Below are 55892 nucleotides of genomic sequence, written 5' to 3' on the forward strand. Positions count from 1 at the left end.
ACAAGCCCGCTCGACTTGCATGTGTTAGGCACGCCGCCAGCGTTCGTCCTGAGCCAGGATCAAACCCTCCGTTAAAAGCTTAAACGCTTCCTAACAGAAGGCCGATCCTAACCCCCTGCTTCCTCTCCTCAACCACCACTATCCAGTTTTCAAAGATCGGTCGCTCACCACACGCAACGCCTATCTTAGCATCTGCCCGGGTTCCCTGTCAAGGACCTCTTGCACGATCCTTCTCGGTGCCGCCGGGCAATTTTATATATAGCACGGGCCCGGTATCCCTGTCAACGAAGGGGAGGCTCAGGTTAAACCTCCGTTAAAGAGCGCCAGCCGGTGAAAGAATGGCTTCTTAGCGCTTCTCCTCCACAGGAATAGAAATTACGCCGCCTCCTGTGAGCAGGGTATGGGGGACGTTGCCCACGACGATGCCCTCGACTAGAGGAACGTCAGCCGCTACCTGAATATCGCGCTGTTGCAGGGGCACCACCACCCGAACCTGAGCGTCCAGATGCAGCAAGAGCCGGTGGCGAGTCTGGTTAATCCCAGCCGTTTCCAATTGGTCCAACACCTGCACCTTCACCGTGCCCACCGGCAGGATGCGCACTTCTATCCGGGGTCCGTAACTGGCCAGGAGCTGGCTCCCTAACACTTGCCCTAAGGGGATATAGAAGGTCTCTTCTTGCAGCTGAGCCAAAGCTTCCTCCACCGTAACCGCCAGGTCGGCAGCCAAGGCCGAAACGCGCACGGCATCCGCCTGCACCAGAGCCACCCGGCCGCTGTTATCCTTGTGTACGGTGACGAAATCCTGATACTTGAGGTTCTCCGCCGCGATCTTTTCGCGGATGGCCCGGTTCACCCGCTCCACCGCCGTCTGGGTCGCCTTGGCCTCGGCTAGAGCGGCGATGGTGGGGAAAAGGTTGCGCTCCAGTGAAGAAAAGATAACCACCCCTGCCCCCACCAGGAGCAGGAAAAGGGCCATCCACGACCAGTAACGGGGCCTCCTCCCCGGAAACAAAAGCCGCCACCCTCAAGCCACGATCCTTTCATAAAAGTCTATTCAGACCAGGCGCACAAAGCGCCGCTTTCCAGCTCTTAGCACCATGCCCGGCCGGGGCACAACGGGAACCTGCGGGTCGGTTATTCTCTCTTCGTCCACCCGCACTCCGCCCTGGCTTATAAGGCGCCGGGCTTCACTTAAGCTCGATACCAATCCGCTCAAGAAGAGAAGCCGAAAGAGGGGGATGGGCTTCCCTTCCCTCAGCTCCGGAGGAAGAGGAAATTCGGGAATTCCGCTAGGTAGCTCACGACGCTGAAAGACCCGAACGAACTCTTCCTCCGCCTTGACCGCGGCCTCTTCCGAGTGGAAGCGCTTGACCACCGTACGGGCCAGGAGCATCTTGGCATCGCGCGGATTAAGTTTCCCCTCCCTCATCTCCCGCTCTATACGGTCGATCTCCTCCTCAGGAACATCGGTCACCAAGCGCAGGTAGCGGGTGATGAGCTTGTCCGGCAAGGACATGAGCTTGCCGTACATCTCCTCCGGCGGTTCGGTGATTCCCACGTAGTTCCCCAGACTCTTAGACATCTTCTGTACTCCGTCCAGCCCTTCCAGTATGGGAGTCATAACGGCTACCTGTGGTTCCTGCCCGTAAGCTTCCTGCAGAGTGCGTCCCATGAGCAAGTTGAAGCGCTGATCCGTTCCCCCCAGCTCCACATCGGCCCGCAGGACCACCGAGTCGTAACCCTGCATTAGGGGATAGAAGAACTCGTGGATGGAGATGGGAAGGCCCGCTCGGAAGCGTTTGTTGAAATCCTCTCGCTCCAGCATCCGAGCCACCGTGTAGTGCGCCGCCAACTTGATAACCTCGGCGAAGGTAAGGGGTGCCAGCCAGGCGCTGTTGAAAACGATCTCCGTCTTCTCCGGGTCCAGTACTTTGAAAATCTGCTCCTTGTAGGTGCGTGCATTGGCCAGCACTTCTTCTTCGCTCAGTTGCTTGCGCGTCTCCAACTTGCCGGTGGGGTCGCCAATGCGGGCCGTGAAATCGCCCAAGACGATTATGGCCCGGTGCCCTAGTTCCTGGAAGTGGCGCAGCTTCTGTAACACCACCGTATGCCCAAGGTGTATGTCGGGAGCGGTAGGATCAAGCCCCAGCTTGACGTTGAGCGGTACCCCGGTGGCTAAGGAGCGCTCGAGTTTGCGCACGAGCTCTTCCTCTGTGATGATTTCCGCCACTCCACGCTTGATCAGTTTCAACTGCTCGGCTACGCTCTTCAATCTCCTTCCCCCTTAGGTCGACTGCGCTTAATCCCGCTTATGGTATAATTTAAGCCAAATAAGCGCGCGGAGAAAAGGTTATAGAAGGATAGCATGTCGCGACGCCGCAAGAAAAGATTAAGCTTTTTCCGCCTGTTTCTCCTGCTCGTTTCTCTGCTCGGGCTTTTCCTGATGGCCGGTGGGGCAGGAGCGTTCCTTTATAGTCTTAGGGATCTACCCTCTTTCGACCCCCGAAAGCTCAGCGGCAGCTCCTCCACCCTCCTTTACGACAGCCAAGGAAAGCTCATAGCCGAAGTGGGAACGCAGTACCGGGTACCGGTCAAGCTGGGAGAGGTGCCCCTAGAGGTGCAAAACGCCTTTCTGGCCGTGGAAGACGCCCGCTTCTACGAGCACATAGGAATAGACTTCCGGGGCGTCCTGCGGGCGCTCTGGAACAATCTTACCAAGAAGGGGATCTACGAAGGGGGCAGCACGATTACCCAGCAGCTAGCCCGTAACTGCTTCCTCTCCCAGGAAAGAACCTGGAAACGCAAGATTCAGGAGGCCATCTTGGCGCTGGCCATCGAGCGCCACTACCGCAAACAGGAGATTCTGGAGTTTTACCTCAACCACGTCTACTTTGGAGCTGGAGCCTACGGCATCCAGGCGGCCGCCCGCACCTACTTTAACAAAGACGTTTCTCAACTCACCTTGGAGGAAGGCGCTCTTTTGGCCGGTCTGGTCCAAGCTCCCTCCGCTTACTCTCCTTTCGAGAACCCTAAAGCCGCTTTAGATCGCCGCAATGTGGTGCTCGACGCTATGGTGCGCTGGGGATTTCTTGACCCCGTCAAGGCCCAGGCCTTAAAAGAGAAGCCGCTTAAACTCAACCCAGGCTTTAACGGTAGTGGAGCTCCCGGCGCCTACTTCGTGGATTATGTGACGGAACAGTTGGTGGCCAGGTACGGTGCCGACCGGGTTTTCCGGGAAGGTCTGCGCGTCTATACCACCTTAGACTCGCGGATCCAGGAAATAGCCGAGAGGGTGCTCAACGACCCTCAGAACTTCCCCTCTTCGGTGCGCGATGAGCAGGGGGTGCTCCAGCCCCAAGCAGCGGTGGTGATAATCGAGCCGCAAACCGGCTCGATCCTGGCTCTGGTGGGGGGGAGGGGGCAGCCCTCGGTGAGACAGGGCTTTAACCGCGCAGTTCACGCCCGCCGCCAGCCGGGATCTGCTTTCAAGCCCCTCATAGCTTACGCCCCGGCCGTAGAATACCTAGGCTACGCCCCAGCCACCGTCCTCGACGATATACCGGTGCGCTTTGGCTCCTACGAACCGCGCAACTACGACGGTCGTTACCGGGGGCTTATTACCCTGCGCACAGCCCTCACCTACTCGGTGAATACCATAGCAGTGCAGTTGCTCGACAAGGTAGGAATGGAGAAAGCAGCGGAGTTTGTCTCCCGTTTGGGGATAAAGATAGACCCCCGCAGAGAGAGGTTGGGGATCGCCCTGGGAGGATTGGATGAGGGAGTCACCCCGCTACAAATGGCCCAAGCCTATGCCGCTCTGGCCAACCAGGGAAGACTTGCTCCGGCCACCGCCATCCTGCGGGTGGAGACGCGAGCGGGAGCGGTATTGGAAGAGCACCAGGTCCGTCCAGTACAGGTGATGAAGCCCACCACCGCCTACCTGGTCACCGATATGCTGCGCTCGGCAGTGGAAAAGGGAACGGGGCAGAACGCCCGCCTGGGGGGGTGGCCGGTAGCCGGCAAGACGGGGACGACCGATGAGTGCAAAGACGCCTGGTTTTGTGGCTACACACCCCAGCTCGTGGGGGTAGTTTGGATGGGGTACGATCGGCCTCGGGCCATGAAGGGAGAGTATGGCGGTGGCAAGCCGGCCACCATTTGGCGCAAGATCATGGCTGAAGCTTTACGCGATACGCCTCCGCGCGACTTCCCCCGCCCGCCCGGCATTGTGACCGCCACGGTGGACGGGAAGTCGGGACTTTTACCCGGCCCCTTAACCCCGCCGGAAGACCTGGTGACCGACATCTTCGCCGAGGGCACAGTGCCTTCCCAGGTGGATGACACCCGGGTGCTGGTAGAACTATGCGCCGCCACGGGACTTTTAGCCACCGAGCACTGCCCGGAAAAGGTGACCAAGGTCATGATAAAGCGCCCTTACCAGGTACCCTCCTGCGTGGAGGACTACCACCTTCGGGTGCCCACCGCTACCTGCAACCTGCACCAACAGCCGATTACACCTCCGCCGGAGAAAGCACCATCAGATCAAGAGAAAGAAGGGAGCGTGGATCATGCTGGTAGAAAGGATAGACGGCCCCCTCTTCGCCTCCCTTCTGCGCCAGGCTCTGGCCTGGCTGGAAAGGCACCGCGAAGAGATTGACCGCCTCAATGTGTTTCCCGTGCCGGACGGGGACACGGGTTCTAACATGTGCGCCACCCTGGCGGCGGCCGTGGCCGCCATAGGCCAGCCTCCTCCTTCGGCCATCGGCGAGGTGGCCGGCCGGGCGGCCGAGGGAGCGCTTCTGGGAGCGCGAGGCAATTCCGGGGTGATCCTCTCCCAGGTGATGAGAGGATTTGCTCAAGCCCTGGCAGGAAAGGAGACAGCCACAGTGGGGGACATAGCCCAAGCCCTGGACTTGGGTGCCCGCCTGGCTTACCAGGCAGTGGACCGGCCGGCCGAGGGAACGATTCTCACCGTAGTGCGGGAAGCGGCCAGGGAAGCCGAAGAAGTGGCCCAGAGGAGCCGCAACCTCCTGCGCCTGCTGGTGGGGAGTTTAAGAGTTGCCGCCGCCACCGTGGCCGAGACCCCAAAACTCTTGCCTCTGCTTCGGGAGGCCGGCGTAGTCGACGCTGGCGGTCGGGGCTTTGCCGCCATTTTAGAGGGAATGCGGCGGGGAGTAGAAGCTCCCTCCTCCCCCATCCCTTCGCCGGAGCGGAAATTTCCTAGCCTTGCCGGCAGCCACCTGTCTTCCACCTACTGCACCGAGTTCGTCCTGCGAGGGGAAAAGCTTGATGCCGAAGAACTGAAGCGAGCTTTAGCTCCCCTGGGCGAATCGCTTCTGGTGGTGGGCGATCAACGGCTGCTCAAGGTGCACATTCATACCGATCACCCGGGGCTGGTGCTAGAAGAGGCCCTCAGGCGAGGGAGCCTTCACGACATCAAAATAGACAACATGCGCCAGCAGGTGGGTGAGCGTGCCCGAACGGGAGTAGTGGCGGTGGTGCAGGGAGAGGGTTTCGCCACCCTCTTCCGCCAGTTGGGAGCAACGCTAGTCGAAGGAGGAGCCACCATGAACCCCAGCGCTGAGGATTTGGTCAAGGCGATTTTGGCCGTCGAGGCAGAAAGCATCCTCCTTCTTCCCAACCACCCCAACATCGTCCTAACCGCCGAATTGGCCAGAGAACTGGTCGATCGGGAAGTGAGGGTTATCCCCACTACCAGCCAGCCCCAGGGGCTGCGCGCCCTCCTGGCCTTCGACCAAAACAAAGACCTGGGGGACAATTACCGGAACATGGAGGAAGCCGCCAGCAGAGTGACCACCGCCTGTATTACCCGAGCAGTGCGCAGCACCCGCCTGGAAGGGAAGGAGATTCGGGAAGGGGACTTCTTGGCCCTGGAGCAGGACAGGCTCCTGGCGGTCGGGCCGGAGCTGGAAGGAGTGGTGCTGAAGACAGTAACGCTTCTAGCCGAGGGCCGGGAAATCCTTACCCTCTTCTGGGGAAAGGAGCTATGCCGCGAAGAAGCGGAGGTTCTGGCCTCTCGCCTGGCCGCCACCTTCCCCCAGTTGGAGATAGAAGTCCAGTATGGCGGCCAACCCTATTATCCTTTGCTCTTGCTTTTCGAATGAGGTGAGCTAGATGGGACAGGTAGCCGTGGTGACCGACAGTACGGCCGATCTGCCGGAGGAACTGATCCGAGAGTTAGAGATAACCGTGGTTCCTTTAAGGATAATCTTCGGTGAAGAAGTTTACCGCGACCGGGAGGAGATCGCTCTAGAGGATTTTTACCGGCGGCTATTGGCAGGAGAGATGGCCCGTACCTCCCAGCCCCCTCCCGCGGATTTCGCCTCCGTGTACCGAACCCTCTCCCTAGCCGGCAAGAGCATCGTCTCCATTCACATCTCCGGAGGGCTAAGCGGCACCGTGCGCTCCGCCCAAGCCGCCTGCCAACTGGTACCCGAAGCCAAGGTGACGGTCGTCGATTCGCGCCTGGTAGCCCGGGCACTGGGGATAGGGGTGGAGACGGCCGCCCGTCTGGCTCGGGAAGGAAGGCCGCACGAGGAAGTGGCCCGGCTGGCAGAAGAGTGCCTGACGCAGACCCGCGCCTTTTTCTCCGTTTCCTCCCTCGATTACTTGCAGCGGGGCGGGCGCATAGGTAAAGCCCAAGCCTTGGTAGGCACTCTGCTCAATATAAAGCCCCTCCTCACCTTCGAAGAGGGGATCATTTGCCCCCACGAGAAAGTCAGGGGGAGAAAGGCGCTCCTGCGGCGGATGGCCGAAGCCGCCTGCGCAGCCGCCGCCGGGAAGCCGGTTCTCTGCCAACTGCTTCACGCCGCCGACCCTGAACCCATCCCTGAGCTCCGCTCCCTGCTGAAAGGAAGCCTCCCGGCGGGAAGCCGAATAGTCGAGGGGCGGGTGGGGGCAGTGGTGGCCGCCCACGCCGGCCCCAGTGTTTTCGGCGTAGTGGTTACTCCTTTAAGCCTCGTGCGCCTCGATAGCTAGGGACACCAGCCGGTCAAGGGCACAATGAGCCGCCACCACCTCCTTGGCCAAGGAAATGGCCCTCTCGTCGCCCGGCCGAATGACACGGCTCACCTCGGCCAGGCGGTTGATCACCGTGTAGGTGTCGTGGTGGACCAGGATGACTGGCACCCCCTTTTCCGCCGCCCGCACGATTACCTTCATGTCGGGGTAGATGCCGCCGGTTAAGATGAGCGCCGCTATATCCGTTTCCAGAGCAGCCAGGGCGATCTCCGTCCGGTCTCCGCCGGTGATCACCACCTTGTTGGCCGAGCGCCGGAAGTAGGCCAGAGCGCTCTCCAGAGTCATGGCCCCCACCAGCACATCCTCTACCACGTTGCCCAGCTTATCCTCCCCGGTTAAGATCTCTCCCCCCAGAACCTCGTAGAACTCGGCCACCGTGGGAGCGCTCAGCTCCACCTGATGGGGGATAACCCCCAGGGTCTCCAGTCCCCTATCGGCTAAAATTTCCCGGTAAAGGCCGTCCGCCTTGGCCAGGAGGACGCGGGGAACGTCGTTGAAGATCACGCCGGCCACCTTTACCCCCATTTCCCGAGCGCAGCCAGCTAGGAAGAGCGCTTCGTCCAGACTGCGGTCGCTCACCGGGCGCAGGACGTAAACCAGGGTAGCCTTCCACTCCCTAGCCAGGGAAAAGGCGTCTAGTCCCAGAGCCGCCATGGCCCAGGGGCGTGCCGCCCCGTCAATGAGCAGGGCTTCCGCCCCGTCTGAAACCTTGGCGTAGGCCGCCTCCACCAGCCGACGGCAAGCCTGGTGGTCGCGGTAGGTAGAGAGATAATAATTTCCCAGCGTGAGAGGAGCCAGTTCCTCAGGAGAAAAAGGAAGGGCCAAAACCGCCTGCATCAGGGAGGCATCCCGGTCTCCCCCCGTTCCCGCCGCGCCTGGAGGGTTACCTACCGGCTTGAAGTAGCGCACTGCCACTCCCCGGTCGCGCAAATGCAAGGCTAAACCCAAGGCCACCGCCGTCTTGCCGCTTCCGGCCGCTCCCACAAAGTAAAGCTTACCCACTTCACTTCACCTCTCAACCGATGGTTATTTTGACGTCCACCGCCACCGCGCCCTCAGGGTAGGCGAAGACGGGATTGATGTCCAGCTCTACGATTTCGGGAAAGTCGGTGACCAAGCGGGCCACCCTCCCCACCACATCCACCACCGCTTTCAAGTCGCAGGGCTTCTCCCCGCGGAACCCCCGAAGGAGATCGTAAGCTTTGGTTTCCCGGATCATAGCCTCTACCTCCCGCAGTCCCAGCCCCCAGGAGAGGCGGAAGGCCACGTCCTTGAGAAGATTGACGTAGATTCCACCCAGTCCGAAGGCGAGGAGCGGGCCGAACTGTAAGTCGCGCGTCATGCCCACGATGAGCTCCACCCCTTTGGGGTACATCTTCTGCACCTCTACTCCGTAAAGGTTGGCCCGCGGAAAGTGCCGCGTCGCACTCTCCATAACGTCCCAGAAAGCTTGCCGGATTTCCTCGGGAGTTTTAAGGCCCATGCGCACGCCGCCGATATCAGTTTTGTGCAAGATGTCGGGTGAGGCTACCTTGAGCACCACCGGGTAACCGTACTCCGCCGCTATGGTTACGGCCTCCGCCGCCCGCTGGGCCAGCTTGATAGGCGCTACCGGAATACCGTAGGCGGAAGCCACCGCTGCCCCTTCGCTCGAAAGAAGCGCGCGCCGCCGCTCCTGTCGCGCTCGCTCCAGAATGCGCCTTACCTCCCCAGGGCGGACATCAGGGTAAGCAGGCACCTCTTCTTTGGGCGGGCGCGCCTGGATGGCGCCGTAGCGCACCAATCCTGCCAGAGCTCCCACCGCCAACTCCGGGAAGGTGAAGCAGGGAATGCCCGCCCGGTTCAACACCTCCACCCCACCGGCCATGGTCTCTCCCCCCATGAACACTCCCAACATGGGTTTATGGGGGAAACGGGCGTGGAGTTCTGCCATCACCTTGGCCACGCCCTCGGGGTCGGAAACCGCCGTGGGGCAGGTGAGAACCAGCACCCCGTCCACGTTCTCGTCCGCCAGCACCTTCTCTATGGCCACCTGGAAGCGATCGACCCGGGCGTCCCCCAGCACATCCACCGGGTTGAAGATGCTGGCTTCCCGAGGAAGTCGGCTCCTGAGTTCCTCCGCCGTTTCACGGCTGAAGCGAGCCATCTCCAGGCCCTGCCGCTCCACACTGTCCGCCGTCACTATGCCCGGACCGCCAGCGTTGGTGACCACCGCCACCCTCCTGCCCCGGGGGACGGGTTGGCGAGCGAAGACTACCGCCAGGTCGAAAAGCTCCCGCATGGTGGTGACCCGAATGACCCCTGCCTGCCGGAAGGCGGCGTCGTAAGCTATGTTGGAGCCCGCCAGAGCGCCGGTGTGGGAGGAAGCCGCCTTGGCTCCCGCCTCGCTCACACCCGACTTCAAGACCACCACCGGTTTCTCCCGGGTGACCCTCTCCGCCACCTCCAAAAAACGCTGTCCCTCCCGTATATCCTCCAGGTAACAGAGGATCACCTTGGTGTGGGGGTCTCTGGCCGCCGCCTCGATGAGGTCGGTCTCGTCGAGGTCAGCCTTGTTTCCCATGCTCACGAACTGAGAAAACCCGATCCCCTCCCGCACGCTCCAGTCCAAAATGGCCACCAGCATGGCGCCGCTCTGGGAAATGAAGGCTATCTCTCCTCGATGCGGAAAGCCGGCGGCGAAAGAAGCGTTAAGGGGTGTGTGGGTGTCCATCACTCCAACGCAGTTAGGGCCCAAGAGGCGCATGCCGTACTGCCGGCATATGGCTACCAGCTCCTTTTCCCTTTCCAAGCCCTCCTTACCCGTCTCTTTAAAGCCGGCGGAGATCACCACCAGGGCTTTAACTCCAGCCTCGCCGCAGTCGCGCGCCACCTCCAGAACCGAAGGAGCGGGTACCGCCACCACCGCCAAGTCGACCGCTCCCTTACCCAAGGCCGAAACCGCCGGGAAAGCCTTCAGCCCCTCTATTTCCCCGGCACGCGGATTGATGGGGTAAAGCTTACCCCGATAGCCTGAAGCTATAATGTTGCGTAGGATAATGTTTCCTATTTTGGATCGATCTTGAGAAGCGCCCACCACTGCCACGCTCTGCGGGCGAAAAAGGGCTTCCAGCATGCCTCCGCGTTCCCCCCTCTGTCTTATCCCCGAACCACCGAAGCTTTCTTTACCGTTCCCCTTTTTTCCTGCTTCAAACAGAAGAAAGGTCCGGAAGCTTTTCCTTCCGGACCCCTCTCCCTAGTTTTTTACAGTGGCGAAAACGTGGTTACCTATCCGCACCGTGACCGGCAGAGTGCGTATCCACCGGTCCGTAGCCGTGCGCGGGTTGTAGAAGAAGAGGGCCCCGCCGGTAGGATCTCGACCTCTAAGGGCTTCGCGGGCGGCCGCGTAGGCCTCTTCGTCAGGCTCCAGGTTAATGGAGCCGTCGGCTACCGGCGTAAACTCATAAAGCCCGTTGGTGCGCTGAAAGATTACTTCCGGTATGGTTTTGGGGAAAGCGGGGTGGCGTAGGCGGTTCAGCACCACCGCTCCCACCGCCACCTTCCCTAGGAACTCTTCCCCCCGCGCCTCGGCATGGATGATCCGCGCCAAAAGCTCCAAGTCGCGGGAGGAAATGACTTTAAGCCCCCTGCTTTCGGGGATGCGCAGCACCTCGCCGGGGAAAATGATCGGCGAGTCGAGATCGTTTTCCTCCATCAGCTCCTCCACCGTAACCCCGTAAGCCTGGCTTATGCGCCACAGGGTGTCTCCTGCCGCCACCGTGTAGATTTCCTTCGCGGCCGCTTTGCCCGCGCCGGCCAGAATAGCAGTCGTCAACACGAGCAAAAGCCCTAGCCACGTTCGCCGCATGTCAAACCCCCTTTCTCAAGGGAAGATTTTAACCAACGAACGTGGCTCTTTATTCAAGGCTTCTGTTAAACGGTGCTAGAACCTGCGGTCGGCTTCCTTCTCCTGGCGCAGGAGTATGCGGATGTCGTGCTCCACCAGCAAGCGATAAGGGCGGCAGAGAGCTATGAGTCTGGAAATGGTGCGCTCCCCCAAAGATTCTCCCAGATCTTCGAGCCGAACATTAGTGGTGACCACCACCGGCAGACGATGGTTAAGTCGATAATCGAGCAGGGAGTAAATCTTCTGCCGCGCCCACTCACTGTAGATGAAGGCCCCCAAGTCGTCCAAGATCAAGAGGGGAACGGTTTTGGCGGTAAGGAGAATTTCCTGCTCCGAAAAGGCGCCTTCCTCGTCATAGCTGGCTCTTATCTCATCCAGAAAATCGGGTACCACCAGAAAAAGGACTTCCCTCCCAGCGTCCAGCACCGCGTTGGCTATGCAGCAGGCCAGGAAAGTTTTTCCTGAGCCTACGGCCCCGGTGAAGATCAGCCCTTCCTCCGCCTTCCCGGAGAGAAAATCGCGAACAAAGGCTTTGGCCGCCTCCACCGCCCGCCGAGCCGATTCGTAGTAGGTTATCCCCTTCTCTTCGTCCCGGAGGTAAGGGGAGTAAAAGCGGAAGTCGAAGCGGTCGAAAGTATACTTCCGCATCTGAGGGGTGAGCTTAGAGAGGGCTAAGATGCGCGCCTTTATCTTGCGCCGCCGGCAGGTGGGGCAGAGATACGCTTTGTCCCCCCGGACTATGAGCCCTCGCCCTCCACACTGACTGCACTCCATCTTTCCGCCACCGACCTCTTAGGAAAGGTAAAGGGACTTGATAAGAGCTCTTTTCTTGTCCCGATTACCCTCGGTCTCCTTTTCCGCCTTCTTCTTGCGCCGCTGCCTCCCTGCCTCGAACTGCCGGTCGTACTCCTCCACCTCGGCCAGAGTTTTTAAGTTGTTCTTGCGCCACTCGGAGAGGATGCTCCCGATGTATTTAAAGTTGCGCTTTCCCATGAGCACGGCCCGACGCAGGGCTTCCCGCACCAACTCCGGCGGCATCTCCTGCCGCCACTTCAAGATCTGCTCCGCCTCCAGAGGGCTCAGTGGCCGCCCAAACTCCTGCTCGAAAAGGGAATAGAGCTGGCCGAACTCGGCGTCGAAAAGCCCCCCTCTTTCCTCCTTCCCCTCCTGCTTTATGGCCTCCAGTTCGCTGGAGCGGCTTAAGGCCCATATTTCTGCCAGCTTTTCAAAAAAGGGCTGGAAGTCAAACCCTACCATTTTCTGCCCCTCAACGTAATACTCGGCTAGGCCTAGTATTTTTTTCTCCTGCAGGCGCTCAAGCTCAGAAGCTATCTCTTCTACCCCGGCCGTGAGGTACTCGGCCAAGTCCTCTGGCCTTACATGAAGCTTTCCTTCTTCTAACCGGAGGCACAGGAGCTGGAGCACGATCATCATGCCCAGGTCGGAAAGGCCTATTCGCTTGTAGGCGCGGAGCAAAAGGCTGGGTACAAAAAGACCGTGCCCCGCCAGAAGGTCGGCGCCGAAAGCGCTCAGCAAATCTCCTTCCCGGTAAACCTTGATCGGACGACTCCGCTTGCCCGCCAAGTCCCTCACCTCCCGACCTACCTTAAAATTTCTCCTCGCCCCGGCCCAAACCTTTATGGAAATCAAGGCTTTATTTGCACTGGTAAACCACAAACAACCAAATATGCCATATCGGCCGCCTGAGCCAGCATCTGGTTGATACTGCCCAGAAGGTCGCGGTAAACCCTTCCCGAAGCGCTGGTAGGAACCAAGCCCATCCCCACTTCGCTGGTGACCACCACCGTCCGCCCCTCCCGCTGCCGCAAAGCCGCTACCAGCTCCCTCGCCTGCTCCTCTATCTCCTTCGCCTCCCGCCCAGCCACTAAAAGATTGGAAACCCATATTCCCAGGCAGTCCAGAAGCAAAGCCCGGTCGGAAGGCACTTGTTCCAGAACCCGGAGCAACTCCTCCGGCTCCTCCAGGGTACGCCAATGGCGGGGGCGCCGGGAGCGGTGGGCCTTAATACGCTCCTCCATCTCGGCGTCGGTAATCACGGCGGTGGCCAGGTACAGGACCTCCGGCTCCTCACGCAAAAGGCTTTCGGCGAAGCGGCTCTTCCCGCTGCGCGCCCCTCCCGTCACCAAGATGAAATGGTTAAGCCCCGCTTTAACCCGAGGGAAGAGAGAGTCTTCCTTGTGTCCCAGGGGGTGAAGCTCCCTCCGGTAGCCGCTTACCATCACTTCAGGACACCCCTCCAAAAAGCGCAATATCTGGTCTAGCACGAGTTCCAGCCGCCACTCCTCTCCACCCACCGTGGCTATGGCCAAAACAGCCCGTTGCCAGGAGTTCTGTCCGTCTACCTCCGCCACCGCCACGTTAAAGCGCTGGCGCAGCTTCTCCACCACCCGCCGCAGGCGTTGCCGCCTCTCCTTCAAGGAGGAAGCGGCGGGAAGGAAAAGCTCTACTACCAACACGCCGCTCTGCATGCCTTTCGCCTCCGCACGTTGACACTTAACCTTAAGCTTCGGTAAGCTCAATAAAAAATTCCGGGGGGACGAACCCTTGGTAGAAATCCTGGCGTGGATCCTGGCCGGACTTTTCTTTCTGGCCGGCATAGTGGGAATAATCCTGCCGGTGCTTCCGGGAGTGCCCCTCGTCTTCGTGGGAATTTTGCTTTACGGGCTACTCACCGGCTTCAAAGGCTTCACCTGGGCCTTCGTCTTGGGTCAAGTAGCTGCCGTGGCCCTTTCTTTCCTCATAGACTATTTGGCCACCGCTTGGGGAGTGAGCCGCCAGGGAGGATCCCGCCTGGCCTTATGGGGCGGCATGCTGGGTCTCCTTTTCGGGATCCTGCTCCTGGGGCCGTGGGGAGTGATCCTCGGCCCCTTCCTAGGCTCTTTCCTGGCTGAGCTTCTGGCCTCCCGCTTCGACCTTTACCGCGCCCTGAAAGTGGGCTGGGGTAGCCTCTTGGGGTTCCTGGGAGGCACATTTATCAAGCTCCTCCTAGCCTTCACCATGATAGGGTGGTTCCTATGGGTTACACTACACCCCTAGCCAGAGAAGAGCGGGCGATGAGAGCCGCCCCCAAAGCCCCTACTATCTGCGGCTCCGGTGGCACCACCACCTCCACTCCCAGCCTGCGGGAAAGAGCCTGCACCACGCTTCGGTTCTTGGCTACGCCTCCCGTCATGGTAACCGTGGGCTGGGGCTTGCCCAGACGGTGCACCATAGCCGCCACCCGCTCGGCGATGGCCTCGCAAAGACCCAAGGCGATCTCCTCCCGAGGCGCTCCCTGCCCGATGAGCGACACCACTTCCGACTCGGCAAAGACGGTGCACATGCTGCTTATGGTAGCCGCCCGTCGGGCTCTGGAAGCCAGCTCCGAAAACCCTTCCAGGTCGGTCTCCAAAGCTCGGGCCATGACTTCTAGAAAACGTCCCGTGCCTGCCGCACATTTGTCGTTCATCACGAAGTCCTCCACCACCCCGCCGGGGCCAACCTTTATCACCTTGGAGTCCTGCCCCCCGATGTCGATCACCAGCCGGGTGTCGGGCACGAGGTAAACCGCCCCCCGGGCATGACAGGTGATCTCCGTCACCTGCCGGTGGGCAAAGGGCACATTTATCCGGCCGTAGCCGGTGGCCACCACGTAGCCAATCTCTTCCCGGCTTATATTTCCGGCCCGCAGGGCCTCCTCCAGGGCCCGCTCGGCCGCCCGCCGGCTGTTCGCCCCCGTAGCCAGGATGCTGTAGCTAAGAATCTTCTCCCCGTCCAAAATAACCGCCTCAGACGAAAGAGAACCCACATCTATCCCTGCTACCAGCATACTACCCTAACCTCCTAACATTTCCAGAAAAGCCTCCAACCGCGTGAGCGCCTGCCCCTTCCCGACAGCGCCGCCGTCCACGCAGTCTCCCTCCAAGACCAAGAAGGGTATGCCCCAGCGGGAAAAGCATTCCCGTAAAATCTCCACCGCCCCCGAGCTCTGCCGGCAACCCCAGTGGGCAAAACAGACCACCCCATCGCAGGCTTGCCCTTCCAGCAACCGCCGCAGGGTGGCCGCCCGCCGGGTGGCGGGGCCGTGGGCGAAGTGGCTTAGAACCTTGCGTGCCAGGCTCTTGTAGGGCAGGGACGGATCGAGCTCTGGCCAGTAGACGTGGGTCATCTCCTCGCTGGCCAGCGTCGCCCCCCTCTGGGCCAGGCACGCCATGAGGGAGGGGTCGTGGTAGGGCTTGAGGTGAAGCCAGAGTAGACGCACCCTCCCTGGCGAAGAAGGGAGCCTTTCCAGTTCCTCCGCCAGAAGTTCCAGCATGCGAGCTGCCTCGCCGCTTCCCTGCCCCACAAAGGTGAGGTAGACCAGGTTGTTGAGGAAAAAGTCGGGCGGCAAGGGAAAGCTCTTCCCCTTGCGGCAAGACTCTATCCGCAGCAGGGCCTGACGAAAGCGCTCTGAAGCCTCAAGCGCTTCAGCCAGCGCCTCCTCCTCCGGTCTCCTCCCACCCAACTCGGCCAGCTGCCTGTATAGGCGCTCCAGCTGCCGGCCAACGTATGCCAACGCCTCCGGGCTTTCCTCCTGGGGTACGTCCAGAAGAAAGAAGGGGACGCGGAGTCGCCGCGCCAAATTGGCGAAGAGCTGGGGTGCACCGTCGCAGAGGTGGGTGGAAGCGCAAAAGGCATCTGGCTTAGGAAAAAGACCCAACTCCAGCGCCCCCGCCGCGCAGCGGTGAAAGGAGCAGGTGTCCCTTCCGTACCAGGCACCCTCGGCCTCCCGCAGGCAGGAAGGGGCCAACCCCAGGCTGGAAGCCAAAGCCGCCGCCACCTCCGGCGAGAAAACCACATAGCCCAAAGCCCGGACGATCTCGGTGGGGAAAAAGGCGCTGGTGAAAACCACCGGATTGCTCCCCGGACGGAAAGCCCGCTCCGTCTCCTCCAAAGCGAAAAGGGTGAGCTTTTGCTGGAAGCGTAGCGGGAAAGAGCTGCGCCTCGCCAAGGTTTTGAGCACCCGGTAGGTCAAGGGGTTGGTAAGGGCGTGGCGTTTAAGCCCTTCCGCCACTCGGGCTTTGAGATGCTCGTAAAAGTTCATAAGCTTTCCCGCCTCGCCGCCAGCATTTCCACGAAGGCCGCCAGCCGGACTCGAACCTGCTCCCCCGGCTCACCGTATTCCGTTTCCACCCAGAGGAGGGGTATTCCTTCTTTTTCCGCCCACCGCCGTACCGCTGCCAACTCGTAAAGGGCGTGATCGCAGAACTTCACCGTATGGTAGACGATGCCCTCTACCCGGAAATCTCTTATCAGCTCCTGTAGGTACTTAAACCTGCGCGCGCGATCCCCCACCATCCGGGGGCAGGGAGGACGCCGCAGGTAGAGACGAGCCAGAGTAAGGAAAGGGTCCTCCGCCTCCCCGACTTCCGGGAAGTATAGATCCCGGTAGGCGCCGCAGCAATCCTCCACGGCGAGACACCCCCCGCACTCCTCCACCAACTGTAGAAGGCGCGGTGGGGGAGGGCTGCCGGTTAAAGCCAAACGAGGAAAACCGGAGCGAGCGGGTGTCAAATCTTTCCCTTCCCCACGCAGATAAAGGTAGCGGGAAAAGCCGGAGACCGGCTCCCGGAAAAGCCGGATCTTCTCCCGGCGCTCCCTCACCCCCACCCGCAGCTCCTCTTTCAACCTCTCCTCGTCCATTCTACCCCCCCTGACAGCCGCCAGCTCTTCCGCCAGACGCCTAAGCACCGCCGCAAAGAACTCTTCGGCTTCTGAAGCACCCAGGCGCGGTAAAGGGAGGAAAAAGAGATTTTTCAAGCCCTCGAGCTGCAAGGCGGCATAGAGATGGATGAGGGCATGGCAGGAACCAGCCACCACCAGCACCTCCGGCCTTTCCTCCCCCGAAGCCTGGGCCAGGCAGGCCCGGGAGTAGCCGCAGAGATTGGCCGCCAGGTGAGGCAAAGCGCTCCCCCGGGGGTCGACACCCCATAAACGACGCTCCCCAAAGCCCAGGGCCCGGAAAAGCTCCCTGGGGGTGTAGCTACAAACCCAGCTCACCGTGGTCATCTTTCGGCCTCCGCTGCTTCCAGAGATCGGCGAGGCTCACGTTCTGCAAAGCGGTGCGGAAGCGCTCCCGGAAGTAGGGGTAGCGCTGGGCGATGAACTCGACTATCTCCTTCATGGCCGCTCGCTGCGTCTTGCCCGCGTAGGGGCAAAGGGGTGGCAGCACCGGCAGGCCCTCTCTGGCCACGAAATGAGCCAGCGCCGATTCGGGGACATAGCTGAAGGGGCGGATGAGGTGAATCCCCATCCGCTCCAGGAAAACGGCCGGGCGGAAGGTGCGCAGGTATCCCGCGTGCACCAGATTCAAAAAGAAGGTCTCGATCACGTCGTCCAAATGATGCCCCAGCGCTACCCGCCGGCACCCTAGAGAAACCGCCTTGCCGTAAAGCAGGCCCGACCGCAACTTGGCGCAAAGAGAGCAGGGGTTGTTTTCTCCCTTGGCCGCGATTATCCGGGCTATAGGATGCCTTACCAGATAAAAAGGAATATCAAAGCTACTGCAGAAGTCGGCCAGAGGGCCAACATCCACCTCCCTCCAGCCGGGGTCGACCATGACGGCTACCATGGAGAAGGAGAGATGGGAGTAATCGCGCAGGTGAGCCAGGATGCGCAGCAGCGCCACGCTGTCCTTGCCCCCTGACACCCCAACGGCTATTTTGTCTCCCGGCACGATCATCTCGTAGTCTTCGATGGCCCGCTTGACGTAGCGTAAAAACCTGGGCTCCTTCATGTCCCCATTATGCCTCGCCTCTTGAGCCGAAATCAACCGTTCCTCGTTCTACCAAAAAAGAGGAAAAGAGAAGCTTTAAGACGAAAGGATAAAGGGAAAACTACGGAGGAAAATTCCGAGGGGGAGGGTGAGGGTTACATGTATAAGCTCAAGAAAAGCGTAGGGAGGGAGGAGCTCGTAGGCTTCCTGGTAGACCTCACCGCCCAGGTACGGGCAGGGCAGCTTAAGCTGGGGAACACTACCGTTAGCCTTCCCGGCGGAGCTCTACTGGAGGTTAAGCTGGAAGAGGAAAACGGCAGTAAAAAGCTAGAGGTCGAGATAGAATGGTTTGTAGAAGAGGGAGTCCGTGAGGAGGGGAAGTGACTTATGGCTATTAAAGTGGGAATCAACGGCTTCGGGCGGATAGGGCGGGCCTTCTTCCGCGCCGTCTACCGGCACCCGGCCATAGAAGTGGTGGCCGTCAACGACCTCACCGATGCAGCGACCCTGGCGCACCTTTTGAAGTACGACTCGGTGCACGGGCGCTTCCCCGGCCGGGTGGAGGCGAAGGAGCACGCCTTCGAAGTGGACGGGCGGCCGGTGCGGGTCTTCGCCGAAAAAGACCCGGCGCACATTCCCTGGCGGGAAGTAGGAGCCGAGTTTATTGTGGAGGCCACCGGTCGCTTCACCAAAGCAGAGGACGCGCGCCGGCACCTGGAGGCTGGAGCTCGCAAGGTGATCATCACCGCCCCTGCCAAGGGGGAGGACGTTACCATCGTCATGGGCGTTAACGAAGACTGGTACGATCCGGAGAAGCACCACATCGTCTCCTGCGCCTCCTGCACCACTAACTGCCTGGCGCCCATGGTGAAGGTGCTGCACGAGAACCTGCGGATAGTGCGAGGAGCGCTCACTACCGTTCACTCCTACACCAACGACCAGAACCTCTTGGACCTTCCCCACCGGGATCTGCGTCGGGCGCGGGCGGCTGCCCTTTCTATCGTCCCCACCACCACTGGTGCCGCCAAGCTGGTGACTGTGGTCTTTCCCGAGCTCAAGGGAAAGATCACCGGCATAGCCGTGCGCGTGCCCACGCCTAACGTCTCCTTAACCGACCTGGTGGTAGAGGTGAGCCGCCCCACCACGGTAGAAGAGGTCAACGAGCTTTTCCGCCGGGCTAGCGTGGGGGCTATGCGGGGAATCATCGAGTATTGCGAGGAGCCCTTGGTCTCCCGCGACTTCAACGGCAACCCCCACTCCTGCATCTTCGATGCCCTCTCCACCATGGTGATCGACGAGGTGCTGGTAAAAGTACTGGGCTGGTACGACAACGAGTGGGGCTACTCCTGCCGGGTGGCCGACCTGCTCCTCTTCATGGCGACCAAGGAAAACCTGGTCACCGCTCCTAGGATTCCAATGCACGTCTAGCTTCGAAAGTTAAGCCTAAGAGTAGTTACTTCCGTAACAATGCCCTAAAACGGGCAAAAAGGGCTATTTTCGCGGGTTGACAGCTTTTAAGAGAACCCTATAAACTTCGTGGTAGAAGCATTGGCTTCGCTTTCTTTTTGCGGGTGAACGTTCTTGTAATCACAAGCAGTTTTAAAGGAGGGAGATACGCCGGGCAAGCAAAGGGAAAGAGAGGGAAAAACCGCCCTTTTGCCTTAAAGGGAATCGTTCTTCTTCCGTCCTCAAAGCCGAAGGAACCGTCAGAACCAGGCGCTGCACTTTTGGAACTCCGGAAGGCAATCCTAAGTAAGCATTCTCAAAATCTTAGGAGGTGGCAAAATGGCAGGACTGTACTTTAACAGGCCCATGCCTCATGGAGGAAAGCTCGTTGAGCGGGTTATTACCGACAGAACCATCGCCAAGAAGTATCTTGCTGCCTGCACGAAGTACTGCGCCTTTTACGACATCAAGCCGACCCTCCACTATAAGAGGGGAGTCCCGGTCAGGAACGTCTATCGCGAGATAATGTCCGTCTGCTATGGATTCTTCAGCCCAGTTGAGGGTTCCATGACTAGTGCGGAGCTGGAAAGCGTTCTTTCCAAGAGGAGACTTCTTTCCGGATGGGTCTTCCCCTACCCCATTCTCTTCGACATTTCGAGGGAAGACTATAAAAAGCTTGGAGTAAGCGAAGGAGATAGGCTCATCCTCAGGCTTAAAGGGAAGCCCTTTGCCATGCTCGACATCGAAGAGATTTACGAGATCGATCCGGAAGAGCTGGCAAACAGGACCTTCGGCTCCCCCGAAACCAACCCCGAGGTGGTCCGCGAGAAATTTGATGATAAGCACCCCGGTTGGGTCATCTATAGGTCTCACCAGCCCATCATTCTCGCAGGGAAATACACCATCATCAACGAGCCCATTTTCAAGCCGCCCTTCGATAGGTTCTGGCTCCCGCCGAGAAAATGCAGGGAAGTCATGGAGAAGAGGGGCTGGCGGACGGCCATTGCCCACCAGACCAGAAACGTTCCCCACGTAGGGCACGAGCACCTTATGAAGAACGCGGCCTACACCGGTGACGTCGAGCCCTGCCATGGGATTCTGGTGAACGCCATAATCGGCGTTAAGAGAAGGGGCGATTATCCCGACGAGGCCATCCTGGAAGCTCACGAGGCGGTAAATAAGTACGGGTACATTAAACCCGAGAGGCATATGGTAACCTTTACTCTGTGGGACATGAGATATGGTAACCCCTTGGAGAGCTTGCTCCACGGCATAATTCGCCAGAACATGGGCTGCACTCACCACATGTTTGGAAGAGACCACGCCGCAGTAGGTGAGTACTACGACTCTTACGCTACCCAGATCCTCTGGTTGAAGGGGATCCCCAGCTACGGCTTCGATAAGCCCGTGAACGAGGTCGAGGGAGGATTGCTGATCAGGCCCCAGAACATGAGAGAGTTCTGGTACTGCCCTGTCTGCAAGGAGATGGCTTACAGCGAGAACTGCAACCACACCAAAGAAAAGGAGAAGCTCTCGGGTTCCCTGATCAGAGGGCTCGTGGCAGAAGGAGTCCAGCCGCCTGTCGTCATCATGAGGCCCGAGGTCTTCAAGGTAGTCGTGAAGTGGTGGAAGAAGTTCAACTATCCCTTCGTCAACGAAAGGTACGTCCAGCGGAAAGAGGAAGAGCTCGAAGTGGACCTTCCCGATCTGGACTAACCAAATTCCTGAAAAAGGGAGGTTAAAAACATGGAATACACTGTTGAGGTTTTCCTCGACGATTACAGACTAGAGAAGATCAAGGGGTCCGCGGTCGAGAGCAAGATCGAAACCGCTTTCGGAGGAGAGCTCAAGCTTCTCAAAGTAAAAGTTGGAGAAGAGGTCAAGAACGACCTTCTAAAGGCCTTCGAAACCGCCCGTATCGACTCTCGCGCCTGCATAACCGACACGCCCGTAGCCTTCAAGAGGGCCCTCTTCGAGGAAATTGCAAAGCAGAAAAGCCTTGGCGAAGAGGTAGTAAAAGCGGTGCTGGCGAGGATCGATGAAATTAAGGAACTGGCTGCCAAAGAGTCCGATTTCCTGCCCGCTCCCGAGATAGAAACAGAGTAGTGCTCTTAAAGCCCAGAATAAGTCCAAGCGCCGGGGATCTTTCCCCGGCGCTTAATTTCTTCACAAGGGCCATTTGCGCTGCCACTCCTCCGGGCTTTCCGGCCAGCCACCCGGCGGTTTGGTATCGAGACGGATTCGCCCCTTAGAAGAGACCACGAGGAAACGGTAGTCTTTGCCGCTGCGCAGGACCACCGTACCCGCGTCGAAGGTGGTGCTTCGCCCTGCAAAGCGCACGTAGCGGTAATCGCCCTGTCGGCGGAAGGAGGTGGCGTGGATAACCACCGATTGCGGGAGTTCCTTCTCCCGCCAGGGCTCGCTTTCTCCCTCCCGCCATATCCCGTAAAAGTGCGCTTTTCCCTTCCGGTAAAAGCGCACCTCCCAGGTTTCCCCAGTGCTTAAAGCCTGCTCCTGGGCCAGTCTCACCTCCTGCAGGAGCTCCACGGAACTGGTCTGGAGCACCTGGTGAGACAAGCACCGCCGCCAAGAGAGAAACAGGCCGCTCACCAGGATGGCGGATATAGCTAGAACCACCACCAGCTCCAGCAGGCTGAAACCGCCTTCGCGCCTCTTTAAAACCCTAGCAGCGAAGCATACCACTGCCAGATCCCTCTCCCCCAGAAAAGGGCGACTAAGAATCCCAAGGAGAGAAAGGGGCCGAAGGGAATATGGTCTTTGCGCCCCTTGCGACGCGTGAGAAGGAGAATTATGCCCCAGACGCCGGCTATGAGGCAGCCAAGGAAAGTCCCTAAAAACGCCAGCGGCCAGCCCAGGAAAAGGCCGGAAACCGCTGCCAGCTTGATGTCTCCTCCTCCCATCCCGCCTCGGCTCACTAGCGCCAGGAAAAAAAGAAAGCCCCCGGAGCTCAAAGCGCCGACCAGGGCCGAGGAAAGGCTCACATCCCGAGCCCAGATCCCCAGAGGCACACCTATCAAAAAGGCGGTCAGCACCAGCCGGTTGGGGATAATGTAGTACTCCACGTCGATGAAAGAGGCGGCCAGCAGGCACGAAAGCAGAAAGTAGTACTTGAGCCCTTCGGGGCCTAAGCCGAAGCGGGCCGCCACCGCCAGGGCCAGGCAGCCGCTCAAGAGCTCCACCAGGGGGTAGCGCCAGGAGATAGGAACGGAGCAGTAGCGGCAGCGCCCCCGCAGGAGCAAAAAGCTCAAGACCGGTACCAGATCGTACCAGCGTAAAGTTTCCCCGCAGGAAGGGCAGCGCGACCTTCCCAGCGCCACACCTTCCCCCCGAGGCAGGCGGTAGATCACCACGTTGAGGAAGCTTCCCACCACCAGGCCCAGGGCGAAAGCCCCCACAAGAAAAAGCTCTTTTACCACCCTACGACCCCTCTTTCAGCCGGCGCAGGAATTCCGAGCACCCCGTCGCCCCCTAAGGCTGGAAGACGTTGGGCCGCCCCAGATTCCACTTCCCCACTTCTTCTAAGATTAACCTGGACTTGGGCGTCTTGTCCATATAAAGAACGGCCGCGAACTCCCCCCGCACGGTGCCCGGCACCTGTCCCTGCATCAGCTTGAAAGTGCGGATCTCCACCAGATTCCGCACCGCCCCCGTTTCCAGGCCCTCTATGAAACTCAGCACATCGGGGTAGCTACCCTCCACCCCGATCTGCAAAGGAAGAGCCAGGAGATACTCTTTCTCCAGCACTTGACCCGGCTCGAAACTCACCACCTTGACCTTCTTGGCCGCCGCCTGCAGCCCCAGAAGAATAACATCCGCTCCCTGCCGGGCATCCAAAGTAAGGTAACCCATCAGCGGGTCGCGCTTAAGCTCCTCCAGCCGTTTCTCGTCCATGGGGCGCATGACCTGTAGCTGCCGGTACCGGTTCAGCTCCTTCTGCACCTGGTCGAGATTCTCCCGCGCCTGGACGTAAGCGCGCCACTGAGGCAGGAAGAAAAGGAAGACCAGAACCAAAACCCCCGCACCACCCGCCAAGGCCCAGAACAGGAGCCGCCTCTTATTACCTCCTGTCACCTGCTCACCCCCTTGGCAAGCTCCGCCTCTATCAGGAAGGTGTTGCGCCCTTTGTCGTCCGTCCCCACCTTAACCAGGTGAACTTTGCCGAAGTAGCCCGATTCCCAGAGTTTGCGCTCAAAGACCCCGATGGCGGCAAAAGAGTTGGCCACCCCCTGGATGCTAACCATCGAGCCCTGGGGCGGGATACCCGCTTTGGAGGCAGGTGGCTTCCCGGCCGTTTCTCCCTTCCCTCCGGCGGGCAACACCTCCAGCTGGGTGAGGGTAACCTCCTGGGGACAAACGTTCCCGATGCCTTGGAGGATGATATGCCAGTTCTTGCGCCCCTGCACTATGGTGCTAAACTCCTTGAGGGTATTTTCCAACCGCACCCGCTCGTTGTGGACGGCTTCGGCCGCCTGCAGCTGCACCTTCAGCCGGCTGAGCTCCTGATTCGAGCGGGAAAGCTCGGCCCTGGTGAGAAGAAAGTTGGCCAGGAACCCACCATAGCCCAGCACGATGATCCCTCCCCCCAGAACCGCACCGGCCAGCTTCAGCAGCCGCCGCTTGTCGATCATCCCCTCAACTTGAAGGTGCGGGGGCAAAAGGTTGACCTTGTAGTTCACACCACCACCTCCCTGAGGGCCAGGCCCAGGGCCACGGCGTAGGCCGGGTCATAAGGAGCGGAGAACCTTAAAGAAGGCGTGTCCACCGTCACCGGTAAGCCGAGCATTCCCTCTAAAAAAACCGGAAGGGGTCGAAATTTGGCGCCCCCTCCGCTCAAGATGACCCTTTTGACCGCCACTCCTTCTTGCGTGCTGCAGAACTCCAACGATCGCTTGATTTCTCTCCCTACCTCCAGAAGTCCGCCCCGAAAGGCTTCCGCCGCCGAGGGGTCTTCGATGGTAGCCGCTGCCTCCAGCTTCATGCGCTCGGCTTCTTCGAAAGGCACCCCGTAGTGCTCCGAAGCCGAGCGGGTGAAGAGGTCTCCCCCGGCGGAGAGGGTGCGCAGGAAAACGATCTGCCCATTCCGGGCCACCACTATTTGGGTAACGCGGGCCCCGATGTCCACCAGGGCGACTCCTCCCTCGCGCAGCTGGGGCCGGAAGAGGCGGTGCAGGGCGAAGGCGGGGTGATCGAGCACCCCCAGCACCAGGCCCGCCCGCCGGAAGAGCTCGTGGAACCGGTAGACTAGAGGAGCCGGGACGGCCAGGATGAGGCACTTTCTCCCCTCACCCCCTGCCTTGTCTTCCAGCCACACGGAGCGTATGATGAGCTCCTCCACCGGGGTGGGGAGGAAGCGCTCCACCTCCAGGCGCACCGCCTGCTCCCGCTCCCGGTCGCTCATGGGGGGCAGCCTGAGGATGCGGCTCACCACCTTGTCCCCCGGCAGGCAGGAGATGACCTCTTTTACCCCGGGGGCGAGCTCGCGCAGCACCTCCACCAGCTTTTCTTCATCGAACACATCCCCCCACACACCCGGCGGGCTGGGCAGGCGGCTGAGACGGATCACCTCCGGCCGGCCGCCGGCGAGCTCCACCTCGGCCAGCTTGGTTTCCGCCGTCCCCACATCTATGCCCACGAAGCGGGTCTTGCGGGGGAGGATTTTGCTAAGCCAGCCCAAACACGGCACCTCCTTTGCGCTACTCAACTTCCCAGGAATCGAGGCGGTAGCCCCCCATGGGCGTGGCGGGCGGGATGGAGGCGCGGGCATAATTCACGTTGATGATCCCTTCGATGGTCACTGGCCCCCCGGCCGCCACCCAGTCGAGGTCGGTGGTGTCAATCCCCGTGCACTTAAAGGTGAAGCTGCCGGTGGCCAGGGCGGAAAGGCGCCCCCCCAAAGCCACGTCCGAGGTGTATTTGATGTCCCCGTTGACGGCGAAGAGGCCGAAGTCGTTTTTCACGGCGTGGGTATCCACTTTTACCCCGAACAGATTAAATATGCCGCAGTCGAGAGTGATGCTGTCGGCCACGATGGTCGCCGGCTGGGAGGACTTCACTTGGAGAACGGCCAGAGGCTGTCCAAGAAACTCGACAAAGGTAACCGTGGCCTTTCCTTTGTACTTGCTCTGGTAAGAGTTGATCACGTCTTGTTTCCAGGCATCGTACGCAGCCTTGAAAGCCTGATTAAAGTCCAGCGGGCCGTTCACCACCGCCAGGAAGCTATTGTGGTTGGGATCGGTCAAATCCAGCTCCGCTCCGTTGACCCAGACGGTGACCACGGCGCCGCCGGTCAAGGGATCAGGAGCCTCTATCACAGAGTAATCCCATTTGATGCCCTTCTGCGGGTCCTTGAACCAGTCGAGGGCGCTGTTGAAGTAGTACCCCCGGCTCCGGGCCTCCTGCTCCACCTGGCTGTACCAGACCGTCCCCTTCCCCACTTTAGGAAAAGAGGGTAGCGGAAAACCGGGTATGCTCTGGCAGTTTTCGTGAATACGCTGGGGATCGATAAGGCCGAGCCAGGAACTCCAGTAGGGCAATTTCACCTTTCCCCCGGCGTAGATGTCGCCCTTCCAGGTACAAAGGCTCCCGAGCCGAGTCAAGCCGGTGAGATCCACATCCTTGCCGGCCTTGATCTCGCCCGAACCTGCAGTTAGGCCGGCGCTCAGCACCACGTTCCCCCCGGCGTAGATCCCGCCGGTGAAGTCCTGTATGCCCCCGCTTACAGAAATGTCTCCCTGCCGGGCCAGAAAGGAGCCCCTGGTCACGGTGATCACCCCCTTCATTGCCACCGACCGGTCCGACTTGACCCCCGGGCCGCCGTAGGAGAGGAAAGGGTCGGGCAGAAGCTCCACCTTGGCCTTTACGGTGCGGCGGGCCTGGGCCTGGCCGGGCCTGGGATTCTCCGGGTACACGCCGGTGGAGGTGATGTAGGCGAAGATGCCCTCCGCGCTTTTGGGATCGTTGGGATCTCTTTTCTCTTTTTTGATTTCGACCTCAACCTTCTCGATCTTCCCGCCGCCGAAGGGGGTGTTCTGGTAATAGGGGCCGGAAGCGGGCAGGGCCAGGGGGTAAGGCTTGTTGCTCTGGCGGAACTGGGTCAGCACCTTCTCCACCCCGGCCTCGGCGATGTAGTAGGCCTTCTCCCGGGCTTCCTCCAGGGTGACCAGGCGGTTCTGCTGCAGGGCGGCCGCCACCGCCGCCGTCCCGGCGATGAAGAGCACCGTGGACAGAATCAGCACCAGGGCCAGGGCTTGTCCCCGCTCGTCGCGCCAGCCTCTCATCCTTGCTCACCTACCTTCACGCACGCCTGGGTGGAGAGGGTGAGCTCCCCCGAGTGCAGGTACTCACCCGTTAAGACCACGCTCACCGCTTTACCCTCGACCCTGAAGACCGCTTCCTTGACCACCGGCGCGGTGATGGGCTGGCCGTCCTCCTTGAGCTCGCGGGAGCCGGGATCGAAAACGTAGGTGCGAGCGGTGCCGTCAGGCATGGTCACCTTGATGCTCTTAAAGCCCTTGGCCGGGGCCTTGGGGTCGACGGGGTCCACCGCCACCACCTCCTTGGCCCCCCGCACCCTTAGAGTGATGCGGTCGAGGGCCGAGCGCAGGTTGGCCTCCACCTCCTGCCGCTGGAGCTCCTGCCAGTAGCTGCGGTAGCCGGCCGAAACAAGGTAAAAAAGGGCCACAGAAAGCATGGAGAAGACGGTCAGCGCCACCAGCACCTCCAGCAGGGTGAAGCCCTTCTCTTCTCTGAGCCACCTCATGTTCCCTTCCACCTCTCGCAGGTGAGCTGCACTTCCCGCTCCCCCCAGGGAGTGCGGTACTTGACCACCACCTTCACTTCCTCCAGGCCCGCCGGGGAGGAAGGCGTGGCGGTCACCGCCACCTTCTCAACGTCCCCGAGCTCGCTCCCCAGCCGGAAGACCAGGTAGCGGGAGGAGGTGTCGGGAGTGGAGCTCCAGGATGGGGCCACATAGGCGGTGCGGGAGGAGCCCACGTAGCTCTGAATCTTCCTCACCTGCCCCTGCCCCGCTCCCTCGACGACGGCGAGGCAAAAGCCTTTGTAGGCGTCGTCCCGGTCATCGGCCTTGTTTTCCAGCACGATGTAGTCCGAGCCCGCGCCCCGCACCTGGCCCTCCCACTCCACCGGGCTGGCCTTTACCGCCTCCATCACCGCCCGCGCCAGGCACAGGGCCTCCTGCTTGCCGGAGCCGGCGGCGGAGGCCATGCGCCCGGAGAGGAAGAGGCTGAAAAGCCCCAAAGACAGGACGGCGAAGAGGCAGAGGGCCACCACTACTTCCAGAAGCGACATGCCGCGCTCGTCCACGGCCATCAGTCCTTCTCGCCGGTTTATTGGTCGGGGAGGGAGAGGGAGCTCCCCCTCCCTCCCCGAGGGAAAGTTACTTCTTCACCACTGTAATTTCGCTCTTCCCATTATTGCCGGTAGCCTTTACGACAACCTTCGTACCACCGGTTGTTGCAAGGGTGTAATTATCATCGCCACTTGTTGTATACTTGTAATCACCGCCCCAGGGATCTTTGACCGAGATGTCCACCCCTGCCGTGTCAAGATCATTTCCGCTCGGATACTTTCCGTACTGCGCGTAGTAAGCGTCAAGCGCTCCAGCTGCAGTAGTTAAAAAGCTCTCAGCCTTTGTGATCCTAGCCTTCTCGACATATCCCAAGTAGAGCCAGATACCTCCAGCGATGAGCACGGCGATGACGATCAGGACCACCATCATTTCCACCATGGTGAAGCCCCGCTCGTCCCGCCCCTTACCGCGAAGGGAGCGGCAAAGCTTGTAAAAAGACACTTTTATCAACCTCCTTCAGACAAATTTGCTTGGAGTTCGCGCTTCTCCCTGCGAACCGGATAGCGCAACCATCCGGAGAGACTCCTTACCACCCCCCTTCACATCCCCGGCGCCTGGGCCGACAAAGCCCCCGGCAGGCTGAAGAGCGGCAGGTAGATGGAGAGGGCGATCAATCCCACCAGCACCCCCACCCCGATGATGAGGAAGGGCTCTACCAGGGTGGAGAAGCGGTTCACCGTGCCTTCCACCTCCCGCTCGAAGAAGTCCCCCAGCTTGGCCAAAAGCCCGTCGAGATTCCCCGACTCCTCCCCCACCGCCACCATGCTCACCGCCAGGGGCGGGAAGAAGGTGCCCCGGGCCATCAGGACGGAGAGCCGCTCGCCCCGCCTCACTCCCTCCTCCATGGCCGCCACCTCCTTCACCGCCGGGGAAAGCCCCAGGACCCGCCCGGCGACGGCCAGGCCCTGCAGGAGGGGAACGCCGGTGGCCAGCAAGGTGGAGAGAGTGGAGGCGAAGCGGGCCACCGCGCTCTTCCGCAGAAGCCCTCCCACCACCGGCAGGCGCAAGAGGAACCGGTCCCACCGCTCCTTGCCCTTTGGGGTGCGCAGGTAATAGCGCAGGCCGACCACCCCGCCGACCAGGGCCAGCAGGAAGAGGTACCAGTAGTGGATGAGGCCGTAGCTCAACCCCATCACGATGCGGGTGGGAAGGGGCAGAGGAACGTTCATCTGCCGGAAGATGTCGGCGAAGATGGGGACGATGAGCACCAGGAGGGCCACGGCCACCACCACCGCTATCCCCGCCACCAGCAGGGGGTAGGAGGTGGCGGTCTTCAACTTGTCGGTGAGGTCCGCCTGCCGCTCAAAATATCCAGCCAGGCGCCCCAGCGCCTTATCCAGAGTGCCGGAAGCCTCGCCCACGGCCACCATACTCAAGAAGATCTCCGGCAAAATATCCCGGTGGTGGTCGAAAGCTTCCGCCAGGCCCCGCCCCTTCTGCACCTCCGCCACCACTTGCTCCAGGCACTCTCTCAGCCGCCGGTTCTCCGTCTGCCGCACCAGCACCCGCAAAGCAGGGAGGAGGGGCACCCCCGCGTCCAGCAGGGTGGCGAACTGGCGCGCCAGCACGGCCATGTCCCGGCTCTTCACCTTCAGCCGCAAGAGCGCCCCCAGATCGAGCTTGTACTCCCTCAGGGGCCTGAGCTCCACGGGGAAGAGCTGGCGCTCGCGCAGCACGGCCGCAGCGGCGCTTGTGCTCTCCGCCTCCACCTGCCCCTTGACCAGCCGGCCGGAAAGGTCGCGCGCCCGGTAGTAAAACTTCTGCGGCATCCTTTCACACCCCCACCAGTCTCTGAAGTAGCTCCGGGTCGCGGGCCCGGTTTAAAAGCTCCTCGCGGGAAATCAGCCCCTGGCGGTAGAGAGAAGCCAGGGCTGCGTCCATGGTCTGCATTCCCCAGCGTCCCCCGGTCTGCAGGTGGGAAGTTATCTGGTAGGTCTTCCCCTCCCGGATGAGGTTGCGGATGGCGGGAGTGGCCACCATGATCTCCAGGGCCAGCACCCTCCCCTTCCCGTCGGCGCGGGGCAGCAAAAGCTGCGAGATCACCCCCTCGATCACGTTGGCCAGCTGCACCCTTATCTGCTGCTGCTGGCCGGGAGGGAAGACGTCCACGATCCGGTCCACCGTCTCCGCCGCCGAGACGGTGTGCAAGGTGGCCAGCACCAGGTGTCCCGTCTCCGCCGCCGTTATGGCCGTGGCGATGGTCTCCAGGTCCCGCATCTCCCCCACCATGATCACGTCCGGGTCCTCCCTCAAAGCCGCCCGGAGGGCCCGGGCGAAAGACTTGGTGTCCTGGCCCACCTCCCGCTGGTTGACGATGCTCTTCTCGTGCCGGTGCAGGTACTCGATGGGGTCCTCCAGGGTGATGATGTGCAACCGCTTCTCCCGGTTGATGAGGTTGATCATGGCGGCCAAAGTGGTGGACTTGCCCGAACCGGTGGGGCCGGTCACCAGCACCAGGCCCGCCGGGCGCCGCGCCAAATAGGCCACCACCTCGGGCAGCCCCAGCTCCTGGAAGGTGGGGATGCGGGAGCTGAGGATACGGAGAGCCAAAGCCACGCTCCCCCGCTGTTTGAAGATGTTGGCCCGCACCCGCGCCACCCCGGGAAAGCCGAAGGAGAAGTCTATCTCCCCCTCCTGCTCGAAGCGGGCGAACTGCTGGGGGGTCATGACCTCCTGGGCCAGCCGGAGGGTGTCCTCCGGCGTGAGGGGGCGGGTGAACTCCTCCTTCACCCCCAGCCCCTCGCGCAGGCAAGGGTCGTCAAGGGGGTAAAGTACGCCGTTTATGCGGAAAACGGGCGGCTTACCTGCGGTGAAATGGACGTCGGAAGCCTCGAACCTCACGGCCAGCTCGACCAACTCGGCCAGGCGCATTTAATCTCCCTCCTGATAAAGCACCCGCATGACCTCGGCCACAGAAGTGATGCCCTGCAGAACCTTGCTCACCGCGTCCTCCTTGAGCGAGATCATTCCCTCCTGCAGAGCCGCCCGGCGCAGCTCTTCGGCAGGAGCCTTACTCAAGACCAGGCGTTGAAGACGAGGAGAAACCCGCAGCACCTCGTGCACCGCCACCCGGCCGCGGTAGCCGGTGTAGCGGCAGTAATCGCACCCGCGCCCCCGGTAGACGGGACCGTTGAGCTTCTCTTTGCCCAGAAAGGCCATCTCCGGCTCGGAAGGCTCGTGAGGCTCGCGGCAGCGAGGACAAATGGTGCGCACCAGGCGCTGCGCCACCACCCCCAGGACTGAAGAGGCCACCATGAAGGGCTCCACTCCCATGTCCAGAAGGCGGGTAAGCGCTCCGGGGGCGTCGTTGGTGTGCAAGGTGGAAAGGACCAGGTGGCCGGTGGTGGCCGCCTGCACGGCGATCTCCGCCGTCTCCAGATCCCGGATTTCCCCCACCATGATGATGTCCGGGTCCTGCCGCAAGATGGAACGGAGGTAGGTGGCGAACGTTGCCCCCGCCTTGACATTCACCTGCGCCTGGTTTATCCCCTCCAGCACGTACTCCACCGGGTCTTCCACGGTGATGATGTTTTTCTCCACGCTGTTGAGATAGGAAAGGGCCGCGTAAAGAGTGGTAGTCTTGCCCGAGCCGGTGGGGCCGGTGAGCAGGACCATGCCGTAGGAGCTGTGGAGGAAGCTCTTAAAAACGGCCAGATTCTGAGGCGAGAAGCCCAGGTTTTCTAGGGTGAAACTCTTGAGCTGCTCCTTATCGAGCAGCCTTATCACCACCTTTTCCCCGAAGATAGTGGGGAAGGTGGAAACCCGGAGGTCCAGCTCCTTTCCTCCCGCCCGCGTGAGAATGCGCCCGTCCTGGGGCAGGCGGCGCTCGGCGATGTCCATATTGGCCATGATCTTGATGCGGGCCACTAAGGGAGGGGCCATGCGGCGGGGAAGGCGCATCACCTCGTGCAGGACGCCGTCTACCCGGTAACGCACTCGCACCTCGTTTTCAAAGGGCTCTATGTGAATGTCGCTGGCCTGCTCGTCCACCGCCCCGGAAATCAGGGAGTTGACCAACTGCACAATAGGAGCCCGGTCCACCAAAGCTTCCTCTATCTCCGTCTCTTCGGCCGAAACCCCGAGCTCTTCCAGAGCCCTTTCCACCTCGGGCAGGCCGTAGTGGCGGTTGATGAGGGCCCTTATCTCCCTCTCTTCGGCCCTCACCGGTTCAACTTCCAGGCCGGTGAGCAAGCGCAGGTCGTCGATGGTGGTGATGTCCAGCGGGTTGGCCATGAGGAGGAAAAGCCGGTTTCCCTCTTTCTTCAAGGGGAAAACCTTGCGGTTACGGGCCAACTCTTCGGGCACAAGGCTTAAAAGCTCGGGGGGAACCCGCAACTCCCTGGTGACAGAAGGGCTTATTCCCAGCGCCCGGTTGAGATCCTCCTCGCTTATCGCGCCCATGCGCACCAGCACCTGGCCCAAGAGTTCCCCCGTGCGGGCCTGGATCTTTAAGGCTTCCTCCAACTGCTCCCGCGTTATGAGGCCCTCTTCTAAGAGCCTCTCGCCCAGGCGCTTTCTTCTTTTTTCCAACACCAAATGCAAAAACCTCCTGCCCACCAGGGCCGTTTACTACATTCTTTTCATCTTTTCCTCGGCTGGATAGTATTTCGCTGTAAGTTCCCTTTCTCCTTCCATCGGCCCAGAACTTTCCTCGCCGAAGAGGATAGCGGAGGTAAAAAACAAAGCAAATTTTCTCGAAAAAAACAAAGCCCCTTCCGGCCGGGCGGAACCCGGCACCCGAAGGGGTTACGAAAACAGCTTTGCCGCTCCACTCCTGAAAGACCATACTTAATCTTAGCAGTTCGTGATCTTAGCAGTTCGCGCCCCCAGCGGCATTTAGCTCCCGCAAGGACAGGTTGCTCTCAATACAGGAAAGATCCACAATCCTACTAGCTCGGTCTACGTCGATCCCGACCAGGTTTCCCTCCTCATCGAAATCCAGCACCACCCCGGGAGCGACTTCCTGGGAGTCCGCTGCAGGCTTTTCCGAAAGTTCTATATAAAGCGAGTCGGTCTCCGGGTAGTAGAAGAGCTTCATTTCCTTTTCTTCCCTCCTTTAAATCCGCGGTCAGGAAAGGCGTATCGCGGGAGACGGCTTTTCGGAGCTCGAAGGTCGTGAAAGAGGACGAACCGTTGCCGGAAGCCCTGTAAAAACAGATGGTGCCGGGGGCGGGACTTGAACCCGCACGGGGGCAGGCCCCATCGGATTTTGAGTCCGACGCGTCTGCCAATTCCGCCACCCCGGCACTTTGTGGTGGGCGATGGAGGGTTCGAACCTCCGACCCCCTGCTTGTAAGGCAGGTGCTCTCCCTCTGAGCTAATCGCCCGCAAAACAAAAAAGCTTTTCTGGTGGGCCCGCCAGGATTCGAACCTGGAACCAACGGATTATGAGTCCGCTGCTCTGACCGTTGAGCTACGGGCCCCAGTTGCTATTATACAGAAAGTTAGATCGGCCGTCAACCAGCGTGAACGGCCGATCTACTTCATTCAAGATAATCCTTAAGCTTCTTTGAGCGGCTGGGATGCCTCAGTTTTCGCAAAGTTTTGGCCTCTATCTGACGGATGCGTTCCCGAGTGACGCCAAACTTCTGGCCCACTTCCTCCAGGGTGCGGGCGCGGCCGTCGTCCAGACCGAAGCGTAGCCGCAACACCTTCTGCTCCCTGGGAGTGAGGCTTTGCAGCACCTCGTTGAGCTGCTCCCGGAGCAGGGCATAGGAAGCCTCTTCTGCCGGAGCCTGTGCCTCCTGGTCCTCAATGAAGTCCCCCAGGTGCGAGTCCTCTTCCTCGCCTATGGGCGTCTCCAGGCTCACCGGCTCCTGGGCCACCTTCATGATCTCCCGCACCTTTTCAGGACTGATACCCATCTTCTCAGCAATCTCTTCCGGAGTGGGCTCGCGCCCCAGCTCCTGCACCAGCTGCCGCGAGACGCGCACCAGCTTGTTGATGGTCTCCACCATGTGCACCGGTATGCGGATGGTGCGGGCCTGATCGGCGATAGCCCGGGTTATGGCCTGCCGGATCCACCAGGTGGCGTAGGTCGAGAACTTGTATCCTTTGCGCCAGTCGAACTTCTCCACCGCTTTGATGAGCCCCAGGTTGCCCTCCTGGATGAGGTCGAGGAAGAGCATTCCTCGGCCCACGTACCGCTTGGCGATGGAGACCACCAGCCGCAGGTTGGCCTCGATGAGCCGCCGCTTTGCCTCCTCGTCTCCCTGCTCCATGCGCTTAGCCAGCTCTATCTCCTCTTCGGGGGTGAGAAGGGGGATGCGCCCGATCTCCTTAAGGTACATGCGCACGGGGTCGTCGATCTCTACCCCTTCCGGAATGCCGAGCTCCGCTTCCTCTTCGCCCCCGAGCCTTTCCTCTTTGAGCTCTCCCTCTCCAAGATCCTGCGCCTCGGGCACCACGTCTATCCCCTCCGCTGCCAGGCGCTCGTATATCTCATCTATCTGCTCGGGCGTGAGATCCATGCCCTGCAGATCGTCCATTATCTCCGCGTAAGTGAGCACTCCCGTTTTCCGGCCCTTCTCGATGAGCTGCTCGATCTCATTCTGGTACTCCTGCCGCTCGGCTCGGTTCTCCTTCCCGCTCATTTCCTCTTTCCCCTCCCTTCCGCTCGAGATTTACCAGAGCCTGGAGTTCCTCTAGGCAACGCCTGACTTCCTCCTCGTCTCCTTTAGCCTCGGCCAGGCCGAGCTTCCCGGCCAGCTGCTTGCGCTTTCTCCTGATCAGGTTGGTCTTCAGAAAGCGAAGGCAATCCTCCCACGGTGGACTTTCTTCCTCCTCTACCAAAACTCCTGCTGTCGCATCTAAAGCCTCTTCCGGTAGACGGCCGGCCAAGGCGGTGGGCGATGGGTCCTCTCCCGCTGCCAGCGCCCCTCTAAGGGCCGAGTACACTGCCCGGCAGGGAGGGTGGGTGAAGAGCTCTTCCCCGCCCGCCTCCTCCACCTCCGCCAGGATCTCGGGCTGGCGGAACAGAGCCCGCAAGAGTCCCTTTTCCGCAGCGAAGCAGGCGCGGGACTCAAGGGCTTCGTGCTTATTTTTAGCACTTTTGTCGCTTTTTAGCCGAGTGGTAACCTTTTCTTCCCCGGTGAAGCGCACAAGCTCGTCGCGCACGACTTCCCAGCCGAGACCAGTTATGCGGCTGACCAGGCGTATGCCTTCTTCCCGCTCGGGCAAGGTGCGCAAGCAGGCCAGGTTGGGAAGGAGGGCCCGCAGTGCCCTGAGCTTATCTCGAGCTGTCACCAGGCCCCCAGCCGCGAGTTTCTTGCCCTTATACTCGAGGAGGGGCAGGGCGGAGGCCAAGCTGGCTTCCCAGGCCGCTGGGCCCGACGTGCGCAGGAACTCGTCCGGGTCCTTTCCCCGAGGTAGCTCCACCACCAGGACCTCCAGCCCCGCCTGCTGCAGGATGTCAAGCCCCCGCCAGGTGGCCGCCTCCCCGGCGGTGTCGCTGTCGTAGGCGATGTACACCTTCCCGGTGTAGCGGGAAAGTAGGCGCACCTGCTCCTGCGTGAGGCTGGTGCCCAAGCTGGCCACCGCGTAGCCGAAGCCGAACTGGTGTAAAGTTATGGCGTCGAGGTAGCCCTCGACTAACACGGCGAAGCCAGCAGCCCTTATAGCATCCTTGGCCTGAGCCAGGGCGTAAAGCTCGTTTTTCTTGTTAAAGAGCGGAGTCTCCGGCGAATTGAGGTACTTGGGCTGGAGGGCCGAGTCCAGCGCCCGCCCGCCGAACCCTACCACCCTACCCTGCGGATCGATGATGGGGAAGACGAGCCTTCCCCGGAAGCGGTCCACCACCCGGCCGGCGGAAGTCTTGACGGCCAGGCCCCACTTCACCGCCGCCTCCTTGCTTATCCCCCTCGCCTGAAGGTAGCGAAGCAGGGCTTCTTCCTCCGGCGGAGCGTAGCCCAGGGAAAAGCGCCGGGCTGTCTCCTCGCTCACCCCTCGCTCCTCCAGGTAGCGCCGTGCCGGCTTCCCCGCCTCCTCCCACAGGGAGGTGATAAAGAATTCCAGGCTTAGGCGGTTGAGCTCCTCGCCCTCCTCCAGCTCCCGGCGGCGGGCCAGCCAGGCGGGGTCTCGGCTCTGCGGGGGGAGACTCAACCCCGCCCGCAGGGCCAGTCGCTCCAGCGCCTCCAAAAAATCTAGTTTTTCCTGGAGCATCAAAAACTTTAAGGCGTCACCGCCCACGCCACAGCCGAAACAGTAAAAAAACTGTTTCTCCGGCGAGACGGTGAAGGAAGGCGTGCGCTCGGCGTGGAAGGGGCAGAGCCCTACGTAATTTCTGCCCTGGCGCTTCAAGCGCACGTACTCGCCTACCAGGGCCACGATGTCGGTGCGGTCCAGCACCTCTTTAACGAATTCCGGCGGCACGTAACCGCGCAAGAGCTGTACCCCTCACTTAAAATACACGCCTTAGGGTATAGAGTTCGCCGCCAAAAAGCTTTTTCCTTCCGCCGGTATCGACGACTTAATATACGGAGAAGCCGCGGGGTAGGCAGAGGTTGGCAAACTGGGTGACGGCGTACCGGTCGGTCATCCCGGCTATGTAGTCCGCCACCACCCGCTCGGTGCCGAACTCCTCTATCCGCCGCTGATATTCCACCGGCAGGTGCTGAGGATGTTTGACGAAATAGTGGAAGAGGTATTGCACTACATGGCGAGCCTTGCCTTCTTCGCGCTTGGCCGCCGAACCCAGGTAAACCCGCTCGAAAAGGAAGGCGCGGAGTCTCTCCATGGCCTCGCGCACCGGCTCGCTCATTCTTATCTCCGGCTTACCAAAACTTTCGCGGATGACGTCCGTCACCATGGTGTTTATGCGCTCGCTATGCCGGTAGCCCAGAACCTCCAGGCAGTCGCGCGGCAGGTCCTCCTGCCTCAGCACCCCTCCCCGTAAAGCATCGTCGATATCGTGATTTATATAGGCTATGCGATCGGCCAGCCGCACTATCTGCCCTTCCAGGGTGACCGGCAGGCAGGGACCGGTGTGGTTGAGTATGCCGTCGCGCACCTCGAAGGTGAGGTTGAGCCCCGTCCCCTTTTCTAGCACGTCCACTACCCGGAGGCTCTGCTCGTTGTGTTTGAAGCCAGGGAAGACCTCGGCCAGCGCCTGCTCCCCTGTATGGCCGAAGGGGGTATGCCCCAGGTCATGCCCTAGGGCTATGGCCTCCGTGAGGTCTTCATTAAGCCGCAAGGCCCGAGCTATGGTCCGGGCAATCTGGGTGACCTCCAAGGTATGGGTCAGCCGGGTACGGTAGTGATCCCCTTCCGGGATGAGGAAGACCTGGGTTTTGTACTTCAGACGGCGGAAGCTCTTGCTGTGGATGATCCGGTCGCGGTCCCGTTGGAACTCCGTCCTCACAGCGCAGGGCTCCTCGGGCGTCTTCCTGCCCCGCGTTTCCCGGCTGCGGCAGGCGTAAGGGGAGAGGATTTTCTCCTCCATTTCTTCCCAGAAGGTGCGCGCGTCAAACAAGCTTCCCACCTCAAGCTCCGGAAAGACGGACCGCGGCCACCCGGCTGTATACCGGTCCTCTGGGGGTAAGGAAACTGCGGTAGAGCACCAACTCCTCGACCAAGAAGGGGGTAAAGGCGTAGTTTTTTTGCGCCCAGCGGTGATCACCAGGCAGCGCCACCCTCTCCCTCACCCTCCCCAGGGTGATGTGAGGAGAGAAGGGCTTGGTCGCCGGGGTGAAACCTAGGCCCCGCACCGCTTCCTCCACTGCCTGGTGAAGCAGAAAAAGGGAGGGGTGGGCCTTTACCCCTACCCAGATGACGCGCGGGCGCGCGAGAGAGGGAAAGGCCCCTAATTTCTCCGCTTCCAGCAAGAAAGCCTTTATACCTGCCAGTCGGGCCGACACCGCCTCCCGCAAAGAATCCACCTGCCCGGCTTCCGTGTCCCCCAGAAACCGCACGGTGAGGTGGAGATTCTCCTCCTCCACCCACTTCACCGAACGGGGGGAAAAGCCGAGCTCTTTCTGCAACTCCGCCAGCTGTCGGCGCAGAGGAGCGGGCAGCGGCACCGCCCAGAAAAGCCTCCACTTCTCCTGCATAGAGATCTTCGCCCGCCTAAAATGTGGTATCCGCAAAAGCAAAGTATAGCATGTCCTTGGCTCCAAAACAAGTATCACTTTACACTTTTTTACTTCAGGCGACGCAGCGACTCCAGGATGATCTTCTTCTCCACGCTGGCCACCAGCCGCCGCGTCCGCACCACCATGTCGGGATTGACGCTCACGCTGTCTATGCCGCAGCGTACTAGGAACTCGGTGAGCTCCGGGTAGACGGAGGGACCCTGACCGCAGATGGAAACGGTCTTGCCGTGCTGGTGCGCTATTTCTATGAGCCGGGCAATGGCCCGGGTCACCGCCGGGTTGCGCTCGTCGAAGTAGCCCATTCGCTCCAGGATACCCGAATCGCGGTCCGCCCCCAAAATGAGCTGGGTGAGGTCGTTGGAGCCGATGCTAAAGCCGTCCACGTAAGTGCAGAACTGGTCAGCCAGGAAGATCACCGCTGGCACTTCGGCCATGATCCAGACCTTGAAGTCGCTGTTGGAGGAGAGTCCCTCTTCAGCCATAATCTTAAGCACCCGCTCAACTTCCCAAGTGGTGCGTACGAAGGGGAGCATGGCCCAGACGTTGGTAAGCTGGTACTGCTCCCGCACCTTCCGCATGGCTCGGCACTCCAGGCGGAAGCCCTCTTCGTACTCGGGGGATATGTAGCGGGAAACCCCCCGCCAGCCGATCATGGGGTTGTTCTCTACCGGCTCCACTTCTTCTCCGCCCTTCAGCCCCCGGAACTCGTTGGTGCGGAAATCGCTGAAACGCACCACCACCGGGCGGGGAAAGACGGCCTGGGCCACGGTAGCTATGCCCTCCGCCAGTCGGTCGATGAAGAACTTCTCCTGGCCGGTGCGCAGGAGATAGATGGGGTGGGCGCCGATGTGGTCGGTGAAGATGAATTCGGTGCGCATGAGCCCTATGCCGTCGAAGGGGAGATCCTTGTAACGCGCTATGGCCTCCGGCTCCCCCAGGTTCATGTAGATTTTGGTGGCCGTGACCGGGGCCAACTCCTGCCAGACGTCGGCGGGTATGACCGGGGCTCCGGGCTTGGCCTCAGGCGCAGCTGCTTCCAGCGCCACCCGGCCCTCGTAGACTACCCCCCGCACGGCGTCCACGGTGACCTCCATCCCTTCCTTCAGCACCGCGGTGGCGTTCTTGGTGCCCACGATGCAGGGTATCCCCAGCTCGCGGGAAACGATGGCGGCGTGGCAGGTGCGTCCCCCCTCGTCGGTGACGATGGCCGCAGCCCGCTTCATGGCCGGCACCATGTCGGGGTTGGTCATGGTGGTGACCAACACGGAGCCTTCTTTGACCCGGGTGATGTCGTCGAAGCTTTTCACTAGGACCACTTTGCCGGAAGCGATGCCGGGAGAAGCTCCCATGCCCTGCACCAGCACTTTGGCTTCGCTTAGTCGCTCCTCCTTCTTTTCCTCTCCCCCTATCTTGTCCAGGGCGGTCACCGGCCGGGCCTGCAAGATGTAGAATTTGCCCTTCTCATACCCCCACTCGATGTCCTGTGGGGAGCCGTAGTGCTTCTCCACCCGAAGGAGGATATCGGTGAGTTCCAAAATCTCCTCGTCGCTCAAACACTGCTTCTCCACGTACTCCGGCCCCAGGTACCGGGCCACCTCCACCTTGACCGTGCCGCTGGGAGCATCGGGGCGAGCCACGATCATCACCGTCTTGCTGGCGATATTTTTGCTCTTTATCCGGCGCGTATTCTTGTCCACCAGATACTCGTCGGGGGTGACCGCGCCGCTCACCACCGCTTCGCCCAGGCCCCAGCTGGCGTTGATCATGAGTTCGTCTCGGGCGCCGGTGACGGGGTTAACAGTGAAGGCCACCCCGGAGCGCTCCGACTGGATCATCTTCTGCACCACCGCGCTCAAGTAGACGGAGAAGTGGTCAAAACCCTGGGCTTGGCGGTAGGCGGTGGCCCGGGCGGTCCACAGAGAAGCCCAGCATTTCCTGACGGCCTCTATTACTTCCGCCGCTCCCAGCACGTTGAGGTAAGTCTCCTGCTGGCCTGCGAAGGAAGCCTCCGGCAGGTCTTCAGCAGTAGCCGAGCTGCGCACCGCTACCGCCGGCTCCGGTCCGCCCGCCGCCAACTCCTTGTAGGCGGAAATAATCTCCTCCTCTATTTCCGGCGGGACCGGCGTGGACCTTATGAGCTCCCGCACGCGCTCCGTGTTTTGCATGAGCTCTTCCAGGTTGTCCACGTTGGTGGTAGCGATGATCTCTTTTATCTTAGGAGCAAGGCCGGTCGTTTCGATAAAGTGCTTGTAAGCTTCGGCGGTCACGCAGAAACCGGGCGGAACGGGGATGCCCGCCCGCGTGAGTTCTCCCAGGTTGGCCCCCTTTCCTCCCACCAGCGGTATATCTTCTTTGGTGAGTTCGTGGAACCAGCGTATGAACTTGTAGCTCACCGGATTTTCACCTCCAAAAGCCGCTTATTCACTCCGGGCGGTAGCGTAAACCCCGGTAGTAAACCTCCAACACCTTGCCCGCCGTCTCTTCCACCGCCTTGTTAGTCACATCGATGATCACGCAGCCGAGCTTGCGCATCACCTCCTCGGCATAGGAAAGCTCCTTGTAGACCCGCTCCGGCCGGGCGTACTCGGCGTCCGGCGGGAGGCCTAAAGCTTTAAGCCTCTCCCGGCGGATCTGAATCAGGTACTCCGGTTGCACCGTGAGACCCACCAGCCGATCCCGGGGCACGGAGAAGAGTTCCTGGGGTAGAGGAACCTCCGGTACCAGCGGCACGTTGGCCGCCTTTATTTTCTTGTGGGCCAAGTACATGCAAAGCGGGGTCTTGCCGGTGCGGGAAACTCCCAGAATTACCAAGTCGGCCATGCTCAGACCCCGAGGGTCCTTGCCGTCGTCGTATTTAACGGCGAACTCTATGGCCTCCACCCTCCGAAAATACTCCTCGTCCACCTTGCGCATAAGCCCCGGTTCAAAACGCGGCGGCCGGCCCAAAGACGCCTCCAGCGCCTCCAGCACCGGCCCCAGAATGTCCACCGCCCTGACTCCCTTTTTTTCCGCCTCTTCGCGTAGGATCGAGCGTAGCCGAGGCATGACCAAGGTGAAGATGATTACCGCTCGTTCCTCCGCTGCCTGGGAAACTATCTCCGGGATCTCCTCCGGATGATTGACGAAGGGAATGCGGCGCACCTCCACTTTGCCGGAGTCGAACTGGCTGGCCGCCGCCCGCGCCACCAGCTCCGCTGTCTCGCCGATGGAGTCAGAAACGACGTAGATTACTGGCTGCCCGTCCATACCCACCAAGATTCTCTACCGCCCCTCTCCCATCTCTACAAAAAGACGGGTAACGTTGGTCTTGCTGAAGCGCCCCACCACCAGGAGGTCCTGGCCGGAGGCGACCGGCTCCACCACCGGTAGAGCGTCTACCTCGTGGATCACGATCTTGCGCGCCGCCTCCCAGACCGACTCCTCCGGCGTGGTGGTTACGACATGGGGGCGGCGGGTCATGATGACGCTCACCGGGACCGAGCGGAAGTCCTGTCCCCCGAAGGCCAGTTTCAAGAAATCCTTCCGGGAAACCACCCCTTCCAGAAAGCCCCCCTCCCGCACCACGAAAAGGGTGCCCACATCTTCCAGAAAAAGGGTTATCAGGGCGTCGTAGACGGTGGTCTCCACCGAGACCACCACCGGTCGGGAGTGGAGGTCTTTAACCCGGTAGCGCCGGATCTTACTCGCCACCACTTCGTAAGGAGACTTGCCGGTGTAGTAGTAGCCTACCCGGGGACGGGCCTCCAGCAGCCCCGCCATGGTGAGCAGGGCCAGGTCGGGGCGCAGGGTGGCCCGTGCCACGTTTAGCCGCTCGGCAATTCGCTCGCTGGTTATGGGACCTTCCGCCTTGACTATCCCCAAGATGGCTTCCTGCCGCCGGGTAAGTTCCATGCTCCTTCCCCCGCTCCAAGAACCTGACAATAGGCAAAAAGCGTAACACTTTCCCTCTAAATAATACGCTTTTTATCCCCCTACTCCTGCCCACTAGGCCACCGGAACGCAGGAAATATCGCCTACTTCTCGTACCAGACGCACAATCCAGGCCAGCAGGGCCAGGCGGTTGGCCCTTAGGGCCGGATTTTCGTCCATTACCAGTACCCCGTCGAAGAAACGGGCTACCGGGTCATGGAGGCGGGCGAGCTTCTGAAGCACGGCGAAGTAGTCGCCCCGCTTGAGATCGGGCGCCACTTCTTCCTCCAAACCGGCCAAAGTGTCGTAAAGCTCCTGCTCCGCCGGATGGACGAAAAGTGAGGGATCGGGCTTTTCCTCCGGCAAATCCCTCCTGAGGAGGTTCACCGCCCGGAGGTAGGCGGTGTGCAGGAGGGGAAAGGCTGGATCTTGGCAAAAGGCGGCCAGGGCCTGTACTCTTTGGCAGGCACGGTTGAGGTCGTCAAAGCCGGTTGCCAACACCGCCTCTATGACCTCGGCCCTTATCTTCTCCCCCCAGAGTGCCCGCAGCCGCTGGGCGAAGAAATCCCGCAGGGAGCCGAGAACCTCCTCTAGGCTCAGCCGCAACCTTCCCTGGTAAGCCTGGTAAGCCTTTTCCCACAGCCGGCTCAAAGAGAGGGATAGGGAAGCGGAGGTGATGATGTGGATGATGCCCAGAGCTTGCCGTCTCAGGGCGTAAGGGTCCTGCGAGCCGGTGGGGATAAGCCCCAGGCCGAAGCAGCCCACGAGGTTATCCACTTTGTCCGCCAGGCTGAGGATCCTCCCCGGTGTCGTCTGGGGCAGGGCGTCACCGGCGAAGCGGGGCAGATACTGCTCGTAGAGGGCCTCGGCCACGGCCGGGTCTTCCCCGGAGGCCAGAGCGTACTCGCGCCCCATGACCCCCTGGAGCTCCGGGAACTCATAGACCATGTGGGTCAGAAGGTCGGCCTTGGCCAAGTAGGCCGCGCGGGCTAGTATCCTTTGGGTGGCGTCGTCCACCCCCAGCTCGTTCCCCAGGTAAGCCACCAACTCCTGCAGGCGCAAGGTTTTGTCATAAAGCGTCCCCAAGTCTTCCAGGTAGACCACGCGCTTGAGCCCCTCTACCCGGTCGGCCAGGGGCCGGGCGAGATCCTCCCGGTAGAAGAAGGAGGCATCAGCCAAGCGCGCCTTGAGCACCCTCTCGTTACCCTTTCTTATGCCCTCGGTGTGCGCCGGAGAACTGGAATGAACTGCCAAAAAGCGGGGCAGTAATTTCCCCTCCTTGTCCCGCAGGGGGAAGTAGCGCTGGTGCTCTTTCATGGTGGTCACCAGTACCGCCTCCGGGAGTTTCAAAAACTCGGGAGAGAAGGAGCCGCAAAAGGCGGTGGCGTACTCCACCAGATTGGCTACTTCCTCCAGGAGCTCCGGATCGGCTTCTACCTTCCCCCCTTCTTGAGCCGCCAGTTCCTCAAGCTGAGAAAGGATAAGTTGTTTGCGCTCCTCCGGGTCCACCACCACGAAGTTTTCCGCCATGAGGCGAAAGTAAGCTTCAGGCGAAGACACCGTTATGGGGGCTGAACTTAGGAAGCGGTGTCCCCGGGTGGTGTTGCCGGCCTTTAAGCCGTCGAGTTCGAAAGGTATCACTTCTTCGCCGTAAAGGGCCAGCAACCAGCGGATGGGGCGAATGAAGGAGATCTTCTTATCTCCCCAGCGCATAGAGCGGGGAAAATTCAAGGAGGTTATGAGCCGGGGGCAGAGCTCCCGGAGGACCTCCGGCGTGGGACGCCCCTCTTCTTCCTTCACCGCGTAAACGTATTCCGTATCTCCCACCAGGCGCACCACCAGGTCCTCCACCCTCACCCCCTGGCTGCGGGCGAAGCCCAGGGCCGCTTTGGTGGGCTTACCCTCCTCGTCAAAGGCTACCCGGCGGGCAGGCCCCTTGACCTCTCGCACGAGCTTTTCCTGCCTTTCTGCTAGTCCCCGCACCAGCAGTACCAGCCGCCGAGGAGTGCCAAAGGTTTTTGTCCCGTGGTGGGATAGCCGGGCTTCCCTCAAGAGCTCCTGGGCTGTGTTCTTCAGGTTCTCCAGGGCGGAACTGAGAAGGCGCGCCGGCATCTCCTCCGTTCCTATCTCCAGCAAAAAGTCGCGCATATGCCCAATTACCTCCTCCGAGCTAGTAGCGGGTAGCCCATTTCTTCGCGCTGCTTGAGGTACTTCTGAGCGCAGGCGCGGGCCAAAGCGCGGATGCGAGCGATGAAGCTGGTACGCTCGGGCAGCTCTATGGCCCCCCGGGCCTCCAGCAGGTTGAAGGTGTGGGAGCACTTAAGCACATAGTCGTAGGCGGGCAGGACCAGCCCTACCTGCAGTATGCGCTCGGCCTCGCGAGCGTAGCTTTCGAAGAGAGAAAAGAGCATGGAGACGTCGGCCTCCTCGAAGTTGTAGCGGGAGTGCTCCACTTCCCCTTGGTGGTGAATATCCCCGTAAGTTATGCCGTCGGCCCAGACGATATCGAAAACACTGTCCACTCCTTGCAGGAACATGGCCAGTCGCTCCAGCCCGTAAGTTATCTCAGCGGCCACGGGGTAAAGGTCGAAGCCTCCGCACTGCTGAAAGTAAGTGAACTGGGTTATCTCCATGCCGTCGAGCCATACTTCCCAGCCCAGCCCCCAGGCCCCCAGCGTGGGAGCCTCCCAGTTGTCCTCTACCAGGCGGATGTCGTGCTGCAAGGGGTCAATACCTAAGGCCTTCAGGCTTTCCAGGTAGATCTCCACCACGTCTTCCGGTGAGGGCTTGAGGATAACCTGGTACTGGTAGTAGTACTGGAGGCGGTTGGGGTTTTCTCCGTAGCGGCCGTCGGCCGGTCGCCGGGAAGGCTCCACGTAAGCCACCCGCCAGGGTTCCGGCCCCAGCACGCGGAAGAAGGTGGCCGGGTTCATGGTCCCCGCCCCCTTCTCTATGTCGTAGGGCTGCTGGATGATGCACCCTTGCTCGGCCCAGAAGTGATCCAGGGCCAAAATGAGTTCCTGAAAGTTCACTCTTCTTTCCCCCCGCTTAGTGATCCAAGGCTTTGCAGGTAGAGCAGTGACCTGGGTCGATACCCCAGATGAAAGGTGACCAGAGAAGATAGGGCTTCCCTCGCTTCCGCCAGGGTGGCGGGAGAAGCCTTTAGAGTCAAGGTCTTGCTTAGGGGGAGCTCACTTAGAGCTCCGAGCAGCCTCGCGCTGCCCGGGGATATGGTACAGCCCACCGCCTTCCCGTTGGCGGCACAGGAGGGGCAGACCAAACCTCCAGGCAGGCTGAAATAAGTTTTGGCCCAGTCGGGAGAAAAAGGGCGGCGGCAAGAAGAGCAGGCCTTAAGCTCCGGCGTCAAGCCCATCAAGCGTAAAAGTTTGAGACTGAAAGCTTGAGCCAACAATTCCGGGTTCTGCCCCAGTTGACGCAGAGAAAGGACCAGGAAACGGTAAAGAGAGGGGTTAGGCTCCTCCGGCGGGGAAAAGCCCTCCACCAACTCGGCCAGGTAGCCAGCATAGCCCAGCAGCCGGGGGTGGCTCAGTTCTGGAAAGCGCTCCAGCAGTTCCACCTGATCCACCTGATAGTTGTCCCCCCGGCGCTTGAGAAAAAAACGAGCCCGGCAAAAGGGCAAGGTTGCCGCCCGCTTGCGGCTGCGAGGGCGTGCCCCCCCGAAAGCCGTAGCTGAAAGCTTGCCCCGCTCCAAGGAGAAAATAGTGAGAAGGCGATCGGCCTCGCGGATCGGACTCGCCCGCAAGACCACGCCTTCGGCGCAAGACCACTGCATGTATTTCTCCCGGAAAAGAAAAGACTTACCGTTACTCCTGCGTTAACTTCGCCACCCAGGAGGCGAATTCCTTCTCCTTGCCCGCCCGCCAGCCCAGGCTTTTATACTTTATTCTCCCCTGCTTATCCACCCAGACGCTCAAAGGAATGCCCGTCACTCCGTAGGCGCTGCCTACCGTTCCCTGCGGGTCGAGCACCACCGGTACCTTCAAATTATACTCCTGCAGGAAGGAAGTCAAGACGGAAGGAGGTTCCGGAGCTACCAGAAAGATCTTTACTCCCTGGCCCTCCCAGGAGGAGAACTGATCCCGTAGGGCGATAAGCTCCTGCACACAGGCCGGGCAGTTGGGTGAGAAGAAGATGAGCAGGGTCACCTTCCCCCGGCAGTCGGCAGGAAAGTTGAGCTCCCCCCCTCCCAGCAGGGGTTGGCGGAAGGCGGGTGCCTCCTTGAAGCTCTCCTTCCCTTCGGGGCGAGCGAAGCAGCCGGCCAATAACAAAAGGACTAGTAACCAAAGCAGGAAGCGACGCAAGGCTTTCACCCCTTTCCCTTTTTGTTCAAGCCGAAGCGCAGGGCTCCGGCAGGGCAAACCTCAGTGCAGGAGAGGCAGCGGATGCAGGCCGGGGAGTTCACCTCGTCCGGCAGCTTAACCCCCATGGAGCAGACCTGGCGGCAGCTGTAGCAGCGGCGGCAAATCTCCGGGCAAAAGTGCATCCGCCAGAGGCTCACCCCGTTGAAAAGCCCGAGCCACGCTCCCAGAGGGCAGAGGGTGCGGCAGAAGACGCGGCTCACCCCGACTAAGACCAACAAGAAGATGGCGAGCAGGATAGCCATTTTCAGGAGGAAGACCCAACCCACCAGCGAGCGGAACTCCGACCGCCCCAGCACCAGGGGAAGGCCGGCGAAGAGCTCCCCAGCGGGGCAAAGGTACTTGCAGAAGTAAGGAGTGCCCGTAGGCGACCAGTAGGGTAAAAGAAAGGTGATGAGTAGGACTACATAGGCGAGCAGGCGCAGGCGGGAAGGCCAAGGGATGAGTCGCCGCCTAGCCTTGGAGGATAAGAGATCCTGGCAGGCGCCGAAAGGGCAGAGCCAGCCGCAAAAGAAGCGTCCCAGAACCCCCCCTGCCATCAAGAGAATTCCCCCCACGAAAAAGGAAGGGGAGCGGGCAGCACCGAGGTAACCTTGCCAGGCCCCCAGGGGGCAGCCCAGAAAGGCACCCGGGCAGGAGCTGCAATTGAGTACGGGGAGACAGACCCCTTTGCTCTTCCCGGTGAAAAGGGTAAGCTTTACCCATCCCGGCAAGTACCCGTTAAGGAGCAAAAGAGAGAGTACCTGCAGCCAACGCCGCCCTTTAGCCAAGGCCCATGCACTCCAGGCAGAACCTTATCCCCTTGAGCCAAAGAAACTGGAACTCCCCCCGCAGAAGCCCCCAGACCACCAGGGCCAGGCCCAGAAAAAGGCTGAGCCGGCCGAGCCACCGCCGCATCACTTCCACCCACCAGAAGCTCGCCACACTTTTACCAGAGCCTATCATACTCCTGGGGGTAGATGCAACGAGTTGCTTTAAGTGAAAAAAGGAACTAGAATTAAGGTAAGTTCTCGAGCTAAGGAGTGAAAGAGATGACCCAACCTAACGGCGAACGCCTTACCCTCATCAGCACTTTCCGCTTCGACTGCCGGCCGGGTCTTTCCTGCTTTACCCACTGCTGCCGGGACGTGAACATCGTTCTTACCCCCGGCGACGTCTTTCGGCTGAAGCGTCGGCTGGGCCTCCCCTCCTACGAGTTCCTGGAGAAGTACACCATAACCCTGATATCCCGGCTGTCCGGCCTGCCCGTGGTTCTTTTAAAAATGAGAGAAGACGCGGACAAGCAGTGCCCCTTCGTCACCCCCGAAGGGTGCGCTGTTTATGCCGACCGCCCTTGGGCCTGTCGCATGTATCCCTTAGACTACGATACCGACCTCGACTCCTACCGCATAATCGCTGACCCGTCCAAGTGCCGGGGGTTGCAGGAAGGAAAGGAATGGTACATCGAGGACTGGCTGGAAGAGCAAGGGGCGCTCAGGCCTTCCCCCATCGATCGCATGTACAACGAGGCTACCAAGCGGCTGGAATTCCCCCGGGATCGCATAACCAACCCGGAGGTAGCCCGCATGTATTTCTTGGCCGCTTACGATCTGGACAACTTCCGCCGTTTCGTACTGGAAACCAGGTTCCTAAAGATCTTCGACATACCCGCCAACCTGGTGAAGAGAATAAAGACGGACGACATGGAGCTAGCCCGGCTGGCGGCTTTGTGGCTTAAGTTCGGCTTCTCGGACAAGAACGCTTTGCCTTTGCGCGACGAGATTTTCGACCAAAGTGTAAGGTGATATGGCGCGGGCGATCAGGGTAAAAGATCCCGACCGCTGCATAGGTTGCTACTCCTGCATGCTGGCCTGTGCCCGGTTGGTTCACCGCTCTCACTCCTTGACCAAGAGCGCCATCCGGGTGCAGACGCGGGGCGGCCTGCAGAGCAAATGGGGCATAGATGTCTGCCGAGCCTGCCCGGATGCTCCCTGCGCCGAGGCCTGTCCCACCGGCGCCCTCATCCCGCGCCCGGGTGGAGGGGTTAGCTTTAACCGGAACAAATGCTCCCGCTGTGGCAACTGTGCTAATGCCTGCGTGCTGCGGGTCATCCACTTTGACGAGGAAGGCTATCCCATCGTCTGCCTCTACTGTGGCCACTGCGCCCGCTTCTGCCCCCAGGAAGTAATCGTCTGGGAGGAGATCGCTCCTGATTCTGGAAGGTCCGGTGACCGTACTCAAGATAGACCTGGAGAGTAGCTCCTGGAGACTGGAAGAGCGGGAAGATTTGATCGCCTGGCTGGGAGGAGTGGGTATAGCCACCCAACTTTTCCTGGAAGAGGCCGTCTGGGACAAACCTCCCTTGGCGCCAGAACAGCCGATCATTTTCGCTATCGGCCCCCTTTCCGGCGTTTACCCCTTGGCCACCAAGGTAGTGGCCGTTTTCCGCTCCCCGCTCACCGAGGAGTGGGGGGAAAGCTATGCCGGAATGCGGGCGGCCATCGCCTTGCGCTTCGCCGGCTACAACGCAGTGGTGATAAAGGGAAAAGCTCCGCGGCCTACCTACTTGGTGATCGACGAGAAGGGAGTGGCTTTCAGAGACGCTCGCGGAGTCTGGGGGCTTGACACAGAGGAAACGGGGCGCCTGTTGCGGGAGTTCGAAGGGGGAAGGGGCAGACGCAGTATCTGGCGCATAGGCCCGGCGGGAGAAAATCTGGTGCCCCTGGCCGGGGTGAACGTGGATACTTACCGTCATTTCGGACGCCTGGGGTTGGGGGCCTTGTTGGGAAGCAAGAACCTCAAGGCCCTGGTGGTCCTGGGCAACCGCAGCTACCCCATAAAGAACCCCGCCGCTTACAACCGGATGTACGAGAAGATATACCGTGCCGTGGTGGGAACCCCTTTGCTCAGCAAGTACCACTACATCGGCACGGCGGAAAATATTCTGACGCTCAACGCTCAGGGAAGCCTCCCCACCTTGAACCTCAGAGCTTCCCGCTTCGAGAAGGCGGAAGAGGTGAGCGGGGAGCGCTTCGGTAGGGAAAGCCTATTCCGCATTTTGGCCTGCGCCGGTTGTCCCCTGGGCTGCATCCACGTGGGGGTCTACCGCCGTCCCCACCCCAAGGGAGCAGGTTATATCTCTACCACCTTGGCCTACGACTACGAGCCCATCTACGCCCTCGGCCCCATGCTGGGGCTCGACGCAGTAGACAAGGTGTACGCCCTGTTGCGGGAAGTGGAGGCTTCGGGACTGGACGTGATCTCTACCGGAGTGGCGCTGGCCTGGGCCACCGAGGCTTTGGAGCGGGGGATTATAACCGAAAAGGAAACCCTGCTCCCTCTGCGCTTCGGCGCAGTAGAAGGCTACGTCCAAGCCGCACGGTACCTGGCTCAGCCCCCTAACGATTTTTACCGCGCCCTGGGCCGGGGGCTAAGGTACGCCACGCGGGTCTACGGGGGCGAGGACTTCGCCCTCATCCTGGGCGGGCACGAGATGGCGGGGTACCACACCGGCTACGCCTTCCTCCTGGGGCAGAGCGTAGGAGCACGCCACTCCCACCTATGCAACGCCGGCTATAGCTTCGACCAAACCCGCAAGGGCAACTACACCCCGGAAGAGCTGGTGCAATACCTCCTGGAGGAGGAAGCCTGGCGTAACGTGCTGAACTCGCTGGTAATCTGTCTTTTTGCCCGTAAGGTGTACACGCCTGAGACTACCGCCGAAGCACTTCGGGCTCTGGGCTGGGAGGCAGTTGATCCCCAGAAACTTTTAACCTTGGGAAGAAAAATTATGCGGCAGAAATGGGAAGCTAAAAAGCGCCTGGGTTATACGCCCGAAAACCTTCCCCTCCCGCCCAAGCGCTACTTCGAAACCCCGTCGGGACAGGGGTTGCTCAACCCCGAAACTTATTCCGCCCTGCTGAAGCTCTACCGGGAAAGGCTAGCCTCGTGGCTCAACGTATGAGGCTACGCAAGGTATTGAGGTTCATGACGTCTTCTTTTAGATCCGGCCCTTTAGGCGTTTCCAGCACCATGGGAAGACGCTGAAAACGGGGATCATTCAGCAGAAGGCGGAAAGCTTCTAAGCCTATCTCCCCTTTGCCTATGTGTTCGTGGCGGTCCAAGCGGCTGCCCAGAGTTCCCCGTGAGTCGTTGAGATGCACCGCCTCAAGCCGATTCAGCCCTATGACCCGCTCGAATTCCTCCCAGGTGGCGGCGAAGGCTTCCGGAGTGCGCAGATCGTAGCCAGCGGCAAAGGCGTGGCAAGTGTCAAAACAGACGCCCAGCCGCTGGGGATGGCGGCTTTCTCCTATGAGCCAGGCCAGGTGCTCGAAGCGGTAGCCGAGCTGACTCCCCTGGCCGGCGGTAGTCTCCAGCAAGATCTTAACCTGGGTATGAGCGGTGCGCTCCAGCACCTCATCTAGCCCCCGCGCTATGCGCTTCAGCCCCTCGGCCTCCCCCTCCCCCATGTGCGCGCCCGGATGAACCACGATGAAGGGAAGACCTAATAAGTGGCAACGCTCGATTTCTCCCACGAAGCTCTCTATCGACTTGCGCCAGAGCTCTTCCCGAGGAGAACCCAGGTTTATAAGGTAGGAGGTGTGAGCGAAGACCGGCCTTACTCCCGTCTCTTCCTGAGCCTGGCGGAAGCGCTCCACCTCCGCCTCCGAAAGGGGGCGGGCATACCACTGGTTGGTGTTTTTGGTGAATATCTGAATGGTCTCGCACCCTATGCTGTGTCCCCGCCAGACCGCCTTATCCACCCCGCCAGCTATGGACATGTGCGCCCCCAGTCGCGGCAAACACCTCACCCCTTTCCCAGCTTTTCCAAAGCCTCTGCGGCCATCTCCCCCACCGTCTTCCGGTGGAAGCCACCCTTCCGGTAAAAGAAAAAGGAGGAGGCGTCCTCCCGCAGCCTCTCCAACTCCGAGCGCGCCTCCTGCCACCTCAGGTTCCCTAGCGCCCAGGCCGCGCAACCGCGCGCTTCCGGCTCCTCTGCCGCCAGTAAGGAGAGCAAGTAAGGAGCCGCTTCCTCCACCAGTTCCCGGCGTTCTTCCGCAATCCTCCCTAGCGCCCAGGCCGCGCCGGCCGCCAAAAAAGGTTCGTCCAAGGGATTGAGCAGCATGAGGGCGAAGTCCCGAAAAATTTCCGGAGCGCGGGCTACCGCCTCCCCCACCGCCGGAGCCAGGCAGCGCCCGGCGTTCCCCGATTCGTCGTTCAGGGCCCAGAAGAGCCGGCGCATGCGGTCGAGTGCGTACTCCCGATCCTTTTCAGCTACCTTGGCCAGCGCCCGTCCCAGCCCCTCTGCCGCCCGCCAGGCCAGCAGCGGATCGGGCAGATGCAGGGCGCGGAAAAGGGCGGCGATATGTGCCGGCTCCGCTTCCACCACCCGCAGCAAACCTTCCCAGTCGGCTCGAAGCAAAAGCTCCGCCACCCGCTCCTTTCGCCGCCGAAAATCCTCTTGCCCGTGCACTCTATCTCTCCCTAAGTGTTCAAGCAGCCTTTGGCTCTATTTTATCAGCAACTGCTCGCGCGGGGAGAGGAAATGGTAAAGGTGCTCTCACCCCACCAGGTGGTCTCGTAGTCTATCACCGCTTCCTTCACGTAAGGGAGCAGGCTTTTGTCCACCACGAACTTGAGGGAAGAAACGGTGAAGACCGCATCGTTTTCCCCGGTCGACTCTTCCAGAGCCAATCCCAGCCGGGGACCGCCTCAGCCCAGCCCGGCCGAAAAGATGCGGATGTAGCCCTGCTCCAGACCGTGTTCCTGCAAAATGGCCTTCAGCCGCCTTTCCGCCTCCGCCGTGACTCGCAGCATTTTTACACCTCCTTATAGGTGTATAGGTATAATAGGTCTGGGGATATCTCGTTGTCAACCCCTAGATGTAGAGGGTAGCCGAGTATTTCCAGGCTTGACAGGGCTTCGCGGCTCCGGTAAGCTAAAATTAAGATTACGCCTTCGGGTTCGGGTATAAACCGGGTTGGAAGAAATGGGGCGATAACATGACCAACCTGCCGGATGAGGGGCGTCTGGCGATAATCAACCGCCTCCGGCGGATAGAGGGTCAGGTAAGGGGAGTCTGCCGGATGGTGGAGGAAGACCAGGACTGCGAGAAGATTCTGGACCAGTTCAAAGCGCTGGAAGTAGCGGTGAGGAACTGCCGGCGGGCAGTAATTGGATACTACATGGTTCGCTGCGTCAGGGAAAGGTTCCAGTGCTCGGAAGAAATGATTAGCTTTCTCAAGCAGCGGTTAAGCGGTATTCTCGACACCCCCTTGCCGTGAGGAGAGGAGCCTAACCCTGCTCTCCCCCTGGGGCATCTCCACCCGGTAAACCAGTTCCCCCGCTTCGGCCAAGCTGTCGGAGTGGGTGACTAAAAGTATCTGCCTACCAGTTTCCTGACTGAAGGTGCGCAACCATTCCCCCAGCTGACGGGCGTACTCTTCGCTCACGTGCTTGCCGGGTTCGTCCAAGACAAGTATTCCCGGCAGGCGGCTGTGCTCCAAGAGGGCGCTGCGCAAGCTCAAAGAAATCACATCCACCACCCCACCCCCCCGCGCCTCGGTAGGCTCGGTCTTCACCGGCTGTGTGCCCCCGTAAGTGCTGATGACGAAAAAGTCGGCTTCTTGTTGCTCCCGGCGAGTAGCAAGCTCTATGGCGAAGCTTATCTCGGGACCGAAAACGGCCTGCAAAGCCGAGGTGACCGCTTTTTCCAAAGCTTTACGCGCGTGCTCATAGGCTGAGTTAGCCGCCAGCAAAAAAATCTCCCTCGCCCGGCCTAGAACCTCTTCTTTCTCCCGGCAGGCCGCAAGCTCTCTCTTCTTTTCCTCCAGTTCCTGTTTGAGCCTGTCAAACTCCCAGCGCCTGCGGGCCACGTACTCTTCGAAGAGGGCGAGTCCCTCCTTAATCCTCTCGTCCACGCCGCTCATTCCCCCCCGCCGAATATTTCTCGATAAGATCCCAGGGGATGAGTTCTCGCGCCTCAGCTATGGCTCGGGCTATCTCCTTCTCCAGCCGGGCGAGTTCCTCTTCGAGCCTTTCCGGCTCCACCCCCAGGCGGCGAATTTCGTTCTCTATCTCCTGGAGTTGGTTTTCCAGAAGCTCTTTACGGGCCAGGGCTTGCTCGCGCAGCCGCTTGGCCAGCTCGATCCCCTGCCTTATTTTAGCGATCTCCTTTTCAAAGTCGTTTCCCAAGGACTATCCCCATCCTTTCCAGTTCTTGCCGCCAGATTTTCTCCACGTGCTCCGGTGTGAGATCGGTGCCACAGAGCGGGCAGCGCTGGAGAGAAGTCAGGGCTTGCCGATACTTTTCCGCTTCCGAGCTTAGCACCTCTTCCTGCTGCCGCACCTTCTGCACCTCCCGGGTCAGCTCCACGGCCCGGTTCTCCCTCTCGCGCCGGCAGCGCGCCAATTCGCGGTAAAGACCCAGGGCCGCATCGGCCCGGCAAAGGACTTCCTCCGCTTCCGCCAGGCGGCGGAGCCGGGAAAGTACCTGGAGCTCAAGTTTTTTCAAGTAATCCAGCCTTTTCTGCTGCTCGCTCCGGTGGCGGCTCAAAACAACGAACTTCTCCCCTAACTTACCCAACTCTTCCCCCCGCTCCTCGACGAAAGGAAGCCGGGAGAGGCCGCGAAGTATCTCCTCCTCCCGAGCCAGGGCAGCCGAGGCGCGCTGGCGTGCTTCAGCCGCGCGGAAAAGCTCTCCGTATCTCTTCCTCAGTTCCTCAAGCTGGGAAAGCCGGGATTCCAGAAGCTCCCCGGAAGGAAGTCGGGCCAAAGCTTCCGCGAGGAAAGCCGCTTCTTGTCGCAGCCGCTCCCTCTTCTCCTTCAGGCATAAAAGCTCCCCCCGCTTTTCTTCCGCCTTGAGCACACCGTTCACCAACTCGCGAACCCTCTTCAGCCTTTCCTCCAGCCGCGGAAGCTCCTCCTGTAAAGGGGAAATTTCCTTGCGAAGAGCGGCAACGGACTCTTCCAGGGTCTTTATCCGGCCTTGCCACTGAGACTGCTCCCGTAAGGCCATTTTGGCCGCCCGCTGGAAAAGCTCGGCCCCCGCTATTTGCCCTATCACCTGCGCCCGCACGCTGGGGCTCTCCCGCAGAAGAAAAGGGGGATCAAGCTGGTGAGCTAGGTTTAGCTCCAGCGACTGGTTGCCTATGGAGTAGGGTTTTATGCCGGTGAGCTCCTCAACCTCATTAGGAACACTTCGCCCGGGACTTTCCAGACGTAAGGTTTCCCCTCCGGGACGCTTTATGCAGTAGCGGTTGCTCCTTCCTTCCCGCTCGCGCTCAATCACAGTCCCATCTTCCAGCTCCACGGCCACCCGGCAGTGGTGGCTACCTGCCCGCACCAGGCCCTCCCCCTGAGGGCGGTTATAGAAGAGCCAGCGCAGGGCTCGCACCACCGCCGACTTACCCCGGTCTGATTCCCCCACCAGCACGGTAACGGTGGGGGAAAGCTCGATCTCCGTATAGCGGTGCGATTGGAAGTTTTCCAGGATTATCCGCCTAACCTTAGGCATTTTCCCCCACCTCGGCCTGGACCTGAGACCATATCCGGTAAACTTCCCGCCTTACCTCTTCAAAGCCGGAGATTTCCTTCTTCTCTGCCAGGACGCGTTCCAGGATGATGTCGGGGGTGGTCGTGGGCTCCCCTTCCCCCTTGCTCAGGGCTCGGAGCTGGGCCAAGAATTCCTCCCGTTTCCTGGCCCGAAAGGCGGCCTCTTCAATAGCCTGCCGGTCGAGCACCTCCGCTCCCGGTAGGGCGCTTTTCAGGGGAATGTGCTCGTGCCACAGTCTCCCTTCCACATGGATGAGCACCACTTTGGGAATGCGGTTGAGCTCCGCCGGGCTGGCCGAGAGGCGCACCAGGGCCCCGGGGTTGATGAACCACTTGCCCTCCCGGCAAACATCCGGGTAGCCCAGGTGGTAGTGGCCGCAGAGGGTGTAGTCCGCCTCGGTACGGGGAGCTACCTCGTCGACGAGGGTGTACTTTATGACTGTCCCCTGGGGTCGGTCGATGAGCGCCCCGTGGCACACATGCAAAGCCACATCACAGTCTCCCTTCTTCACGATGTAGTCCGCCTTGTCCCCTTCGTCGATGGCGTAGTGGTAAGGAGCTCCGGTCACCTTGACCCTCACCCCCTTTTCCTCGAAGTAAACGGGGGCGGAGGAAAGCAGCCGCACCTGCCCTATGCGGGCCAGAAAGCCCAACAGCGTGCGCGAGAGGGTACCCGGGTTCTGCCCGTGCAGATCGTGGTTGCCCGGCACCACCAGCAAAGGGGCAGGCAACCTGGTCAAGATGGCCAAAAATTCACCCATGGCACTCAAGCCGGGCAACGGCGCATCGAAGAAGTCCCCTCCGTGCAGGACCGCCGTGACTTCCAGCTCCTCCGCTAGCCGCACCACTTCTTCGAGCTTAGCCTTTAAGGTGGCTACGAAGTCGTCCTTGCGGTTGGCCGGGTTTACCCCGCGCAGATGGGTATCGGTAAGGAAAAGGAAGCGCAATAATGTTCCCCTCCCGCTTCAGGCCAGCGTCCAGCGGTAGCCGCCGAAGGCCAGGCTTGTAGTTGCCTTAAGCTTGCCCGTTTCGGACCAGCGCTTAAGCGCCTGGCGTAGCTCGGCCTCGCTTACTCGGCGATGTAGCCGCCGCTCGCATTCTTGCAGACACTGGGTGAGATCCATCTCCCTTATGTAGCCGCCACGCCTCTCAATGAACTCTCGCACCACCGGCCAGAGATCTTCCCCTTGCTTCTGTCGGTACTCCCGCCACTCGGTGAAGGGGTCCTCGGCGTGAGGGCTACGGGTCCAACTGGCCCGCACCGTGATGGGAACAGTCCTCTGCACAATGGCCGAGGAGACAAAAGCGTTGCCCGAAGAAAGATAAGGCAGGCGGGCAATTTCCCCCGGACCCAGGTCGGTTTCCCGCTTGATAACGTCCAGGTCCTGGGCCCGCACGGTGCGGAGGATAAGCTTGGTGTTGAGCTGGGCGTTGACCGTGTCGTCGAGCAGAGAAGGGCGCTGGGTAG

58 protein-coding genes, 3 tRNA genes and 1 rRNA gene (1 of these 62 running past the window's edge) are annotated in these 55892 nt (G+C 60.7%); 12 read left to right on the forward strand and 50 right to left on the reverse strand.

What is annotated here, in order from left to right; all coding sequences use genetic code 11:
• The 3 genes from DXX99_RS05610 to tyrS all read right to left on the reverse strand — a co-directional run.
• Positions 1-75: ribosomal RNA gene (locus DXX99_RS05610) — 16S ribosomal RNA — on the reverse strand; the annotation flags it as partial.
• A 271-nt stretch (positions 76-346) separates the two neighbouring features.
• Positions 347-1012 carry a sporulation protein YunB gene (gene yunB / locus DXX99_RS05615; RefSeq protein WP_115792527.1) on the reverse strand — a complete coding sequence of 222 codons (666 nt, stop codon included), beginning with the start codon at positions 1010-1012 and terminating at the stop codon, positions 347-349.
• 42 nt (positions 1013-1054) lie between these two features.
• Entirely contained in the window at positions 1055-2272 is a 1218-nt protein-coding gene (tyrS, locus tag DXX99_RS05620) for a tyrosine--tRNA ligase (RefSeq protein WP_115792528.1), read from the reverse strand.
• A 93-nt stretch (positions 2273-2365) separates the two neighbouring features.
• Here tyrS and DXX99_RS05625 point away from each other — a divergent pair, with 93 nt between their 5' ends.
• Genes DXX99_RS05625 through DXX99_RS05635 form a run of 3 tightly spaced genes read left to right on the forward strand, consistent with a single transcriptional unit; the run spans position 2366 to position 6999 of the window.
• Positions 2366-4657, forward strand: a complete 2292-nt coding sequence (locus DXX99_RS05625; RefSeq protein WP_115792529.1) for a transglycosylase domain-containing protein — start codon at positions 2366-2368, stop codon at positions 4655-4657.
• On the forward strand, positions 4569-6125 hold the full coding sequence (locus DXX99_RS05630; RefSeq protein ID WP_115792601.1) for a DAK2 domain-containing protein: 1557 nt from the start codon (positions 4569-4571) through the stop codon (positions 6123-6125). The genes DXX99_RS05625 and DXX99_RS05630 overlap by 89 nt, the downstream gene beginning before the upstream one ends.
• A gap of 10 nt (positions 6126-6135) precedes the next feature.
• On the forward strand, positions 6136-6999 hold the full coding sequence (locus DXX99_RS05635; protein WP_115792530.1) for a DegV family protein: 864 nt from the start codon (positions 6136-6138) through the stop codon (positions 6997-6999).
• Here the strand turns inward: DXX99_RS05635 and DXX99_RS05640 are convergent.
• The 6 genes from DXX99_RS05640 to cobU form a co-directional block, all read right to left on the reverse strand.
• A complete protein-coding gene (locus DXX99_RS05640) occupies positions 6973-8043 on the reverse strand; it encodes a phosphotransacetylase family protein (protein ID WP_115792531.1) in 1071 nt (356 codons plus the stop codon). The two genes, DXX99_RS05635 and DXX99_RS05640, sit on opposite strands and share 27 nt — an antisense overlap.
• A 13-nt stretch (positions 8044-8056) precedes the next feature.
• Complete coding sequence (acs, locus tag DXX99_RS05645; RefSeq protein WP_115792532.1) at positions 8057-10156, reverse strand: acetate--CoA ligase alpha subunit; 2100 nt, start codon at positions 10154-10156, stop codon at positions 8057-8059.
• A gap of 120 nt (positions 10157-10276) precedes the next feature.
• On the reverse strand, positions 10277-10888 hold the full coding sequence (locus DXX99_RS05650; protein ID WP_115792533.1) for a cell wall hydrolase: 612 nt from the start codon (positions 10886-10888) through the stop codon (positions 10277-10279).
• 75 nt (positions 10889-10963) lie between these two features.
• Positions 10964-11701 (reverse strand): ATP-binding protein, encoded by a 738-nt coding sequence (locus tag DXX99_RS05655; protein WP_115792534.1) that lies wholly within the window; start codon positions 11699-11701, stop codon positions 10964-10966.
• A gap of 18 nt (positions 11702-11719) precedes the next feature.
• Complete coding sequence (locus DXX99_RS05660) at positions 11720-12511, reverse strand: DnaD domain-containing protein (protein WP_115792535.1); 792 nt, start codon at positions 12509-12511, stop codon at positions 11720-11722.
• Positions 12512-12573: 62 nt separating this feature from the next.
• On the reverse strand, positions 12574-13416 hold the full coding sequence (gene cobU / locus DXX99_RS05665) for a bifunctional adenosylcobinamide kinase/adenosylcobinamide-phosphate guanylyltransferase (RefSeq protein ID WP_165847728.1): 843 nt from the start codon (positions 13414-13416) through the stop codon (positions 12574-12576).
• Between the two features lie 76 nt (positions 13417-13492).
• Between cobU and DXX99_RS05670 the strand changes: the two genes are divergently transcribed.
• Positions 13493-13984, forward strand: coding sequence for a DUF456 domain-containing protein (locus DXX99_RS05670; protein ID WP_115792536.1), 492 nt, complete (start codon positions 13493-13495; stop codon positions 13982-13984).
• On the opposite strand, the gene DXX99_RS05675 is transcribed toward DXX99_RS05670, so the two are convergent.
• The 4 genes from DXX99_RS05675 to DXX99_RS05690 are packed head-to-tail and all read right to left on the reverse strand — an operon-like array spanning position 13968 to position 17702.
• Entirely contained in the window at positions 13968-14756 is a 789-nt protein-coding gene (locus DXX99_RS05675; protein WP_115792537.1) for an acyl-CoA dehydratase activase, read from the reverse strand. The genes DXX99_RS05670 and DXX99_RS05675 overlap by 17 nt on opposite strands.
• A 6-nt stretch (positions 14757-14762) precedes the next feature.
• Entirely contained in the window at positions 14763-16010 is a 1248-nt protein-coding gene (locus DXX99_RS05680) for a 2-hydroxyacyl-CoA dehydratase subunit D (protein ID WP_115792538.1), read from the reverse strand.
• Positions 16007-16975, reverse strand: coding sequence for a 2-hydroxyacyl-CoA dehydratase subunit D (locus DXX99_RS05685; protein WP_115792539.1), 969 nt, complete (start codon positions 16973-16975; stop codon positions 16007-16009). The genes DXX99_RS05680 and DXX99_RS05685 overlap by 4 nt, the downstream gene beginning before the upstream one ends.
• Positions 16950-17702 (reverse strand): tRNA lysidine(34) synthetase, encoded by a 753-nt coding sequence (locus DXX99_RS05690; protein WP_115792540.1) that lies wholly within the window; start codon positions 17700-17702, stop codon positions 16950-16952. The genes DXX99_RS05685 and DXX99_RS05690 overlap by 26 nt, the downstream gene beginning before the upstream one ends.
• A gap of 138 nt (positions 17703-17840) precedes the next feature.
• Here DXX99_RS05690 and DXX99_RS11490 point away from each other — a divergent pair, with 138 nt between their 5' ends.
• The 4 genes from DXX99_RS11490 to DXX99_RS05710 all read left to right on the forward strand — a co-directional run bounded on the left by DXX99_RS11490 (position 17841) and on the right by DXX99_RS05710 (position 21233).
• Positions 17841-18065, forward strand: coding sequence for an amphi-Trp domain-containing protein (locus DXX99_RS11490; protein ID WP_165847729.1), 225 nt, complete (start codon positions 17841-17843; stop codon positions 18063-18065).
• Positions 18066-18068: 3 nt separating this feature from the next.
• The gene (gap, locus tag DXX99_RS05700; protein ID WP_115792542.1) at positions 18069-19109 is read left to right on the forward strand and encodes a type I glyceraldehyde-3-phosphate dehydrogenase; all 1041 of its coding nucleotides are present in this window, start codon (positions 18069-18071) and stop codon (positions 19107-19109) included.
• 357 nt (positions 19110-19466) lie between these two features.
• Positions 19467-20843, forward strand: coding sequence for a sulfate adenylyltransferase (gene sat, locus DXX99_RS05705; RefSeq protein WP_115792543.1), 1377 nt, complete (start codon positions 19467-19469; stop codon positions 20841-20843).
• Positions 20844-20873: 30 nt separating this feature from the next.
• Complete coding sequence (locus DXX99_RS05710) at positions 20874-21233, forward strand: DUF6955 family protein (protein ID WP_115792544.1); 360 nt, start codon at positions 20874-20876, stop codon at positions 21231-21233.
• A 60-nt stretch (positions 21234-21293) separates the two neighbouring features.
• Here DXX99_RS05710 and DXX99_RS05715 read toward each other — a convergent pair whose 3' ends face one another.
• The 29 genes from DXX99_RS05715 to DXX99_RS11695 all read right to left on the reverse strand — a co-directional run bounded on the left by DXX99_RS05715 (position 21294) and on the right by DXX99_RS11695 (position 46789).
• Positions 21294-21830: a type II secretion system protein gene (locus tag DXX99_RS05715; RefSeq protein ID WP_165847730.1), complete on the reverse strand. Its 537-nt coding sequence runs from the start codon at positions 21828-21830 to the stop codon at positions 21294-21296.
• Entirely contained in the window at positions 21803-22564 is a 762-nt protein-coding gene (locus DXX99_RS05720; RefSeq protein ID WP_115792545.1) for a prepilin peptidase, read from the reverse strand. Before DXX99_RS05720 ends, DXX99_RS05715 begins: the two co-directional genes overlap by 28 nt.
• A 52-nt stretch (positions 22565-22616) precedes the next feature.
• Positions 22617-23219 (reverse strand): type 4a pilus biogenesis protein PilO, encoded by a 603-nt coding sequence (pilO, locus tag DXX99_RS05725; RefSeq protein ID WP_115792546.1) that lies wholly within the window; start codon positions 23217-23219, stop codon positions 22617-22619.
• The gene (locus DXX99_RS05730) at positions 23216-23824 is read right to left on the reverse strand and encodes a PilN domain-containing protein (RefSeq protein WP_115792547.1); all 609 of its coding nucleotides are present in this window, start codon (positions 23822-23824) and stop codon (positions 23216-23218) included. Before DXX99_RS05730 ends, pilO begins: the two co-directional genes overlap by 4 nt.
• Complete coding sequence (pilM, locus tag DXX99_RS05735; RefSeq protein WP_115792548.1) at positions 23821-24822, reverse strand: type IV pilus assembly protein PilM; 1002 nt, start codon at positions 24820-24822, stop codon at positions 23821-23823. The genes DXX99_RS05730 and pilM overlap by 4 nt, the downstream gene beginning before the upstream one ends.
• Positions 24823-24841: 19 nt before the next feature.
• Positions 24842-26425 carry a pilus assembly PilX N-terminal domain-containing protein gene (locus DXX99_RS05740; protein ID WP_115792549.1) on the reverse strand — a complete coding sequence of 528 codons (1584 nt, stop codon included), beginning with the start codon at positions 26423-26425 and terminating at the stop codon, positions 24842-24844.
• Positions 26422-26907, reverse strand: coding sequence for a PulJ/GspJ family protein (locus DXX99_RS05745; RefSeq protein ID WP_115792550.1), 486 nt, complete (start codon positions 26905-26907; stop codon positions 26422-26424). The genes DXX99_RS05740 and DXX99_RS05745 overlap by 4 nt, the downstream gene beginning before the upstream one ends.
• A complete protein-coding gene (locus DXX99_RS05750) occupies positions 26904-27476 on the reverse strand; it encodes a type IV pilus modification PilV family protein (RefSeq protein WP_115792551.1) in 573 nt (190 codons plus the stop codon). Before DXX99_RS05750 ends, DXX99_RS05745 begins: the two co-directional genes overlap by 4 nt.
• Positions 27477-27543: 67 nt before the next feature.
• Positions 27544-27957 carry a type IV pilin protein gene (locus tag DXX99_RS05755; protein WP_115792552.1) on the reverse strand — a complete coding sequence of 138 codons (414 nt, stop codon included), beginning with the start codon at positions 27955-27957 and terminating at the stop codon, positions 27544-27546.
• A gap of 98 nt (positions 27958-28055) precedes the next feature.
• Positions 28056-29285 (reverse strand): type II secretion system F family protein, encoded by a 1230-nt coding sequence (locus DXX99_RS05760; protein WP_115792553.1) that lies wholly within the window; start codon positions 29283-29285, stop codon positions 28056-28058.
• A gap of 4 nt (positions 29286-29289) precedes the next feature.
• Positions 29290-30387 carry a type IV pilus twitching motility protein PilT gene (locus DXX99_RS05765; RefSeq protein ID WP_115792554.1) on the reverse strand — a complete coding sequence of 366 codons (1098 nt, stop codon included), beginning with the start codon at positions 30385-30387 and terminating at the stop codon, positions 29290-29292.
• On the reverse strand, positions 30388-32049 hold the full coding sequence (gspE, locus tag DXX99_RS05770; RefSeq protein WP_115792604.1) for a type II secretion system ATPase GspE: 1662 nt from the start codon (positions 32047-32049) through the stop codon (positions 30388-30390).
• 277 nt (positions 32050-32326) lie between these two features.
• Positions 32327-32554: a DUF2283 domain-containing protein gene (locus DXX99_RS05775; protein ID WP_115792555.1), complete on the reverse strand. Its 228-nt coding sequence runs from the start codon at positions 32552-32554 to the stop codon at positions 32327-32329.
• 120 nt (positions 32555-32674) lie between these two features.
• Positions 32675-32762 (reverse strand) — tRNA-Leu (locus DXX99_RS05780).
• A gap of 6 nt (positions 32763-32768) precedes the next feature.
• A tRNA-Val gene (locus DXX99_RS05785) sits at positions 32769-32843 on the reverse strand.
• Between the two features lie 20 nt (positions 32844-32863).
• Positions 32864-32939, reverse strand: a tRNA-Ile gene (locus tag DXX99_RS05790).
• A gap of 60 nt (positions 32940-32999) precedes the next feature.
• Positions 33000-34109 carry an RNA polymerase sigma factor RpoD gene (gene rpoD / locus DXX99_RS05795; protein ID WP_115792556.1) on the reverse strand — a complete coding sequence of 370 codons (1110 nt, stop codon included), beginning with the start codon at positions 34107-34109 and terminating at the stop codon, positions 33000-33002.
• Positions 34063-35898 carry a DNA primase gene (dnaG, locus tag DXX99_RS05800; RefSeq protein ID WP_115792557.1) on the reverse strand — a complete coding sequence of 612 codons (1836 nt, stop codon included), beginning with the start codon at positions 35896-35898 and terminating at the stop codon, positions 34063-34065. The genes rpoD and dnaG overlap by 47 nt, the downstream gene beginning before the upstream one ends.
• Before the next feature lie 85 nt (positions 35899-35983).
• Positions 35984-36985, reverse strand: a complete 1002-nt coding sequence (locus tag DXX99_RS05805; RefSeq protein WP_205664648.1) for a deoxyguanosinetriphosphate triphosphohydrolase — start codon at positions 36983-36985, stop codon at positions 35984-35986.
• 10 nt (positions 36986-36995) lie between these two features.
• Entirely contained in the window at positions 36996-37562 is a 567-nt protein-coding gene (gene thpR / locus DXX99_RS05810; protein ID WP_115792558.1) for an RNA 2',3'-cyclic phosphodiesterase, read from the reverse strand.
• Positions 37563-37651: 89 nt separating this feature from the next.
• Positions 37652-39997: a phosphoenolpyruvate synthase gene (gene ppsA / locus DXX99_RS05815; protein WP_115792559.1), complete on the reverse strand. Its 2346-nt coding sequence runs from the start codon at positions 39995-39997 to the stop codon at positions 37652-37654.
• Positions 39998-40025: 28 nt separating this feature from the next.
• On the reverse strand, positions 40026-40850 hold the full coding sequence (locus DXX99_RS05820; RefSeq protein WP_115792606.1) for a pyruvate, water dikinase regulatory protein: 825 nt from the start codon (positions 40848-40850) through the stop codon (positions 40026-40028).
• Positions 40851-40865: 15 nt separating this feature from the next.
• Positions 40866-41495, reverse strand: coding sequence for a transcriptional regulator CcpN (gene ccpN / locus DXX99_RS05825; RefSeq protein ID WP_115792560.1), 630 nt, complete (start codon positions 41493-41495; stop codon positions 40866-40868).
• A gap of 93 nt (positions 41496-41588) precedes the next feature.
• Positions 41589-43661 carry a glycine--tRNA ligase subunit beta gene (glyS, locus tag DXX99_RS05830; protein WP_115792561.1) on the reverse strand — a complete coding sequence of 691 codons (2073 nt, stop codon included), beginning with the start codon at positions 43659-43661 and terminating at the stop codon, positions 41589-41591.
• A gap of 8 nt (positions 43662-43669) precedes the next feature.
• On the reverse strand, positions 43670-44545 hold the full coding sequence (glyQ, locus tag DXX99_RS05835; RefSeq protein WP_115792562.1) for a glycine--tRNA ligase subunit alpha: 876 nt from the start codon (positions 44543-44545) through the stop codon (positions 43670-43672).
• A complete protein-coding gene (gene recO / locus DXX99_RS05840) occupies positions 44542-45306 on the reverse strand; it encodes a DNA repair protein RecO (protein WP_115792563.1) in 765 nt (254 codons plus the stop codon). The genes glyQ and recO overlap by 4 nt, the downstream gene beginning before the upstream one ends.
• Positions 45307-45337: 31 nt before the next feature.
• A complete protein-coding gene (locus DXX99_RS05845; RefSeq protein ID WP_165847731.1) occupies positions 45338-45835 on the reverse strand; it encodes a peroxiredoxin family protein in 498 nt (165 codons plus the stop codon).
• Between the two features lie 5 nt (positions 45836-45840).
• On the reverse strand, positions 45841-46662 hold the full coding sequence (locus DXX99_RS05850; protein WP_115792565.1) for a 4Fe-4S binding protein: 822 nt from the start codon (positions 46660-46662) through the stop codon (positions 45841-45843).
• Positions 46655-46789 carry a CD1871A family CXXC motif-containing protein gene (locus tag DXX99_RS11695; RefSeq protein ID WP_205664649.1) on the reverse strand — a complete coding sequence of 45 codons (135 nt, stop codon included), beginning with the start codon at positions 46787-46789 and terminating at the stop codon, positions 46655-46657. The genes DXX99_RS05850 and DXX99_RS11695 overlap by 8 nt, the downstream gene beginning before the upstream one ends.
• Before the next feature lie 134 nt (positions 46790-46923).
• On the opposite strand from DXX99_RS11695, the gene DXX99_RS05860 reads away from it, so the two are divergent.
• The 3 genes from DXX99_RS05860 to DXX99_RS05870 are packed head-to-tail and all read left to right on the forward strand — an operon-like array spanning position 46924 to position 49835.
• Positions 46924-47676 (forward strand): YkgJ family cysteine cluster protein, encoded by a 753-nt coding sequence (locus DXX99_RS05860; protein ID WP_115792567.1) that lies wholly within the window; start codon positions 46924-46926, stop codon positions 47674-47676.
• A 1-nt stretch (position 47677) separates the two neighbouring features.
• Entirely contained in the window at positions 47678-48130 is a 453-nt protein-coding gene (locus DXX99_RS05865) for a 4Fe-4S binding protein (protein WP_115792568.1), read from the forward strand.
• Entirely contained in the window at positions 48099-49835 is a 1737-nt protein-coding gene (locus DXX99_RS05870; RefSeq protein WP_240610834.1) for an aldehyde ferredoxin oxidoreductase N-terminal domain-containing protein, read from the forward strand. The genes DXX99_RS05865 and DXX99_RS05870 overlap by 32 nt, the downstream gene beginning before the upstream one ends.
• Here the strand turns inward: DXX99_RS05870 and DXX99_RS05875 are convergent.
• The 3 genes from DXX99_RS05875 to DXX99_RS11495 are packed head-to-tail and all read right to left on the reverse strand — an operon-like array spanning position 49825 to position 51565.
• A complete protein-coding gene (locus tag DXX99_RS05875; RefSeq protein WP_115792570.1) occupies positions 49825-50673 on the reverse strand; it encodes a deoxyribonuclease IV in 849 nt (282 codons plus the stop codon). The genes DXX99_RS05870 and DXX99_RS05875 overlap by 11 nt on opposite strands.
• 5 nt (positions 50674-50678) lie before the next feature.
• Complete coding sequence (locus DXX99_RS05880; RefSeq protein WP_115792571.1) at positions 50679-51344, reverse strand: DVU0298 family protein; 666 nt, start codon at positions 51342-51344, stop codon at positions 50679-50681.
• A gap of 44 nt (positions 51345-51388) precedes the next feature.
• Complete coding sequence (locus tag DXX99_RS11495) at positions 51389-51565, reverse strand: hypothetical protein (protein ID WP_165847732.1); 177 nt, start codon at positions 51563-51565, stop codon at positions 51389-51391.
• 308 nt (positions 51566-51873) lie between these two features.
• Between DXX99_RS11495 and DXX99_RS05885 the strand changes: the two genes are divergently transcribed.
• Positions 51874-52155, forward strand: a complete 282-nt coding sequence (locus tag DXX99_RS05885) for a metal-sensitive transcriptional regulator (RefSeq protein WP_115792572.1) — start codon at positions 51874-51876, stop codon at positions 52153-52155.
• Here the strand turns inward: DXX99_RS05885 and DXX99_RS05890 are convergent.
• The 5 genes in view from DXX99_RS05890 to DXX99_RS05910 are tightly spaced (at most 18 nt apart) and all read right to left on the reverse strand, a layout consistent with a single transcriptional unit that may run on beyond the window.
• Positions 52123-52791 carry an OLD family protein gene (locus DXX99_RS05890; protein WP_115792573.1) on the reverse strand — a complete coding sequence of 223 codons (669 nt, stop codon included), beginning with the start codon at positions 52789-52791 and terminating at the stop codon, positions 52123-52125. The two genes, DXX99_RS05885 and DXX99_RS05890, sit on opposite strands and share 33 nt — an antisense overlap.
• Positions 52775-53065, reverse strand: coding sequence for a hypothetical protein (locus tag DXX99_RS05895; protein WP_115792574.1), 291 nt, complete (start codon positions 53063-53065; stop codon positions 52775-52777). Before DXX99_RS05895 ends, DXX99_RS05890 begins: the two co-directional genes overlap by 17 nt.
• Complete coding sequence (locus DXX99_RS05900) at positions 53049-54386, reverse strand: AAA family ATPase (protein ID WP_115792575.1); 1338 nt, start codon at positions 54384-54386, stop codon at positions 53049-53051. The genes DXX99_RS05895 and DXX99_RS05900 overlap by 17 nt, the downstream gene beginning before the upstream one ends.
• Entirely contained in the window at positions 54379-55371 is a 993-nt protein-coding gene (locus DXX99_RS05905) for a metallophosphoesterase family protein (protein ID WP_115792576.1), read from the reverse strand. Before DXX99_RS05905 ends, DXX99_RS05900 begins: the two co-directional genes overlap by 8 nt.
• 18 nt (positions 55372-55389) lie before the next feature.
• A protein-coding gene (locus DXX99_RS05910) for an ATP-binding protein (RefSeq protein WP_115792577.1) crosses the window boundary here: on the reverse strand, positions 55390-55892 show its end. The gene runs 1429 nt beyond the window's last position; the window shows 503 of its 1932 coding nt (coding positions 1430-1932); its start codon lies off the right edge, out of view; its stop codon occupies positions 55390-55392.

Source organism: Ammonifex thiophilus (assembly GCF_003368535.1).
In the GTDB taxonomy this organism is placed as follows: domain Bacteria; phylum Bacillota; class Desulfotomaculia; order Desulfotomaculales; family Ammonificaceae; genus Ammonifex; species Ammonifex thiophilus.

Bases quoted from the DNA above. Each gene is read 5' to 3' on its own strand.
- acs (WP_115792532.1), bottom strand. From the start codon at position 10,156: ATGCTGGAAGCCCTTTTTCGCCCGCAGAGCGTGGCAGTGGTGGGCGCT.
- sat (WP_115792543.1), top strand. From the start codon at position 19,467: ATGGCAGGACTGTACTTTAACAGGCCCATGCCTCATGGAGGAAAGCTC.
- DXX99_RS05765 (WP_115792554.1), bottom strand. From the start codon at position 30,387: ATGCGCCTGGCCGAGTTGGTCGAGCTGGCCGTGAGGTTCGAGGCTTCC.
- thpR (WP_115792558.1), bottom strand. From the start codon at position 37,562: ATGCAGGAGAAGTGGAGGCTTTTCTGGGCGGTGCCGCTGCCCGCTCCT.
- DXX99_RS05635 (WP_115792530.1), top strand. From the start codon at position 6,136: ATGGGACAGGTAGCCGTGGTGACCGACAGTACGGCCGATCTGCCGGAG.
- cobU (WP_165847728.1), bottom strand. From the start codon at position 13,416: ATGCAGAGCGGCGTGTTGGTAGTAGAGCTTTTCCTTCCCGCCGCTTCC.
- DXX99_RS05675 (WP_115792537.1), bottom strand. From the start codon at position 14,756: ATGCTGGTAGCAGGGATAGATGTGGGTTCTCTTTCGTCTGAGGCGGTT.
- DXX99_RS05710 (WP_115792544.1), top strand. From the start codon at position 20,874: ATGGAATACACTGTTGAGGTTTTCCTCGACGATTACAGACTAGAGAAG.
- DXX99_RS05885 (WP_115792572.1), top strand. From the start codon at position 51,874: ATGACCAACCTGCCGGATGAGGGGCGTCTGGCGATAATCAACCGCCTC.
- DXX99_RS05860 (WP_115792567.1), top strand. From the start codon at position 46,924: ATGACCCAACCTAACGGCGAACGCCTTACCCTCATCAGCACTTTCCGC.
- DXX99_RS05685 (WP_115792539.1), bottom strand. From the start codon at position 16,975: ATGACCACGGTGAGCTGGGTTTGTAGCTACACCCCCAGGGAGCTTTTC.
- DXX99_RS11490 (WP_165847729.1), top strand. From the start codon at position 17,841: ATGTATAAGCTCAAGAAAAGCGTAGGGAGGGAGGAGCTCGTAGGCTTC.
- recO (WP_115792563.1), bottom strand. From the start codon at position 45,306: ATGCAGTGGTCTTGCGCCGAAGGCGTGGTCTTGCGGGCGAGTCCGATC.
- DXX99_RS05775 (WP_115792555.1), bottom strand. From the start codon at position 32,554: ATGAAGCTCTTCTACTACCCGGAGACCGACTCGCTTTATATAGAACTT.
- DXX99_RS05900 (WP_115792575.1), bottom strand. From the start codon at position 54,386: ATGCCTAAGGTTAGGCGGATAATCCTGGAAAACTTCCAATCGCACCGC.
- DXX99_RS11695 (WP_205664649.1), bottom strand. From the start codon at position 46,789: ATGCGGCGGTGGCTCGGCCGGCTCAGCCTTTTTCTGGGCCTGGCCCTG.
- DXX99_RS05745 (WP_115792550.1), bottom strand. From the start codon at position 26,907: ATGAGGTGGCTCAGAGAAGAGAAGGGCTTCACCCTGCTGGAGGTGCTG.
- DXX99_RS05630 (WP_115792601.1), top strand. From the start codon at position 4,569: ATGCTGGTAGAAAGGATAGACGGCCCCCTCTTCGCCTCCCTTCTGCGC.
- glyS (WP_115792561.1), bottom strand. From the start codon at position 43,661: ATGCGCGACTTTTTGCTGGAGATAGGAACGGAGGAGATGCCGGCGCGC.
- DXX99_RS05865 (WP_115792568.1), top strand. From the start codon at position 47,678: ATGGCGCGGGCGATCAGGGTAAAAGATCCCGACCGCTGCATAGGTTGC.
- gap (WP_115792542.1), top strand. From the start codon at position 18,069: ATGGCTATTAAAGTGGGAATCAACGGCTTCGGGCGGATAGGGCGGGCC.
- DXX99_RS05625 (WP_115792529.1), top strand. From the start codon at position 2,366: ATGTCGCGACGCCGCAAGAAAAGATTAAGCTTTTTCCGCCTGTTTCTC.
- DXX99_RS05820 (WP_115792606.1), bottom strand. From the start codon at position 40,850: ATGGACGGGCAGCCAGTAATCTACGTCGTTTCTGACTCCATCGGCGAG.
- DXX99_RS05690 (WP_115792540.1), bottom strand. From the start codon at position 17,702: ATGAAGGAGCCCAGGTTTTTACGCTACGTCAAGCGGGCCATCGAAGAC.
- ccpN (WP_115792560.1), bottom strand. From the start codon at position 41,495: ATGGAACTTACCCGGCGGCAGGAAGCCATCTTGGGGATAGTCAAGGCG.
- DXX99_RS05740 (WP_115792549.1), bottom strand. From the start codon at position 26,425: ATGAGAGGCTGGCGCGACGAGCGGGGACAAGCCCTGGCCCTGGTGCTG.
- DXX99_RS05650 (WP_115792533.1), bottom strand. From the start codon at position 10,888: ATGCGGCGAACGTGGCTAGGGCTTTTGCTCGTGTTGACGACTGCTATT.
- DXX99_RS05750 (WP_115792551.1), bottom strand. From the start codon at position 27,476: ATGGCCGTGGACGAGCGCGGCATGTCGCTTCTGGAAGTAGTGGTGGCC.
- rpoD (WP_115792556.1), bottom strand. From the start codon at position 34,109: ATGAGCGGGAAGGAGAACCGAGCCGAGCGGCAGGAGTACCAGAATGAG.
- DXX99_RS05655 (WP_115792534.1), bottom strand. From the start codon at position 11,701: ATGGAGTGCAGTCAGTGTGGAGGGCGAGGGCTCATAGTCCGGGGGGAC.
- DXX99_RS05760 (WP_115792553.1), bottom strand. From the start codon at position 29,285: ATGCCGCAGAAGTTTTACTACCGGGCGCGCGACCTTTCCGGCCGGCTG.
- DXX99_RS05680 (WP_115792538.1), bottom strand. From the start codon at position 16,010: ATGAACTTTTACGAGCATCTCAAAGCCCGAGTGGCGGAAGGGCTTAAA.